Raw genomic sequence first — 57,473 nt, forward strand, 5'->3', positions numbered from 1 at the left:
AAACCTTGCGCGGTATCGTCGAGGGGGATAGTGTTCCGGATCAGTTTATTCCGGCGTTGGTCGACCAGTATCTAAAGGGAAATTTTCCGTTTGATAAGTTGATAAAATTTTACGATTTTGACCAGATCAATCAAGCCAAGCACGATAGTGAACAGGGGGTGACCATTAAGCCAATTGTTCGAATCGCTAAGGGTTAACATCCAACAGGAGATGAGCTACAGCGTAGCTTATCTCCTGTTGATGCGCGATTTAAAAATGGAATTGCAAGCCCAGTGACCAGTTAGACACATCATCTCCATCAATATCGAAGATTTTGTATTCTGCTTTTAATGTCATGGATGGGTTGGGTGTTATCGCGATTCCTGCACCGAAAAAAAGGTCGTTGCCGTCTTCTGAGGCGAGTTCACTGCCATTATCTTCTGAAAAGCTCATGTCCCAGGCAAACATTCCTGCTTTAGCGTAAAGGTCAACAGAGTCTGAGATAGGTAAGTAGCCAATTCCAGCGAAAGTGACGCCATCAACTTCTATTTCAAAATCGTAACTATAGAAGTTCGCTTCAAAGTCGCCTAGCTTTTGATAACCAATTTCTGCACCGAAGTATTCGCTAAAATTGTATCCAGCAAAAAAGACGTGGCCGTGTCAAACGGGTCTTGGTCGATGTCTGACTGACCGATACTGCCGCCAATGTAGGGGCCAGCTGCGTGCGCTGTTACGGTCACTGCTGAAAGTCCCAGTGCGATAAATATTTGTTTGATCACCTTAAAGTGCTCCTTAATAACTATAGACGCGAGTGGCTAGAGGCTTCGCGGTGATAGTAGGAAGCTGCTGATTGATGACTTGCGTTGCTATCATCTGGTGTTATCAGTGGCTCCCTAATTCAAACTCCCGTCCCTGGGGCGGCGAAGTCCAATATTGAGAAAAAGAGGCTTATATTGCTCTGTTTCGCAGGGGCGTATCCTAGAAAAAAAGCACAGTTGAAGATGTGATTTTGTACTCGTTTTTGGCGTCTTAAGCATCTTTAAAAAAATGGGGAGATTTGCCTGCAATCTGGAGTTTTACGGTGTCAGTCAATCTTGGGAACAAACCCGAAGCCCACGGAAAGCCGGTTCCAAGCGTTAATTTCAAGAATAACGCAAGTGAGTGCCAGCATTTCCTCTGAGTTAAAGGTGTCGGCAGCGTATTGATAGATCGATGTATCGACAGGAGCATCGGAGATCCGTGTTAAGGCTTCTGCCCACGCCAGTGCTGCTTTTTCCTGATCGCTAAAGCAACCGGCTTCACGCCAAGCGGGAAGGACATCGAGCCGCGCCTGTTGTTCGCCGTCTCCACGAGCTTCCGCGGCGTGCATATGCTGACAGAAAGCGCAGTGGTTTATTTGCGAAACTCTCAGTTTTACAAGGTGTATGAGGTTGGGAGTTAGTGTTTCGGAATATTGGATCTTTCCGAGAGCAAGAAGGTGCTTCGGGATTTGTGGACAAAGCTGATAGACATCGTCCTGTTGTATTCTGGAAGACATTGATGTGACCTCATAAAGGATGAGGTATCAGCTTAAACTGGTAAATTGGCTAACGATTGTAGATTTGCGCCAGCTTGCGCTCGCGATAGGCCGCCGGGGTCTCCTGTGCAAATTCTTTGAAGGCGTGGGAAAAGTGCGGTTGGTCACAATAGCCACAGTCCAGAGCAATTTCGGCGATGCTGAGAGAGGCATCCATCAATTGGCGGCGCGCCCATTGTAGACGCTGATATTTAAGGAGATCTCCCGGTGACACACCAACTTGCTGCCGAATCTGTCTTTCCAGGCTCCGGCGGCTTTTGGCGACGAGTTCTGCCAGTGTTGCTGAGCTGTTTGGTCGTTGAATCAATGCTGGTGCGAGTTTTGACAGCAATTCACCGGGCTGTTGAGCGCAGACTGCCGAGGAAATCGCTGAATCTAGAGTTGTGAGGCTGAAAGCGGCTGAGCTTTCGATGATCTTAGCGACAGCGTCAACGAGTTCTGTAGGAAGTTGTGTTAGCAGGTCGATAGAGGGGCGACCGGAGTCTTCCGGGCGAAGCTTCAGAAGGTCGAAGGCGGCGCCAGGGCGAAATCGAAATCCAAACGCATTATGAAAGTTGGGGGCATCGGCTGAAAAGGTTTCCGTTTCCAGCGAGTAGCGTACGGTGAGTCCTGAGTGGGTGGGTATGAAAATCAAACTGCTGCCGCCATCTGGGTAGAGTTTTGGCTGCCGTGAGGCGAGCAGGCCATTGCTAATCTCTACCTGCCACAAGCATTGTATCCAGGGCCGCAACGCTGCAGACGGCCTCTCAAACCTGACGTTAAGTTTTGGATGTGCCGGCTGCTCAGCCCTTGTCGATACGTGCGCCACGGCAAGCGGGGCCAAAGGTTCGGGCATATCAGGACGAGTCAGGTGAATCATGATCTTCGACCTCCAATCGGGGAGCGCTTAAACATGGCGTGACAAGACGCTATAGATACTTGGCGACGATAGCACGAATGCGGCCGAGCGGACTATTGCCGATCAGTTTTTGGTTGGTTAAATTTTGCACCCAAGGGCGATTTGATCAATGCTGAAGAAACGGATGCCTTCTTGAGGAACCTTCTGTGTGGGGGTATGGCGAAAACTCCAAATATACACTCAGCGTGCTCGCGTCCTGGTGTGCGCTTTGGTGGTGTGGTCTGTGGCTGTCTGTGTACGCTGTTGGTGGCGAGCAGGTGGAAAATGTGACCCTTTATGTCGATGTTGATCTGGAGAATCCTACGTGGGCTCAAGTCCATGTCGATACACGTTTTTTGGGAAGCTTTACACTCGTCGCACCGCGGGCTCGAGAGGTGGCAACCCGTGGATCTCCAGTGCTCGAGATTTCCTGCGATCGCGGTACGGATAGCGTCATCGTCGCCTATGGTGAGCCAATCCAATGTGAGACATTGCGTTGGACGGTATCGTTTTTGTCGTTGGAATCTACTCAGGCTCAGGTTTTTCGTCAGCAAAATATCTATTCGTCAGAGGGGTGGTGGGCGCTGTTTGAATGGGATTCGATCCCACAGTTCGAGCCGGATACCCGCATTTCAGTCTGTGGTCGAGTTCAGGCACAACAACAGGACTCCGTTTGTCAGCCATTGCTAAAGGAAACCGATGCCCCTTTATTACTCATTTGGGGGCAGCCAGGTATCCGTATACTGAGTGGTGGGATGGAGTTGCGCATCTATACCGATGAGCCTGGCCGCCAGCTTTTGGGCGAGCGCCAACAGAGCCGCTTGTTGCGGCAATTCCAATATTTGGCGGCACTTATGCCACACAATGATGCGCCTACTGATGTTATAGACGTAGCATGGGTTGGGCTTGATACGCGCAGCTATCCAGCCAGTGGCGCTGCTGGGACTCAGGCTATGCTGTCAAATTATGGGTTGCGGCGAGGGCAGGTCGATCCGTCCCAGGAAGAACGCCTCTTTTGGGTCTCTGGCCATGAACTCTTTCATATTCTTTGTGGTGACCGTTTTCCTCTATGGGTCTCCGAGAGTTTGGCTCATTACTATGGCTACAAATCCCTGGCAAAGTTTGAGCCGCTGACGTCTACGCCAATTCATGAATGGCAGGGGCAGCTGCCGTTTCTCCGCCACAGCGGAATCGGTCTCTACGATATCCACCTAGAGATAACAAGAGATAAGAACTTTGAACACTTTAGCGTGATATACAGTAAAGGGGCGGCGTTTTGGCAGCAGTTAGACTTGATATTAGGGCGCCAGGGGGGAGACGTTAGATCACTATTTTCCATTGCTGGCTGACTCGGGTTCGCAAAGCGGTCTATTGAGTTATGCATTTCGTGCGGCGGTATCTCAGGTTGTTGGCGACACCCTTTATCAGCAGTTGGTGGATGACTTCCTGCTGTGACCCTCATTCCTTGCTTGGCCATATGGACTAAAATGACCCTAGTGTGAGATCAATTGGCTATTTCAAGGTCAAATCGGGTCTCAATATCTTTCGATGTCACTTTAAACCATGATGAAAAAATCCACGAAAGCCATTCTGCTCTCAGGCCTTATATTTCCGGGCGTCGGTCATCTTTACCTTAGACGCTTTATGATGGCTGCCCTATTGATCCTTGTCGCAGGCAGTTGTCTCTACCTGATGGTAATGGACGCGGTCGCCATCGCGACAGACATTCTCAACGAAGTGGGGGCGCAGGGAGTCGTACCCGATTCCGAGTCGCTCCGACAGATGATAGCCGATCGTCGCGCTGCAGAGGGCCGCGGAGCGGGGATTCCCGGGCTCATTTTAATTCTCTGTTGGCTGGTGGGGATTTTTGATTGTCTTCGAATTGGTCGTCAAAAGCCGCAGCCGGAGGAAAAGCCTCGGGATATTGTGGAATTCTGACTGTGGTTTGTCTTGGTGGATCGGCAGGTCAATCTATCCGGCTGCAAGATGTTACTCGCCGTGTAGATTGACCTGTTTCAGTCGATCGTTACGGCGACTGGTCTTTCCCAAGTTCATAAAGGTTCACAACATCGGTCATGGTAAGTTGACCAATGACGTGTTTTTCCTCGTTCAAAAGCTCGTAGAGTGGGCCCGCTTTTTCGGTGTTGTAAATACTGAAAAGAACCAGAGCGTCTTCCTCGGCACCACCGCTTTCCCGGTGAGGGCACTCATCGGGCTGGATGACGGTATGTCGGCCCGTAGGACGCACTTCTCTGATGCTGCCATCCATTTCATAGATTATGTGCTCGCCTTGTATGACCAGGGTTTTATTGAGTGAACAATGGCGGTGCAAGATGATGGGTTGTCCTGCAGCAAAGCGAAAAAGCACATCCGCTCGTTGCTGATCATCATCGACATGTAAAACCTTAAATTCAAAATTCTCCAAGCCTTCTAAACGTTGCCAGCTAATCGCGTCGGTCAGTTGTGTCATTGTTATCGTCCTTATTGAATGAGCAGTTCAAGTCTACTCAATGGCATCATCGTTGTTGAGCCTATTTTTCTCGAATTAGAAGGGATATTTTCCCGGCTTGTGGGTGCATCCCTGCTTTTTTTAATGTGGATTGATTGCTGAGCTTGATGCGTTACAGCTTTGCTTTGCGGCCAAAACGCTTTAAAAGCCGAGTAAATTTTGGGCAGTCGAAATGTCTTTCATGGGGGCAGTCACTGGCATGCTGGAGTCCGTCTCGAATGGCTGACAGTCGTTTTATTTGGCTATCCAATTCAAGGGCCTTCTGACGTAACAGCTCTCTGTTGAGCGGGCGGTTGCCCTTTGGTAATAGATCTTTAATTTCGTTAAGGGAAAAGCCGGATAAACTTCCGAGATTGATCAACGCCAGTTGTTCCAGTACTGAAGAATGATATTGACGCCGGATACCCTGTCGGCCACTTGTCGCAATCAGCCCCAGTGATTCGTAGTAGCGTAAGGTTGCCGGCGTTAAGCCGGATGCCCGACTGACCTCTGATATATCCATGAAATCTCCATTGCGCGAATCAACGTCTTTCGCTCTTGACTTGAAGTGGGCTTTAAGTAGTAGCCTATGTTGCTGAAAGGTTACGCACATGTCGAGTGCGGAAGCCAAAAAGTCTCTGATGCCTTACCTGCCTTCAGAGACACATTAATGTTTTCATTGTTTCAATTGGTCTGACCAGGGAGAAAATACAATGCACACTGATTTTTGGCACGAAAAATGGTCACGTATGGAAATCGGTTTTCATGAAGGGGAAGTAAACGAACATTTGCACAGTCATCTTGATCGGCTACGTTTGCCTGCAGGCAAGCATATTCTTGTGCCACTGTGTGGAAAGTCTCGAGATATTGCCTGGTTGATGGAAAAACAATTTCAGGTGACAGGAATTGAATTAAGTCGAGTGGCAGTAGAGCAATTATTCGATGAGCTCAACGTTAAACCAGACGTAAAAACCGAAGGGGAATTGACACGGTTTTGTGCGCCAGGGATCACGGTTTTTAATGGTGACATATTCTCAGTCGAGCAGTCTATGTTGGGTAATGTGGACGCCATTTATGATCGCGCCGCGCTGGTGGCTTTACCCGATGATATGCGTCTCAAGTACGCAAATAAGTTGATGGAGCTGACACTCACCGCGCCGCAGTTGTTGATCACATTTGAATATGATCAAAGTGTGCAAGCCGGACCGCCATTTGCGGTGACAGAGTCTATGTTGGCCCAGTACTATGCATCTTTCTATCAGCTAAGCCTGCTTGAGCGCGTCGAATTGCCAGGGGGGTTAAAAGGAACCTGTCCCGCAACCAGTGTAGTATGGCTGCTGGAGAAAAATAGAGGCTAACCCCCCCCCTCGGCTCTGTCACTTTTATTTCGGTGTGGCGTTTACATTGATCTGCCGACACTGTTATTTGTTGCGGATCAATAGTGGCTTGGTCAACAGTACGGCGGTTTGGCGCAAGTTAACTATACTTTGGGTGAATTTGCGCCGATTGGCGTTTTAGTAAAAAGCTCAGAGAGCCAAAAATGGATAAGAAGATCCCGGCTTTCCGAAACAATCGTCTCGGAGCCAAGCTTCTCTGTTGTACCTTGGTTATTATCAGTCTGTCTGTCCTTATTATCGTTACTGTCGGTGTCTACCGCCAATATCTCGAGGACAGTTCACGTGTTTATCTGGCGTTTGATGATATTAAAACGGGATTTCTCGACTCTCTGGCCGTTGCCATTTGGCAATACGATTTGCCCTTGATCGATGCTTTGTTACAAGGCATCGATCAACGCCCGAGCATTACTCATATCAAATTGCAGGGCGACGGTATTGCCGACCGTGTGCTGGGTGTTCATCCCGCTGCAGACACGGCGATTTTCCGCGACTATCCAATAGTTTATCGACAAGTGGATGGTGAACTCTTACAGCTCGGTCATCTTCAAGTCGCGGGCAATAGAATCACCCTGTTAACCAGTCTGCAGGAGCACGTCCTGGTTGTGGCGGCTGTCGCGATCATTCAGGTCTTGTTGATTTCTCTCCCGCTTTTGATGGTTTTTTACTTAATTGTTACCAAGCGGGTACAGCGTTTGTCGGCAGAGGCGGCGCAGATGAGTCTTTCGAATTTACAAGATCCTATTTCTGTTTCGGCCGATTCGTTAACCGGTCGGTTCGATGAGTTAACCCAATTAAGTGGAATTTTGGAGAACCTGAGGCGAACACTAAGAGCCGAGATCGACGAGCGGCAGGTCGCATCTTTGGCATTGGAAGAGAGTGAAAAGCGTTACAAACTTGCCTTGGCCGCTTCAAACGACGGCTTGTGGGATTGGGATGTCGACAGTCAAACGCTGCATTTATCTGACCGTTGGTACGCTATTCTCGGGCTGGAAAAAGACGCGATTGATGATATTTGGGAGGCATCCTTAGCACGCGTGCACCCGGATGATATTGACCGGGTAACCCATGTGATCAACGACTTCCTGGCGGCTGAAAGCAAGCAATTTTCGGTAAAATTCCGTGTCAAGCATACGTCGGGAGACTATCTCCATATTTTGGGGCGAGGGCAGAAACTTGTCGACAGCGCGGGTGAGGTCAAACGGTGTCTCGGCACGCTGATGGATATGTCACCGCTGATTGCTGCGGAAAATATGGTCAGTAAACTCTCTTTGGCAATGGATGTCTGTCCCATTCAAGTCGCCATACTGGACAACAGCGCCTATCTGGAATATTGCAATCGTAATTTCCGGCGTCGCGGTGCGATTGCTGACGTTTTATTTTCTTCGGGTATAAAGCAGCAGTCCAGCATTGTGCAGGGGGACATCAAGCCGCTCGTTAGGCTCAGAGACGCCATCCGTGACAGCCATCGTTGGCAGGGTGAAATTCCGGAAGTTGGATTGCACGATAAAAAGCAATGGTCCTTCGTGACGGTAACGCCAATTCCCAGCAATACCCAGTGGGGTGGGGGATGTCTGATTTTGGTCGAAGACATCACTGCCCGTAAAGCTCTGGAAACCTCATTGCTTAAGCAGGCATATCATGATGCGCTTACCGGGCTCGCCAATCGAGCGATGGCGAAAGAGCAATTGGAGTTTGCGATCGACCATGCCCGGCGCAATCGGTTGGAAGTTGGGATACTGTTTGTCGATTTAGACGACTTCAAAATTGTGAATGATTCAATGGGCCATGAAGTCGGAGACCAATTTCTTATCGAGGTGGCCAAGCGGTTGAAATCTTCAACCCGTGCCAGTGAACTGGTTGCGAGATTGGGGGGGGATGAATTTATTATATTGGTGCCGGTTCTACGCCGCAGGGAAGAGTTGGATGTCCTGGCCAATCGGATTCTGTCTAATTTGGCAGAACCCGCCAAGATTGCCGATTGCGAGCTCTACCTGTCGGCGTCAATTGGTATCAGTGTCTTCCCCGACGATGGGCGCAGCTCTGATGAATTGATCCAGCATGCGGATACGGCCATGTATCGATCCAAGGGCGCTGGAAAGTCGCAATTTCATTTTTTCTCTCCGGAAATGAAAGCCAATTTACAACAGCGCTTGGCCTTGGAAACCGGACTACGTAAGGCCCTGGAATTTGAAGAGTTTGAGGTGTTTCTACAGCCCATTGTCGATCTGTCTACCGGTGGGGTGCAAGGCGCTGAATGCCTGATTCGCTGGAACAGTGAAACCCTCGGGTTGGTAATGCCGGATTGCTTTATTCCTATCGCAGAAAAGGGACGCCTGATTAATGAGATTGATCATTGGGTTATGGAGCGATCTACCGAAATGTTGTCGGATCTTCGAGGTCGCTTTGGTTATGATGGCTATCTCACCATCAATATTGCGTCGACGGAGCTGTACCAGGAAACCTTTGTTGAGGATGTGAAGCAGTTGTTGCAGCGATCAGACATTCCCGCCGAACGTTTACAGCTGGAAATTACTGAGCGGACAATACTGGATTCTGGCACTGACGTGCTCGAGAGTATCTCGCAGCTGGATAAGCAGGGCGTTAGACTGTGCATTGATGATTTCGGCACTGGCTATTCTGCGTTAAATTATCTGGTAATCTATCCCTTTTTAACGGTTAAAATTGATCGATCGTTAATTTGCAATCTCGAAAACGATGATAAGAACCACCGTATTATCGGCAGTATTATCTCAATGGTACACAAACTAGGTATGAAGGTTGTTGCTGAGGGGATTGAAAACGAAGCACAAAAAGAACTGCTAGAAGAAATGGGGTGTGATTTGGGGCAAGGATATTTTTTGGGGCGCCCAATGAATTATGATGGCTTTACCAGTTTCCTGTCGCAACGGCATTGATGATGGCGCCTACGCTCCGTAGCGGTCGACAATTACCCCTTGCGGTATTCGCTGTAGCGACTCTGCAACTTATCCTTGGGCTGTTGTTTTCCGAGCAGGCATCTGCTGCTGACAAAGGTGAAAGTTCTCCGGTTACAATCATTCGTCATATTCCCAGCCAGATCGAAGATGATCCACGTATGGATTATCTTCTCGGCTTGCTCAAGCTCATTTTAAGTAAGGTTGAGGGGAATTATCAGTTGCAACCCGGCCCGGCTATGAATCAACCTCGGGCTCTCAAAATGCTGGGGCGCAAGATCGATGTCACCTGGGGTGTCTCCAATCCCGATATGGAAGAAGATTTTCGCGCCGTCTATCTGCCTATTGATAAAGGGTTGATCGGTTATCGGCTGCCTATGGTAAAGGCTGAAAACATCAACTTATTTCGCAATGTGAAAACGTTACCGCAGTTGCGTCGACATGTGGCGGGACAGGGGCGTGGCTGGACGGATGTTCGTGTGTTGCGGTACAACGGTTTGCCAGTCCGTGTCGCCAACCACTATTCCGGATTGTTTATTATGCTCGACAATAAGCGATTCGACTATTTCCCCCGCGGAGCCGGTGAAATTCTGCTTGAACTCAGCCAGCCTTCGGCGGCTAATTTAGCGATAGAGAACAATCTGATTATTCATTACCCTGCCTGTTATTTTTTCTTTGTGGCAAAAGACAACGCATCCCTCGCGGAAACTCTGACGCTGGGTTTTGAGCGGGCAATCAGCGACGGTAGCTTTGAGGCGCTTTTTCAACAGCACTTTAAGTCTGCAGTACAAATTCTGAAAAGTGGCCGTCATATTATTGAGTTGGAGAACCCAATGATCAGTGACCGTGCACCCATTGATCGAAAAGAGCTATGGTTGGATTTAGGCAACGATTAGGTCTTAGGCCGGTAGTGTTCCCTGAAATTTTAGCTCAATCCCACCTTGTCGTTTGTTGAGCAACCATCGACCGTTTTCTTTGACGATTTCATCAGAAAAGCTGCCAACCAGCAGTGTACTGTCCGCAATGACGGGTAATCTGTCTGCTGCTGGACCAGTAACCAGCCAGACGCGGCTTTGTGCCTCTACAGTTTCTGGATCTAGGACGTTAAAAGTACAGTTGCTGATGATGTGGCAGGTTGTGCGGGGTGGTCGCGCCAAAAATGACGCTAGAATCGCCTCTCGGCCCTCTACGCCATTGTGGGGATCACTAGGACGAAACAGAATACCGTCTTGAGTGTAACAGTTGGCGAGGGCTTCCCAATCGTTATTATCCATCAGCATGGTCACTTTATTGAGAAGTTGCTGACATTCCCATTGAATCTGATTGATCGCGTCTAGTTTCATGTGTGTCTCTGTTTATTCTCTTGGGTTGTCGGTTAACCACGTTATTAGTGCATTGGCGATTTTCTGAGGGGCCTCTACGGTTGACATATGCCCAACGCCCTTCAGTGCAACCAAGTTAGCCGAAGGTAGAATACGTCGCATGTCTGCGTGTTGAGCAACGGGGCTCCAATTGTCCTGATCGCCACTGAGTAATAATGTCGGGACGTTAACGGTTGCCAGTACAGATTCGGCGTCGGGTCTTTCCAGTAAAGCCTGGATTTCACCGTGAAAATCCTCCGTTGTATGGCGCAAAATCATGTCGCGTAATTCTGCCATCAGGACTGGATCATCGCGTCCTGAGACGCTCATCATCGGCGGCAGCCAGCTGTCGGCGACGGCGGTCATTCCCTGTTCGTCAGCGAGGTCGAGCAGTTTTTTACGACCGGGGATTTCACTGTCGCGTTTGGCATGTACTCCAGTATTCAATAGTGCCAAGCGAGCAATCCTGTCAGGTGCCTGTCGGTAAACCTCCAATGCAACACGCCCCCCCATGGAATGGCCAACCAGGGCAAATTGATCGGGCATGGCATCGAGTACTTTGGCGGCCATTTGAGCGATACTTGTGCAGCCAGCAAAACTGAACGGCGTAGGGCTGCACACCGCGTTTAGGGAAGGAATGACGTCTCGCCACATACGGGCATCGCAGAGGAGGCCGGAAAGTAGCGCAACTGCTGGCTTGTTTTCCACCGGTTGACTCATCGAACAGAAATCCCCTTAGCGATTGTCGTAGACAATATGGCCCAGTGCGGTATTTGAAATGGGCACGTGATAGTGCCGGTGCAGTTCGGTGATTTGAGCGTTGAGAGCCCCGCGCATAATCAACCACATGACCATTTCACAGCCTTCCGTTCCCGATTCGCGAATGTACTCGGTCTGAGAAATTTTCGCCAAATCTTCGTATTCGTTGAGCAGTTTATCGAGAAACAGATTATCCCAGTCACGGTTAATCAGGCCGGCGCGTGGGCCAAGCAATTGGTGACTCATGCCGCCAGTACCCCAGATCTGAACATTCAGATCGTCGTCGAAATTGGCGACCGCTTTGCCAATGGCGCGACCAAGATCCAAACAGCGCTGGCCGGAAGGCGCTGGGTAGATGACCGTGTTCACCGCCAACGGAATCACCCGGCAGGGCCAGGCGTCCGGTTGATCGAAGACCATCGATAAGGGCACGGTCAAACCGTGATCTACTTTCATTTCGTTGATGATCGTCAGATCAAAATTTTGTTGGATGACCGACTGGGCGATATGCCAGGCGAGGTCCGGCGCGCCTTTCATCACCGGTACTGGTCGAGCGCCGTAGCCTTCGTCGGCAGGTTCGTATTCTTCACCGCAGCCAATGGCAAAGGTTGGAATTATTTTCATATCAAAGGCGGTGGCATGGTCGTTATAAACCAAAATAACCACGTCAGGCTTTTCTTCCTGTATCCATTTACGGGTAAATTCATAGCCGCCGAAAATGGCTTTGTGTTCGTCTTTTTTGGAATCTCCGACATCAATCAGGCGACCCAAGAGTGGTACGTGTGACGTGCCGAGACCGGCAGTGATCCGAGCCATTAGTCTTGCTCTCCTATATAGCGATTGCCTTTGGGGGAGCGACCACCGTTTTTCATCATGTTCATATATTCTTCGGTGGTCATGTCCGTCATCGTCGAGACCGCGGCAGCGACGCTGAGGCCATCGGTCGAGCTGACTTTTACCAGGTAATAGATATTGCCGCCGAGGCTGATGAGTCGGTTAAAATCGCGGTCCAGAACTCCCTGTTTTTGTTCTTCTGTCATGGGCCACTCGTCCAGGTAAGCCCGTTCATCAGCTTTAAAGCGCTGGCGGTTTTCCTCTTGCATGAGTGACATGCAGAACTGGTTTAGGTGGTAGCCTTTTCGCGCCATATCCGCGTCGAAAACAGTCGTGCCGGGAATATCGAGATAGGGTTTGTCGAGAGCCATAGAGTCTCCTGATAGAAGGTTTCCAGCCCGACTCAATCGTGCATCGGGCTGGCGGAGCAAGCGTACTATTCTTCGCGCCAGCCCTTCAATCCAGAGTAGGATTTGCGGGCAACTTCAGAGTAGGGTACAGCAGCCACAACGGCTTTGATTTCCATCTGCTTATGGGGTTCAACGGTTGGCTTGCTGGTCCCGCCATTTTCTTCACCCCATACGAAAACGACCTCCGTGCCGGGTTCCGCAAAGGCTTCATCAATCATCGCCAGGGTCAGCATGACGCGTTCGTTGGAGGTGTAGGCGCACCAGGTGGACATTCCAATCACTTCACCGTTGACCATGACTTTATCAAACGGATGCATACAGTAAACGGCTGATGGGAAGTCCATAAACTTGCCGCGTTCGTTCTCCTTACCAAATTGAGACATGATGACACGAGCGACGTCGTCGTCATCCAGGACAAGCGTGACTTTTTTGCGCTGTTTTTCTTTTGCCATTTTTTCCAGTGCTTCACGACCGATAAAATCATGGTCGAATTTGACGAAGAAACCATAGCCGAGATCCCAGGGTGTCAGATAATAGTCTTCAATGTTGTCTGATTTGAAGCTACCACCCAGTGAGCAGGTGCCTTCATAACCGTCAGCGGGCAGCCATTCACGATAGCCTTTCATACTGTCGCCCGTATAAATGGCCGGCAGCGGAGAGGGGATCCAGCCGGATTCAATGGTGTTGGACGCATAGGTTCGTCCACCCACTTGCTTCAGGCCGAATTCTTCTCCCGCTTCAACAATAGCGGCCTTTATGGCAGCGCCATCTTCCCAGGGACCGAACAGCTCGAATCCGGGTTGACCGGCCATGCCGTGCCGTAGCGCGGTAACCGTTTTGCCGCCGATGGTTATTTCGCACATGTTAAAGAATTTTAAGTCGGGTGGTGTTTCTCCCAGGACCTTTTCCATGGTCTTCATGGCATTCGGGCCTTGGATTTGATAGCGGTAAGACTTGCGAGAAGATTTGTCTTTGCGCATCGCCGTGCGCTGATCGAGGGTGCAGGTGACGTCATAGCCGCCCGTTTCGGCATGATATTGCACCCAGTTCAGGCTGGGTGCCCGTCCCACCAAGTTGAACGTATTTTCTGCAAGATAGAAAAGAATGACATCGCCAATCACGTAGCCTTCTGGTGTGCAAGGGACAAACTGTTTGGCTTTGCCCGGCTTGAAGCCTGCGAAACTGTTAATGGCTAGCTTTTCTAATAATTTGAAAGCGTCTGGGCCTTCCACCAACAGGTCTGCCATGTGGTAAGACTGGTCAAACAGGCAGCAGGTCTTCGCCCAGCCGCTTTGCTCGTCACGCCAGTTGGTAAATTCTGGTGGTACGCCTGGATAGACGTTGGGCCCAACCTGGGCATTGCGCAGCATGTTGGCAATGCTGTCCGTGGACTGGAGTTTTTCTTCGAGGTTTTTATGCGCCATGATCTTATCCGTTATTGACTGTGTTGTGTGGAGAGGCAATGGGAAGTTGCCGTCTTTTTCTGGTAGATCGTTATTGTGTCGTCCCCGCTTTTAGCGGTTATGTCTTATTCCCTAATTTGTTATTCCCTAACCGCAACGGAATCCGGGACAATAGTCTCCGTGACGTTGAGGTTACTCTTCGGATGTATACAAAGAGTTTGGGTCATAAGTCGAAAATATTTCGCCCTGGTTATTCTGTTTATGGTTGTAAGGCTATCCGAGGTGACGACTATAAATCAACAATCTGGACACAAAAAAGTTGTTTTTGGTTGATATTCAGCGATTAATTTAACGGTTTTTCCCAAGGTTGTATCCCATGTTGGCGCTATTGATTGTCGGTAGAGCCCCCGGAATTCACGTGGAACCCCGGGTTTCAGGATTTTCTTGCGGAAGGATTGACAAAGTCTTACGTCGCCTTAGAATGGATACAAAACTAAATAATGTATACAAAAAGGGTGATTCTCGGGTTTCTTCAGAGTTTGTGCAGCCTTGTCGAAGTCCAGCTTCATAATGACGGGCTTAAGGGTTACCGTGCGTATTTCGAATTGCCATCTAAGAGATTTTCTATCTAATAAAGAGTGAAGTAAAACAATGGATAATACCTTCATACTGACCATTTCATGCGAAGACAGTCCTGGCATTGTTGCCTCAGTGACGACCACCCTCTATGAGGCGGGCGCTAATATTGTGGACGCTCAGCAGTTTAATGACCCTAACACGGGACACTTCTTTCAGCGTATCGCATTCACCGTAAAGCCGGGCATTGTGGTGGCCGAAACCGTGGAGCCAGCGTTGAAAGATACGATTGGTCGCTTCAACGGTAAATGGCAGTTGAAGGGGGCTTCAGAGCACAAAAAAGTCGTCATTATGGTGTCTAAGCTCGATCACTGTCTGGGGGATTTGCTCTATCGAGTGAGAATCGGTGAGTTGCCCATGGACGTCGTGGCGATTATTTCCAATCATCCAAAGTCTGCGTTAAAAGTGTCGATGATTGGTGATATCCCTTATCACCACTTGCCGATTACGCCAGAGACCAAGCCGCAGCAAGAGGCCCAGATTAAGGCAATCGTGGAAGAGACGGGGGCTGAGTTGGTTATCTTGGCTCGCTATATGCAAATTCTCTCCGATGACATGTCCGCCTATCTGTCGGGGCGCTGCGTCAACATTCATCACAGCTTTCTGCCGGGCTTTAAGGGCGCTAAGCCATATCACCAAGCGTTCGAACGTGGTGTAAAACTGATTGGGGCGACCGCCCACTTGGTTACGGCCGATCTCGATGAGGGGCCAATTATTGAGCAGGATGTTGAGAATATTACTCACGCGGATACGCCCGATGACTTGGTTCGTAAGGGGCGCGATATTGAACGTAGAGTTCTGGCGAGAGCGGTAAGTTACCTGCTGGAAGGGCGGGTATTGCTGAACGGCTCGCGTACCATCGTTTTTAGAAACTGAGCGATATAGAAAGGTGTATACCAATCTTTCAAGCCCACTGTGAAAGCGAATACTGAGGGAGTTCAAAAAAGCCTCAGTATTGTTATGGGCATTAGCATTTGCTTCGCCCGCCAAAGCATAAGAAAATAGCGCCCCTTTGATTTCGCCGTAGCCTAGCGGTCAGGCCATGGGGCCTTCGTACTCACGATGTTGGGCGCTGGCATGTCGTCTGGCCTGCGGGGCAATTGACTCCTGCGGTGCAGATGCATGTCGGCCTGAGTTGTGAGTTGACATGATCTAGACAGCCGTCCGGTCGGGACGGTATGCGATATTATCTGATAAGGATGAGCCATGAGCGCCCTGATTCTGGATGGCAAAGCCGTTGCCAAGCGTACTGAAGCCGAGTTAACCGAACGTGTCGCCCGGTTGAAAGAAAAAAGCGGCGGCCAGACGCCAATACTGGCGACGATCTTGGTGGGTGGCGATCCAGCCTCAGCCACCTATGTCTCCATGAAGCAAAATGCCTGTCGTCGCATTGGGATGGACTCCATTGCCGTAAAGCTTCCGGAAGAAACCACCACTGAAGAGCTGTTGGCAAAAATCGAAGAGCTGAACAGTAATCCCAATTGTCACGGGATCCTACTTCAGCATCCGGTACCTGAGCAAATCGATGAGCGCGCCTGTTTTGATGCGATCGCACTTGCAAAAGACGTCGATGGCGTTACGTGTTTGGGATTTGGTCGCATGGCCATGGGCGAGGCGGCCTATGGTTCAGCGACGCCGCAGGGTATTATGCGGCTGTTGCAAGCTTACGACATAGAAATGAACGGCAAAAATGCCGTTGTGGTTGGCCGCAGTCCGATTTTGGGTAAGCCTATGGCAATGATGTTGCTCAATGCCAACGCAACGGTGACCATCTGCCATTCTCGAACACAAAACCTGGCTGACATTGTAAAGCAGGCAGATATTGTCGTTGGTGCCGTGGGTAAGCCCGAGTTTATCAAGGCTGACTGGATTAAGCCTGGCGCTGTGGTGCTGGATGCGGGTTATCATCCAGGCGGTGTGGGAGATATTGAGCTGGCGCCGCTTAAAGAGACGGCTGCGGCTATTACGCCAGTGCCCGGCGGTGTTGGCCCGATGACAATTAATACGTTAATTCTTCAGTCGGTTGATGCCGGTGAGAAGAAACTGGGCGTTTAAATTTTTAGTATCAGCGCGGAACTAGCAATGCAGCAGGTCTATCTTGGTCTCGGTAGCAACATTGATCCTGAGCGCAATATCGCGGCAGGTATTGATGCGTTAGGCGAGCAGGTTGGGCCGCTGTCTCTGTCCAGTTGCTATTTAAATCCTGCTGTCGGATTTCGTGGAGCCGCCTTTATTAATCTGGTCGTCGGATTGCGTACGTCCTTGCCATTGGCCGAGTTGGCCGTTGTGCTGCGGCAGTTAGAGGTTGAGTTCGGTCGCACCGCAGATTGTAAAAAAAATTCCTCCCGTCATCTCGATATCGATATTTTGACGTATGGGAATTCGCTGGGGCAGCACAGTGGTATTCAATTGCCTCGCAGCGAAACGACTTGCGCGGCTTATGTGTTGGCGCCATTTGCCGAGCTGGCTCCAGACTTGGTATTGCCGGGTCAGGAGCTGACGTTGCGGCAACTGTGGCTGCAATTTCCCAAGTCTGGTTTAAATCTGGAGCGAATTTCTCTGGATAATTACGCATTATCGGTGGGGTGATGGATCTTTTGATTCTCTGAGATTTGTCTTACTGTCTCTTGTCAAAACAGCTCTCTTGTCGCCCTCATCATTCATTAGTTTCTGCTTCTTTTTAACAAGGCTAGTTTATGGAGTCCTCTCCTTTACAGACGCTTCGCGAAATGATCCTCTCCGGAGAATTGGTTCCCGGAGAGCGCATTACAGAGGTGAGTTTGGCGGATCGTCTTGGCGTGTCGCGAACACCGATTCGTGGTGCGCTGCCGATTTTGGCCGCAGAGGGCTATATCGAGCCAGTTGGCAAGCGTGGATATTCCGTCAAGAAATTTGTTGCCGCCGAATCTCTTAAAGCGCTCGAATTGCGGGCGTTATTGGAAGGCGCTGCGGCGAAATATTTGGCGGAGCAGGGGGCGAGTGAGGAGGTATTGCTGGAGTTAGAGCTTTGTCTGGTGCAAGGGGATGAGCTTTTTAAAAAGCGGTATTTAACCCATGACGATGAAGAAAAGTATGGTGAAATGAACGCACGCTTTCACCGAATTATTGTCGATAATTGCGGCTCTCCACCCCTCATCACTTTCGTTGAGCGTCTGAACAAAATGCCGTTCATTAATCCATCGGTGTTGGTGTTCGATCAAGTGGGATTGGATAAAGCGTATGAGCTGCTGTTTCGCGCCCACGGTCAGCATCACGCCCTGACTGAGGCCATACGTAACGGCGATGGTGCCCGAGCGGAATCCTTGTTTCGAGAGCATGGAAATTCCCAGCGGCAAAGTCTGTTTTCCCGCGCGAAAAAGCGCAATATCGATATAGAGAAAGAGTTGGAGAAAATAACGCCAATCGTACCCGTCTGACGTTACCGACACTTATCGCAATAAATGTTGAAACCTGCCGCGCTTGTGTGCGGGTTAATTCTAAATGTTCTCCCGGTCATGGCCTGTGCTGGCAGTCCCGTCAGCAATAATCCGGACTTTCCTGGCAAATCCCTCGTATAGCTTTTCGGTATTTCCGTTTGCAGTATTCCGTTGAGAATGCTGTCTGAGTGGTTTTGGTTAACATCAGGAATTTTGTGAAAGCGTTATCTCTATCTCGTCGCACAGCCTTAAGCTGGCTTGGGGGTGCAACCTTATGGCACCTCACCTCATCGGCATTGGCAAAAGCCTCTGGCTCTCCCTATCCGAATACTCTGGATCATGAAACAGAATCTCGCATAGGCAGCTTGCTTACACAAATGACCTTGACGGAGAAGCTGGGGCAGCTGGTGCAATACAATGATGTCGGCGTGGCTGCGACCACGGCTGCCGATGGCGATGCGCTGCAGGCCTTTAATCCGGATGCTGAGACGACGGTAGACCCTTTGGCACTGGCAGCCAATGGTGGTATGGGGTCAATGTTGAACATTGTCGGTGCGGAAAAGACGCGACGATTTCAGCGGGCTGCGGTTGAGGACAGCCGCTTGGGAATACCGCTGTTGTTCGGCGCCGATATTCTTCATGGCTATCGTACGATTTATCCAATTCCACTTGGCCTTGCAGCAACCTGGGATGCGGATGTTGTGGAACAGGTTTCCGCTGTGGCCGCTGCTGAAGCCACGACAGCCGGCGTCCGTTGGTTTTATTCGCCGATGGTCGATGTATCCAGAGATGCTCGCTGGGGGCGTGTTGCTGAGGGCGCCGGTGAGGATCCCTACCTGGGGGCGGAGATGGCAGCCGCTTACGTACGCGGCTATCAAGGAAAAAACCTGGCAGACCCACAGCGCGTGGCCGCCACGCTGAAACACTTTGCGGCCTACGGCGCCGCTGAGGCGGGGCGGGAATATAACACCACCGACATGTCTGACCGCCAGCTACGCGAGGTCTACCTGCCACCATTTCGTCGAGGTATCGATGCCGGTGCCGCTACCGTTATGACGGCGTTTAACGCCTTAAATGGCGTTCCGGCAACGGCGGATCATTATCTGCTCAACGATATTCTGCGAGACGAATGGGGATTTGGTGGGGTGGTGGTCAGCGACTACACCGCCGTCAAGGAGCTGCTCAATCACGGTGTCGCCGTCGACCCGGCAGAGGCCGCCAAGAAGGCGTTTATGGCCGGGACGGATATCGACATGATGTCGAATTTTTTCGATCGAGAGTTACCCGAACTGATCGCCCGTGGTGAGGTGCCTATGGCGGCTATTGATGCGGCCGTCAGGCGGATATTGCGCGTGAAATTCGCCTTGGGTTTGTTCGACGACCCTTACGTTCAGGGTAGAGAAGTTACCGCAGCCGTTCCCGCACATCGGCCCGCGGTCAGAGAGGCGGCGGAGAAATCCTTCGTCTTGCTGCAAAACAAGCCGCTAGGCGGTCAACCTTTGCTGCCGCTATCTGCAAGATATAAGCGAGTCGCCTTGATCGGCCCATTGGCGGATAGCGCCGTTGATATGCTTGGCCCTTGGAGTGGCTCGCCGAAACGGGAAGATGTCGTGACCTTAAAATCGGCATTGGCGAAACGAATCTCAGCAGAAGGTGTGGAGCTACACGCAGTAAAGGGGCTTGCGGGTGTTGATGTGGCGTCGTCGGACTCAACAGAAACTGACATCGCCGCGGCAGTTGCTGCCGCTCGAGATGCTGATGTTGTCATTATGGCTCTCGGTGAGTCTGGTCAGATGAGTGGCGAGGCAACGTCTCGTACAGAGCTGGAGTTGCCTGGCCAGCAGCAGAGGCTGTTAGAAGCGGTTCACGCTGCAGGAACGCCAATCGTCTTGCTGGTCTTTTCTGGTCGACCGCTGGTGCTTGAATGGGCGGCAGATCATGTTCCGGCCATTATGGCGGTTTGGTTTCCTGGTACTGAGGCAGGCCATGCGCTGGTGCGCACCTTGTATGGTGATGTTTCTCCCTCCGGGAAATTACCCATGTGTTTTCCCCGCAATGTTGGTCAGCTGCCTCTCTATTACGGTCAATTGCCCACAGGCCGTCCGGCTAACAATTCTGACTATGGCCCTTCAACCGGGGGCGGCAAGTATGTGTCACGCTATATCGACTCCCCAAACAGCCCGCGATTCGTGTTTGGTCACGGCCTAAACTACACAGAATTCCATTATTCAAATCTACGTTTATCCCGGCAAGAGGTGGGGCGGTCAGGCTTGCAGGGGACTGGTAATGATGAAGTCGTGCGAGTGACAGTGACGCTGGCGAATCGTGGGAATTCCTCTGCCGATGAGGTTGCCCAGCTCTATGTTGGGATAACAGGGGTGAGCTTATCCCAGCCGGTGAAATCGCTGAAAGGTTATCAGAGAGTATTCCTGCGGCCTGGTGAGCAAACCCTTTTGAGCTTTTCTCTGAGCGTAATTGACTTGTCGACGATCGGTCAGGATGGCGCTGCATCCCTGGCTCCCGGGCGCTATCGAGTGTGGGTTGCAGGCAGTTCTCGCGTGGATGATGCCGTAATGGCGAGCTTTCAGATTCTGGACTAATCCGGTTCTGCAGTAGGAGGGGCTTAGGTGTAAAGCCGCGTAAAGATCTCTGCAGAAACAATATCTGCTTTGACAATGTCTGCCTTGGCAGATATTGTTTCGGCAGATTCAGCGGAGGCAGACTGTGAACGCGAAACCTTATTCAAAGGAATCTTTTCGAACGGCGGATTCCATTGGGTATTTATTAAAAATGGCCCACTCCCTCATGATTTCTTCGGCGGAAGAAATTTTTCAGGACAACGACATTTCATTTATGCAGTGGGTTGCGATGCAAAAGATTCGCGAGAATGCCGTTGTAACCTCCGGTGATCTCTGCCGTGCAACCCATTACGACAGCGGCGCCATGACCCGCATGATCGATCAACTGGTCGCCGCTGGCTATGTCGTGCGCGAGCGCAGTGAGCGAGATCGTCGGGTTGTGCAGCTAACCCTTACCTCGGCCGGTGTCGATAAACTCGACCAAATGCTTCCAATCGTCGTCGACAATCTAAATGCCTACTGCGATGAATTTGACGATGAAGAGTTCGCCATGCTGGTGTCTTTGCTCAAGCGTATGATAGGTCGCATCTGCAAAGTCAGCGGTCGTCCATTACCGGAAGCTCTGAGATGATGGTTCCTCCCATGCTGAAAAGTGGTATCGCTGCGACCACCTTGGTTGCATTACTCAGTGGCTGCGCCATAGCGCCAGATGTTGATCAGCAGGCGAGTCGGTTATCAGACAATCAGCTGGGACTGCACGGTATCTCAGTTGACCCTGCGACAGCACAGTGGTGGCAGGCTTATGCCGACCCCCAGTTGAATCGTTTGATTGAGTTGGCCCTACAAAACAACCCGGATCTCTCGCAAAGCCTTTCCCGTCTTCGTGCGGCCAGAGCACAAACGCTGGCTGCGGGCGCGCCTCTACAGCCTCAGGTTGATTTATCGGCTGACGCCACCCGCCAACGTCTTTCGGAGAATTATATTTATCCGTCGCCCTATGCAGGTTCGATGCGCTGGTTTGGTGACATGCGACTTGGGTTGAACTGGGCACTGGATTTCTGGGGGCGTCAAGACAGCCTGCTGTCTCAAGCGGAATCCCTACAAGCATCTGTGGCCCTCAATCATGAGGGGGCGAGACAAGCGTTGTCGGGCGCCGTGGTTGAAGCTTACCTGCAATATTATCGGGCAGAGCGTTTACTGGCGATTGCCGAAGCCAGTGAAGCCCAACGGCAGTCGCTGGTGAAATTGACCCGTGGCCGTGTCGATGCGGGGCTGGACACTGAGCTGGAACTCAAAAATGCCGAAACTTTGCTGCCGCAAGCAAGGCAGGCGAAGTTGCAGGCGCAGACGTTGCGAGATTTGGCGGTACATCAGTTGGTGGCGCTTTGCGGGGATGGCGCGGAAGCTTATGCGACGATCGAGCCCAGCCATTTGAGTATCGATGCTGGTTTACAGGTTCCTGATGAACTGCCGTTGAACCTGTTGGCAAGGCGCCCGGATCTGCTGGCTGCACGCGCCCAGGTCGATGCGGCCTCCGCCGGTAAGAAAGCAGCTCGCGCAGCCTATTATCCGCAGATTAACTTAACTGCATTTGCCGGGTTTCAAGCGATTGGGCTCGACGATTTAACATCCGGCAACAGTAAGGTTTACGGTGTCGGTCCAACCTTTTCGCTGCCCATTTTCGATGGTCAACGGCTCGATGCGAATTACCAGGGAGCCAGCGCTGATCTCGATCTCGCTATTGAGACTTATAACGCTGCTGTCGTGGATGCGATTCGCGATGTCGCGGATCAAATCACTAAGCATCAGTCGTTACAGCAACAAAAGTATGAAGCTGCGGCCGCGTTACAGTCCGCAGAGGGCGCCTGGACGCTGGCAAAAACACGGTATGAAGCGGGGCTGACAGGGCAGCTGGTGGTCCTTGATGCGGAATCCCGTATGTTAGACGCCCGTCGCAATATGCTGGCGGTAGATGTGGATCTGGCCAGTAGTGAAGTAGAACTGTTAATGGCGCTGGGGGGAAGTTTTCTCCCTCAGGCCACCGCCAATACTCCGGCATAACCGGAATGGAGCAACGGACAATGTCACAAGCAATACAAGAACAAAATGAGAGCGGCGTTGAGACGAATAACCGCAAAAGAAATCTGCTGGTGCTGGCACTGGTTGTGGTTATTTGCTTGGCTGCCTACGCAGCATACTGGTGGTCCCACGCCCGTTTTTTCGTGAGCACCGACAACGCTTATGTCACCGGGGATATCGTACAGATCACCAGTGAAGTGCCCGGCACGGTAACCACGCTAAGCGTTGATAACACAGAGAGTGTCACTCTGGATCAATCTCTGTTGTCTTTGGATCCGGCTGATGCCGACATCGCGGTTGCCGAAGCCAAGGCAGATTTGGCTCATACGGTGAGGGAAGTTCGTGGATTGTTTGCGAGTTCCGCCGGGCTTGAAGCTCGCATTGACAGTCAGCGGGTTGAGTTGGAAGGAGCCAAGGCTGATTTGCAGCGTCGAGAAAAAGTGGCGGCAGCGGGCGGAGTTTCCCACGAGGAGCTACAGCATTCGAAAGACGAAGTTGCGCGATTGCAGGCGTCGCTCCAATCGACTCGCGAAGATCTCGCTCAGGTCAATGCGCAGATTGATAATACCACCCTCGACGATCATCCGGATATTGACGCTGCAGCAGCACGGTTACGGAAAGCCGTACTCGATCGTCAGCGCACGGAAATTAACGCTCCGGTCGCCGGTGTTGTCGCTCAGCGACGTGTTGAAATTGGTCAACGCATTGAGCCAGGTGATCCCCTAATGACGGTGGTTCCTCTGTCGTCGGTCTGGGTCGACGCCAATTTTAAAGAAGTACAGTTACAACAGGTTCGCGTCGGCCAGCCGGTTACCCTAGAAGCCGATCTCTACGGCAGTCGCGTTGAATATCATGGTCATGTTGCGGGATTGAGCGCTGGGACAGGCAGTGCGTTTGCGTTGTTGCCCGCGCAGAATGCCTCGGGTAATTGGATCAAAATTGTCCAGCGTCTGCCGGTACGTATCGCGCTGGATCCGGCCGAACTGGAACAACACCCTCTGCGTGTAGGGCTGTCGATGAACGTGAAAATTGATGTCCATGACACATCTGGCAGTATGGTGGCAACCCAAGTGCGACCCGCGCGGCAAGTCGACCGCCACAGTGCTAAAGATGCCCGTGAGGCTGAGCAGATGATTTCCAACATCATTGATGCCAGCAACGGAGCCGCAGCGCTTGTTGATAATGTTGATCTCAGTGCATTGGTGCGTCCGTGAGCCAGTCGGCGACAGCGTCCGCAAGTGGCAGCCAAACCGGTGTTCCGGATGTCCCGGCTCGGGGGCTGGTGATCATTGCACTGGCGTTGGGAACCTTTATCCAGGTGCTGGATACCACCATCGCCAATGTTTCCATCCCTACTATCGCGGGCAATCTCGGTGTTTCTTCCAGTCAGGGTACCTGGGTTATTACATCATTTGCTGTGGCGAACGGGATTTCTCTACCCTTGACCGGTTGGTTGATGCAACGCTATGGCGTCGTTAAAACATTTGTCGCATCTGTAGCTCTATTTACTCTGGCGTCATTTTTGTGTGGGGTCGCCTGGAGTATTGAATCTCTGATCTTCTTTCGTATTTTGCAGGGCGCAGTATCTGGACCCATGATTCCGGGCTCGCAAGCACTGCTGATGTCTCTGTTTCCTCCGAATAAAAAGGGTTCGGCATTGGGCATCTGGTCGATGATGACCCTGGTAGCGCCGGTGTGTGGCCCAATTTTTGGTGGCTATATTTCCGATAATTTTGCCTGGCAGTGGATCTTTTTAATTAATGTTCCTGTCGGCATCGCCTGTAGTGTTATTTGCTGGCGAGGTCTGCGTCACCTTCCTACGAACACCCGTAAGCTGCCGATTGATGGCATTGGTTTGGGGTTGTTAGTGATTTGGGTTGGCGCCCTGCAAATTATGTTGGACTTGGGGAAAGATCGAGATTGGTTTGCATCACCATTGATTGTTACTTTAGCCATTGTAGCGCTGATTGGCGTTGTGACTTTTTATTTGTGGGAAAGAGATGAGAAGCATCCGATCGTCAATTTGAGTTTGTTCAAAGACCGCAATTTTCTCGTGGGCACCATCGCGCTTTGTCTCGGCTTTGCGGTACTTTTTGCATCCATTGTCGTGCAGCCACTTTGGATGCAAACCTGGCTCGGTTACAACGCAACCTGGGCGGGCTTGGCGACGGCACCGAGTGGTTTGGTGGCCATGTTTATTGCCCCGATTGTCGGTCGTAAGCTGGATTCTATGGATGCGCGTCTCCTGGCCAGTGTGTCGTTTATGGTGTTGACGTTTTCGTTTTATCTACGCACAGGTTATAACGCAGAAGCGTCCTTTTTCGCATATGTTGTTCCCATGTTATTTCAAGGGGTGGCAATTTCTGCTTTTCTGGTGGCGATCATGGCCATCGCGTTACAGAATATCAGTCCTCAACAAATGCCTGCAGCCAGCGGATTGATGAATTTTATGCGAATTACGACCGGCAGTTTTGCCACCTCTCTGGTCACAACGTTTTGGGAGCATGATGCGGTGCGGCATCAGACGCAGCTGGTTGAGGGGGTAGATCCAACAGTATTGCAACAGTCCATTGACTCATTGGCTAATCGAGGAATGACGGATATTCAAGCGATTGATCGAATTACGGAGCTGTTACTGAATCAGGCTTATTTAAAGTCGATTATAGATTTCTTTGCGATTGCTGGTTGGATCAGTCTTATCGCCGTTGTTTTGGTTTGGTTTTCAAAACGTGCATCGAATTAATAGCTGCTTGCAACTCTGGCACTTTCCGATTGATACATGCTTTAGTGTTTGAATTGTCCCACGGCGCTCAGCGTTCTTCGCTGAGCGTCGTTGAGCTGTCCCACCAAAGACTCCAGTTCCGTAAAGTTATTTTGTATTTGTGACGCTTGCTTTTGTATCGTGATGGCGTTTTGTGTCGCGTTGGAAACCAGTTTGAGCTGCTGGTCAGACGTTTCTCGAATTCGACGAGTCTGATCATTGACGGCACTGATATCCGCCGTGAGACTGGTGAAATTCTCCAAAGATTTTAGACTGTTGTCGCTCGCCGAGGCGGTGGCCGTTTCAGTATTTTGCATAAGTGTCCGCAATCGGCCGGCTTCCGAGCGAATGGCGTCAAGCACGCGACTTATTTCTCCTGTCGACTGTTTGCTGCGCATTGCTAACTGCCTTACTTCATCGGCGACAACTGCGAATCCTCGGCCTTGATCTCCAGCCCTGGCGGCTTCAATGGCCGCATTTAAGGCCAGCAAATTAGTTTGTTCTGCCAGTTCATTGACTTGGTCTAAAATGCTCTGAATATCGTTGCTCTTCGTGAATAGCGTCTCGCTGCCAGCAACCGCTTGTGCGTTGACGTCCGCCAGTTGATTGATGCTGGAGCAGTTGTCTTCGATTAAGGATTGGGTGGTATCGGTAATCTGCAAAATCGCCCGCACTGACTGGCTACCACTCTCGCAGAGGCCCATCATATCTTTTGACGCTGCGCCTACTTGTTCAAAACTCGCGCCGATTTCAGAATTGTGTGAACTCGCGCGATCAAATAACCTACGAGTATTTTCCGAGAAAGCAACCAGTTGGTTAACATTCATCTGAGTGCTGCCGGATGCTCTCTGTATTTCTTGAAACAGATCGTTCAGTGACTTGATCATGGTATCAAGGGCTTGCGCAATCTGGCTGCATTCGTCCTGGGCGCGAGTGTCAAGTCGTACCGCCAGGTCACGATGGTTAGCAATGTGCTGAACCTGGTGAATGAGCGTGTTGATACGTCGGCGTGTTCGTTTGAGTGACATAGCGCTGATACAGACAATTCCAATCACGAGAGTTGAAAGGCTAAACATCAAAAGGTGATTGAATTTCTGACTGCTTGTTGCCGTTGCCTTGGAGTGTTTTAGCAACAGAGACTTATTGGCTTCGAGCGTTGTTTGAAAGCCGTTGATCACGGTTGTTGCCAGACCGAACCAATTGTCAGGCGTCAGATTTAACGGCGCTACGCCAATCGGTGCATTGGCAAGTACTGCATCGATGATGTTGATGAATTGTCTGGCTTCGCCTGTTGATAGCGGATTCTTCAAACCATCGGATTGGGTAAACGTTGCCTCTTTTTCAAGTTCATCTAACAGAAACTGCAGTTGGCCATACCAGACAGATATGTCTCTTGCGGCTAACGTGGATAGATCTCCTGCTGCGAATACGCCATTCATTCTGCCTCTTAATTTACCCAGTTGCTCTTTTATCCTGGCAAGCAGTAGGGATGTCATCATGGTATGGCGTACATTGACTTGGCTGACATCGATCGCCATTTTAATTGATGTTTCTAGTAGCAAATGATTTAGGTCGGAATAGTCATAGAAGACATTCGATGCGTTGTTCGAATCTACCGCAGAACGAATACTCGACAAGGATTGCATTTTTTTAATACATGATCGAAGTTTCTGGAGTAGGGGACAATATCTGTGTTGAGCATGCTGAGCTGCTCACTTGCGATACGGACGGTGTCATCAACAGTTTTACGTTGCTGGACGATTTTATCCCACAGAGCGGGGCTCTTAGATTTCAGATAACCCGCAGTCATTCCGCGTTCGACGGCTACCTGATGGGCGATATCCTGAAACTCATTGCTTAGAATAACGAGATTATAATCTGAGTTGGCACCTCGTGTAATTTCACTGTTATTTTGCACGAGGTAGAAAGCACCTGCCGCGAGCAGAACGACACTTGTCGTTAAGATGAACACAAAGTTTCGGAAAATTGAGGCGCGCAAGAACATAAGCTGTCCAGTATAGAGGCGTCATAAGGGATGTAACTAATACTAGTTCAGACTTTTTCACCTGCTAGTTTGCTCAGCAATTCATGTCTTTATAGGCGAAATAGGTTTAAAAGAATTTCATTTATATTCCATAATTCTCCAACTTATTCATTTAGAATGAATTTCGCGCCTGTGCTTGCCCGGTAAATAATTTTATTTTTTACCGCTATCTCTGTAAGGATCGGATTCTCAGTCAGGTCTTCCTTGGTACTTTGACCAGCCAATGACAAGGACTTGATATATGTACTCGGGAATTTCCCTTAGCTCATCGTTGTTAAAATTTACCAAAGGTAGTATCGCTGCAGCTGTCATTTTGAGTGCGACCGGAGCAGCATCCCTCGTAAACGCTGCGCCCAACACCAATACAACTTATGATCGTGGTGGTGTTGTCTACATTATGAAAAATGGTGCCCAGGGAAATGTGATCTCCGTGTTCCAGCGCAAGCGTAATGGTGATCTGCAGGCTCTGCCGGCGGCCAGTGCGGCGACGGGTGGATTGGGCGGCGGAGACAATGCTGCGGTCGATCCTTTAGGATCGCAGAGCTCGCTCTATTTTGACGACGAATTGCACATGTTGTTTGCTGTAAACGCCGGTGACAATAGCATTTCCGTCTTACAGCCTTCGCCCAACGGGCGTCGCTTGACGTTGTTGTATAACATCGCGTCTGGAGGAAAGATTCCCGTCAGTTTGAAATCCAGTGGCGGCTATTTGTATGTCCTGAATGCTGGCGAAAGTGGCTCCGTAGCTACCTTTAAGTTGGGAAAAAAGAAGCCTCGACTGGTTAATCAGCGGTCTCTCGGATTGAGTAATGCGTCTTCAATACCTTTTGATCAGATCAATGCGCCTGGCCAGGTTGGATTGGATGAACTGAATCGACAACTGGTGATTACTCATGGTGGCGGGCAAGAGGTGCTAACGATAGCGTTGAATGACAAGGGCATTCCAAGTGGCGGTATCGTCCATTCGGCAACTCCCGGTGTTGTACCTTTCTCGTTTGCCGCAACGGACTTTGGAAACCTCTTGGTGACCGAAGCGGGCTCGGGCGCTGTAACATCATTTAATCCCCCTGCTGATGGCAGTGTACTGCAGCTTAATACAGCAAGCGTCGCCAATGGTCAGGCTGCAACCTGTTGGATTGTCGTTCACGATAAAGGCTTCGCCTATGTCAGCAATACCGCGTCAGACACCATCAGTTCCTATACCTATTCTCGTACAGGACAATTGACGTTGCTCAACGATATTGCGGGGGCGGCTATCGGCGCACCGACCGACATCACCTTGGCGGCAGGAGGGCGCTTTCTGTATTCTCTAAATCCTGGCAGCGGGACTATCTCTGGATTTGCGATTAATCCGTACAATGGTCGTCTTCGTGAGGTCGATTTGGAATCCGGTCTTCCAGCGGGGCAGGGCATTCAGGGAATTGCAGCATTTGATTTTTAAGCGCGTTCTGCTGGATGATCTGCGTCCTTGGTATCCGAGTTAATCACAAGAAATGTCGTAAGGAGGGCTGATTAAGACTTATCTTGGGGTGGTTCAGATTGCTCCAGATAATCGTTAAATGCGGCAGTAACCTCGTTTAATTCATTGATAATTTCCGGCAGTAGGGGTTCAACAATATCCCAGCGCTTTTCCCGAGCGGCATTCACTGCCGCTTTGGTCATGCTGTAAAGTACTTCACAACATAGATTGCCGGAGCTTCCTTTCAGCCGGTGCAACAGGTTGCTCAAATCATCGAGGTTTGACTGCCGGTTCACCTGCTGTAGCTGAGCTTGAACATCCGCACAATCTTGCAAAAACAGCGATAGCAGTCGAGGTAATCGTGAGGCTTTGCCACCGATCTTAGTCAGCAAGTCATCTCGATTCCAACTCATTTCTTGGGAGGTGTTACTGGGGGCCGTTGCCAAGGGTATAACCTTGTTATCCTTTGGCCAGTGCGCATGGATCGTATCGATCAATGTCTTCGGAGCGATTGGTTTGGACAGAAAATCATTCATGCCTGTGGCGAGGCATTTGGCTTTATCACTGGGCTGAGAGTTTGCCGTTAATGCAATGATGGGAATCTGTTTATAGTGCTTGCCTCCGTAGCCTTCCCGTATCGCATGAGTAGCCTCATAACCGTCCATTTCCGGCATTTGGCAATCCATCAATATAACGTTGATGTCGTCACGCTCTTGAAGTTTTTTTAACGCCACACGACCGTTCTCGGCGATATCCACCGGAAATTGAGCATTTTCAAGCATGGCTTTAACCACTTCTTGATTGACGAAATTGTCTTCCACCAACAGGATAATGCCTTCTTTTGATGTGGATTGGTTCGCTTGTGCGTCCGTCTTTTCAATTTGCTCCGCGGGGGGACTGTGCTGCTCATTGATGGCGCGGCGCAAGCCTGCGGGTGTTAGTGGGCTGGCGAGAAAAGCGTTGATTGCGCCAGTAGTGCACTGTGTCTGGTTTGACTGACTTGACAATGCAACGATGTGCTGGGGGGTATCTGTCTCCGTATTCCCTTCCGGATTAGCGTTACGTAGTTCACCGGCAAATTGGGGGTCGACAAACACAAGCGGGTATCGATTGATCTCTCCGGGCGTGAGCGATTGAAAATCTCGGCGTGCACTTACCCGATAATTCCAAGCCTCTAATTGGCGTTGCAAGCCTTCGCTGAGCTGATCCTGAACGCTGACGAGCAAGACGTCTGTGGGGGGACCCAATGTTTCGTTTTTTGATTCTGAGCGATCATGAGACTTTTGCAAATTGATATGAAATTGAAAACGACTGCCTGCGCCGGGTTGACTGATCGCGCTGATTTCGCCGCCCATGAGTTCGCACAGTTGCCGGGCGATGGTCAGTCCTAATCCGGTACCTCCGTATTTTCTGGTGGTGGATGAGTCCGCCTGGGTAAATGGCTCAAATAACTGGCGCAGGGCGTCGGCTTCGATGCCGATTCCAGAGTCTGTCACTGTGCAATGCAGTTGTAAGTTTTGTCCTGTACGACGTAGTTCAGCATCGACGCGTATGCTGCCCGTTGACGTAAATTTGATGGCATTGCTCAACAGATTGTCGAGAATTTGTCGAAGGCGTGTCGGATCACCATTGACGTTTTCCTGGCCGATTCCAGTTGCGTCGAGAATGATCTCAAGTTGTTTTCCGTGAGCAGCAAGGGCGTGGGTTTCAATGATTTCACTAAAAAGCAAAAGGAGATCAAAGTCAATTTCTTCAATACTGAGTTGACCCGCTTCAACTTTTGAAAAATCCAGTAAGTTGTTAACGATGTTGAGTAATGTGGTGCCACTTTTCTCAGCCAGCTCCAGTCGCCGACGCTGTTCCGGATCAAAGGACTGTTGTTTGGCTAGGCCAACCATGCCAAGCACACCGTTGATTGGCGTGCGAATTTCATGGCTCATTTTGGCTAGAAACTGACTTTTCGCTTTGGTTGCCAGCTCGGCTGTTTGTCGGGCGGCTCCCATTAAATCCTGAATTTTTTTCAGCTCGGTGATGTCAGTGGAAACACCGAGAATAAACGCCTGTTGTTCTGAGTTTTCAAAACGAATTTTTCGTGTTAGCAAAACATGTCTTTCACCGTTGGGGAAGCGGATAGATTCTTCCGTTTCAGCGCTGCCCTCACGAAAGGCTTTGCGATCTTCAATTAAAAACTCTTCCCGTTCTGGTGGGCTATAGCCTTCCAGTGTCGTGTAGCCGATTACTTTGTCTCGCATCTGCTCTGGGTAGAGATCGATAAAGCGGCGATTGGCCGAGATGATTCTGAAATCCTTGTCTTTTACAAAGATATAAGCCGGAATGTTTTCGAAAATGAGCTGCTGAAAATCGTGGAAGTCCTGCAGAGTTTTTGCCGAACGTTTTTTTTCGGAGATGTCTGCTTGAGTACCGGTCATGATGAGAGGTTTGCCATCAGCGGTCCAGCTGATGATTTTGCCACTGCTGTGAACCCAGACCCAGTGTCCTTGTTTGTGTTTAACTCTCAGATCACAGTCGTAATTGTCAAGTTCCCGTCGAAAGCACTTTTCCAATTGTTCAAGTGATATCGCCAAATCTTCTGGGTGGACGCGCTCGGTCCATGTGTCGACGGTAATAGGGTGCATTTCAGTCAATGAATACCCGATAATTTCTGCCCAACGATCACTGACCCGCACCGAGTTGGTTTGCAGGTTCCATTCCCATATGCCAACCCGTGTCGCGTAAATAACGTCTGCGAGTCTGGCTCTTTCCGACTGTAATGCTTGTTCGCTTTCTTTCTGGCTGGTCTGATCAAAGAGATAACATCGGAGTGTGTCAGGATCATTGGATTCGTTGCGAGTCAGGCGAGTGAGGCTGTAATACCAGCGGTATTTGCCGTCGCGCATACGCAGTCGATAGGACTGCTCATACTCATCGACGCCGTTGTTAAGATTGATTTCCGCCAAGCGCAAAAGCTTGATGCGATCGTCAGGATGAATCAGGTTGATATAGGGTAAATTAGCTGAGAGTAACTCGTCGGCGGGGTAACCCAATACCGCTTCACAGTTTTTGGACGCATAAATCAAAGGCCACTCAGCTGTCGATCGCCATATCAGAAAGGCAACCGGGCCGCTGACAAAAAGGTCATTCTCTTCAAGGATTCGCTGCTCTAATGTCAGTTCGATTTCGGTCACCGCACAGTCGGCGAGATCCTGCAGTGATTGACGCTCAGTTTCCGACAGACAACGGGGTGTAGTGTCCAGGATGCAGAGAGAACCCAACGCCATGCCATCCTTGGTACGCAGCAGCGCGCCTGCATAATAGCGAACGCCGGATTTCAATAGCGCTTGGTAATTCTGTTGGCTGGACAGTGCGCTGACATCGGGAATTTCCAGTAATTCGCCGTGTTCAATTGCCAGGCTGCAAAGTGATGTGTGACGCGGTGCTTCTTCCACCTGCCAGCCAAAGCGGGATTTAAACCAGACACGTTCGGCATCGACGAATGATATCAGTGCGTAAGGCACGGAAAACATACCGGCCGCGAGCCGGGTAATACGGTCAAAGCGTGCTTCAGGCTGGCTGCCGACGAGTCCCGTGCGCCACAACGCTGCCAGGCGCTGTCTTTCCAGGCTGATTTTAGCGTCTTCGAGATCTGAGTTCTGGCCACCTGAGGCTTCAGGTTTTATTGGGTTCATGATGTAAAGGCTGTCACTGAGTTGTTATAGTCTGCGTGCCATCAGCAGCTTCTGGCCGTGACTGGTGTGGAGAAATTGACTCTCTCTAATATCGAATAATTCATAAAACCATAGCAGGTCCGTTGTCATGTGGGAATTCGCCTTTTTAGATCGGTGTCGAGTAAGGCGACATCAGCTGCCAGCGATCGGTTCGCTGATTTTCGTGTTCAGTCTGCCGGCTCTTGCCAACGATCTCGCACAGCAACCGCTGGACCTAAGCGGTTTTGCCGATGGGATTGCCCATTGGCAAAAGAAAAATGATCTGTTTGATTACCCGCGCTGTGATATCCGTGACACCGACTGTATCGCCGACAACATACTGATGCGTCAACGGGACAATGGCGGTTGGCCTAAGAACTTCGATCCGCAACGTTTATTGCAGGCGTCTGAGAAAACTGAGATTTTGCGCCAAAAAGGCGCCCTTGATGCCACTTTTGATAACCGTAACGTGTTTACTGAAATTGACTATATGGCTGCGGCTTATGATCAAACAGGGGATGAGCGTTACAAAGCGTCAGTGGTTGCGGGGTTACAGTATATTCTGAAAACCCAGTACTCCAGTGGTGGTTGGCCGCACACGGCGGCACGTGCAGAGGCATACTACCCCCATGTCACCATCGCCGACGGTGTTATGCCCGGTGTATTGGGATTGCTTAGGCGTATTGTAATGGGAGATACCAAATACCGTTTTTTGACGTCAGATCTGCGTGAGCAGTTAACCGCAGCGCTGACAAAAGGCGACCAGTTACTGCTCGATCTGCAGATTAGGCGAGATGGAAAACGCTTGGGATGGGCAGGGCAGTATGACCGTAAAACGTTGCTGCCGGTGCAAGGCCGCTCTTTTGAATTACCGGCGTTAGTCAGCTGGGAAACCGTCGATGTCTTGATGTATCTGACATCAATTGACCAGCCCACTGCAGATCAGAAGGTGGCTATCGTTGCGGCAACTCGTTGGTTGCAAGCCGCTTCTCTGACAGGATTTCGCATTCAAGAGGTCGCTGCTGAGCGGGTTCGTTATGAGTATCACGCCAGCTCGCAGGACAGGGAAGTGGTCGATGATCCTAAGGCTCCGAGAATCTGGGCGAGATTTTATGACTTGGATTCGGGGGCGCCTTTTCTGGCCAATCGCACGGGTGAAAAGGTGATGTCTTTGTCTGAGGTCGAGCGAGAGCGACGTACCGGCTACGATTGGTATGGCTATTGGCCTGAGTCCTATCTGACTTACCGTTATCCTGAGTGGCAGTCGCGGATTCAAATGCAGTCCTCAAAGCGCCTATAGTGCGTGTTTCATAACCAATGGTGTTGATTTTTATGCCATAAGGGCACCAATTGGTCAGTTTTTACTGAAATATGCGCCTGTTCAGGTGGTTTTTTTCCAAATGGAGACAATACTTATAAAGAAATTGTCCGTTGTGGACGTGTATTGCGGTGGACGAGTCCTACGAAGACGCCGCCTACCGAGTCAGATCAGTGAAGGGGCAGTAGATGACGGCGTTCGACAGAATGTCTACGGGAGATTTGGGAATGACAGAAACCGAAAGATCGATCACCATCCATCGGGTCTTTAACGCTCCGATTGAAAGGGTCTATCGGGCATTCGTAGATCCCGCGGCTAAGGAGTATTGGGAGCCGCCCTATGGGTTTCTGGGACGCGTGCACGAATGGGATTTTCAAGAGGGCGGCATTTATCGCATGACCTATACCCATTTCGCTACCGGCAAGGTACATGTGTTTGGTGGTCGTTTTCTGGAAATTGTGGAAAACGAGCGTCTGAAAATGACCGACAATTTCGATGATGCTTCTCTCAGTGGAGAAATCGTCACGACGGTGAGTTTTAAGGTCGTCGGCGAGGGCACGGATGTTCACATTTCTCAAACGGGAATCCCAGCAGAAATTCCACAGGAGAATTGCTATGTCGGCTGGCAGCAGTCGATGATTCAGTTGGCGCAACTGGTCGAGACAGATCCCGCTGCCGCCACTGAGTCCTAATCCCAGCGTTTCTACCGCCTTCGCGATTACCAGCTACCGGTATTTTCCATCGATTGCCAGGGTTCCTGTGGCGGTAGTGATTCACCTTTCTGCAGCAGCTCCAGCGATATTCCGTCGGGTGATTTCACAAATGCCATATGTCCATCTCTCGGTGGACGATTGATGGTTACGCCGTTGTCCATCAGCTTCTGACAGGTGTCATAGAGGTTGTCGACTCTGAACGCCAGATGGCCAAAATTTCGACCGGAATCGTAGTCTTCCGTCTTGCCTTCATCGTCCGGCCAGTTGTAGGTCAGTTCGAGCAGCGGGCTTTTACGGGATTGCGCTTCGCCGGCATTTTCATCGGCGGCGAGAAACACCAGGGTAAAACGCCCCTGTTCGCTCTCTTTTCTGTCCACTTCGACCATGCCCAGCAATCCGCAGTAAAAATTGAGTGTCGCATCTAGGTCGCGAACTCTGACCATCGTGTGTAGATATTCCATGGGTGTCTCCTGTATTTCTAATCATCACATGCATGAGCGCACGCGGTAGGCTAATTGCGATTCTACGTCGATTTGGCAGGCTCAGTTTACCCGAGCAGAGTGTTTGGCGAGATGATATCGCGTTTTTGTATTGGAAAATCCAAGTCCCTGTGATTTAATTTTGAGCGACAAATCGACGTGTTACTCGTTTAGTTGGCTCATGGCTTAAGTTTTTCATGCCAGGGTGCTGCTGCCGAGATGTAATGCTTTCCTTTTGTTCAGTTCTCTCTAGAGCTGGCGCATGTTTGCGGTTGGTGCAACTTCGACATCAGACAGTAAGCATGTAGCGCACGGCCATCCTTTCCCCCCCGGGGATGTCGACAGGGATCAACCAGTATCCCGAACAGTCATTTATTCATTTTATTGAGCCTAAGGAGTTCACATGGCGAATTACCCCTATGAATATTACGTCGACATTGTTACCAAGCGTTATTTCGACGGTGTGGATAACAAAAATATGGAGCAGGTTCTCGACTGTTTTCATTCTGATGCGGTACTAACGGAGGTCACGACCAATACCGTCCATACCGGACGTGAAGAGGGCATCCGCACAATGTTTGAGGGGTTGTTCTCCTCGCAGACGCGAATTTGGCACGGTAACTTTGTGCATACCGTAGACGTGCCTGAGAGTGCTATCTGTTCGCAGTTCTCCGTTGAAGTCACCCCGGTGGGGGCTGATGAGGAGTTGCGTTACGAAAACTGTAATCGCTTCTATCTGAAAGACGGCAAATTTTCACGGGTGTTTGTGTATATGAGTGGCGACAACCTGCTCAAGTAATCTATTCACCACGCAATTTTATTCAGATAGAGGATTTCTCAATGCAATACCAATCGTCTCTTTCGAAAGCGCAGTTGATTGAGCTGGCGCTGGAAAAATATTTCGCCAACGTTGATGCAAAAAATATCGACAGTGTACTGGAATGTTTTCATGAAAATGCCATGTTTACCGTTCAGACATCGTTTACCACTCACGAGGGTAAAGCCGGTATCAAACGCATGTTTGAAGATTTTATGGCCAGCTACGAGACTATTGTTCATAAAGACTTTACCTGTACCGTCGACGAAAAGAATGGACGTATCGCGGCCAGTTTTACCGCCGAGTTAACCACCGCAAGTGGCGAAACAACGCTGCTTGAGAATACTAATTTCTGGCGTGTTCGCGATAACAAGTTTCAGGAAGTTTATGTCTATATGAACGGTGGGAATCCGTTAGTTTAAAGTACGCCCATCGCAAGTCCGGCGCCCATCAGAGCACCGAGTTCCCGGCAGGGAGCCAGTGCCTCTTGATCCAAATGTTTGGGCGCCAGAATCTGCTCGGTTGTCTGAGCGTGTGTGCAGACAATCAGAGCGGGTTGAACACACTTGAGTCGCCACCCGGTGGCGATTCGCTCCAGCTGGCGGGCAGCACCTGCGCCGTCGCTGCCCGCACATATCATTTGAGCGTAGGGCCTTCCTTCCAATTGACCCAAGGCTGGGTAATAACAGCGGTCGAAAAAATCTTTCATAAGTCCAGCCATGGAGGCAAGGGTTTCCGGGGTCACGAACAGATATCCATCTGCGTTTAGTAGATCCTCGGGCGAGGTGTTCGTCGCGCTCTGCAAATCAACCAGCAGCTCTCCTTCGCTCGACAGTGTTGCGCTTTCCTTGGCAGCCTCTGCCATTTGACGACTTCCCCCGGTATTGGTGTGGTAGACAATCAGCAGTTGGCGCGACATAAGTAACCTAATGGCGTGGATGGTTGTTGAGGCGAGAGTACCTGTACCGGCCGTTAGGCGCAAAACATCGACGCTAAAGGAGCGCTTTTATTCCTCTCGGCAACGTGTTTTGATGAGCCGCATAGGTAACATTGGGAAGCGGCTGATTTCCCACCCAAAATAAGAACACTCGATAACAAGGCAAGGAGTGATAATGAAAAGCTATCAACTTACAGGGCCGGATGGCCTGGACGCATTACAAATGGTAGACGCGAATGTGCCCGACATCGCGGCGGGCCAGGTCTTGGTCGCGATGAAGGCCTGGTCCCTTAACTTTCGTGACACCATGATGCCTCTGGGAGGATACCCTGGCAATGACAAGGTGGCCACCAATCCACCTCTGGTACCCCTCTCAGACGGTGTCGGCGAAGTCATTGCGATCGGCGACGAGGTTACCCGCTTCCAAGTTGGTGACCGAGTGGCGGGCATTTTCTTTGGTGAATGGCTTGATGGCGATCTGGAAGAGGTGCATATCGCTTCGGCGCTCGGTGGCGCTACCGACGGTGTACTGGCGGAGCAGTGTGTGTTTAATGAACGCTCTCTGGTAAAAATTCCCGATTCCTATTCCTATGCACAGGCGGCAACCTTGCCGTGTGCGGCGGTCACCGCTTGGCAGGCGCTCACCTTGGGGGATATCAATCCAGAGCAAACACTTTTGCTGATGGGAACTGGTGGGGTGTCGATTTTTGCATTGCAGATGGCCAAGGCCTATGGCGCAAAAGTCATTATTACCTCCAGCAGTGATGAAAAGCTGGCCCAGGCGAAGGCGCTGGGAGCGGATTTGACCATTAACTATGGTGAGTATCCCGAATGGCAGGAAGAAGTGTTGCGACTGACGGACGGCAAAGGCGTGGATCATGTGGTTGAGGTGGGTGGTGCAGGCACTCTGGAGAAATCAATGATGTCCGCGAAGACCAGCGGTCGGGTCAGCCTGATTGGCGTGTTAACCGGGATGCCTGAGCAAAACCCGTCACCGTACCTGATTCTCTTTAAGCGCCTGACCTTGCAGGGTATCTATGTGGGCAGTCGCAAAATGTTCGAAGACATGAATCGCTTCCTCGATGAACATCAAATTAAACCCGTGATTGATCGAGAGTTTGGTTTCGATCAGGCACGGGAAGCCTTTGAATATATGTCGTCTGCGCAACATCTGGGTAAGATCATCATCACTCGCTGACCGCAAAACCATCTTGCAGAAATTGTTATAAAGTATAACAATGGGTGCCTCAACGGTTTTCCGCACGAAAAACATAAACGCAGGTAAAACATAAAAGAGGCAAGCCACTGCTATGAATCAGGCGCGAGAGCGAATCGACGGATGTCTGGCCCAATTGTTGGGTGCCTATGGATTTTCAGAACTCAGTAACGATGAATCCCTGGCGGAACTGCTCGATCCAGAGCTGGCTGCAGCGTTATTGGACGCCGCAGCCAAAGTCACCGATGAGGTTCTGGAACCTTTTGACCGGGTTGCGGATGACGTTGGATGCCAACTGGTGGATGGCCGGGTACAGACAGCTCCAGGTCACAAAGAGGCGTGGCAGACCTACTGTGAGGGTGGCTGGCTGGGCATTGAAATTCCTGAGGAATTTGGTGGTCAGGGCTTGCCCGGCTGCCTCGCGGTCGTCAGCGAAGACATCGTTAATCAAGGGTCTGTCAGTTTTGGTATGCTGCCCGGGCCCACCCGTTCAGCGACACGCGTGCTGACGCGGTTTGCCAGTGAGGATATCAATAACGAGTGGATTCCTCACATGGTCACCGGGGAGTGGACCGCCAGCATCTGTATTTCTGAGCCGGGTGCAGGTTCTGATGTCGGCCGTATTCGCACCACCGCCTACCCCCAGGATGATGGTTCGTATCGTATTGTCGGTGATAAATGCTGGATCTCGTTTGGTGACCATGATCTGGCGGAACGTATCGGACATATGTTGTTAGCCCGCGTGAAAGGTGCGGAACCTGGCGTGCGGGGCTTGAGCCTATTTCTTGTGCCCAATCTCATCGCCAATGACGCCGGTGGTTGGAAAGAAAACGGTGTCGTGGTGCAGCGCATTGAGGAAAAAATGGGACTGCACGGTTCACCCACCTGTGTGCTGGCTTTTGAAGAGTCTCAGGGTTCTCTCATCGGTGAGCCGGGGCGGGGTTTGCAACAACTCTTTCATATGATCATCAATATGCGCCTGCAGACTGGCGCTCAAGGCTTAGGTCTGGCAACTCGGGCTTATCGTGCGGCCTTAAGCTATGCCCATGAGCGCCGCCAGGGTGGCCCGGCGGATCAACCGCCGGTCGCGATTGTCGAACACATGGATGTCCGTCGGCTGCTGGCGTCGATGGGCGCGCGGGTGGAGACGCTACGAGCGTTGATCTATACGGCAGCCGTTACGGCTGATCGAGCGGCGCTGCAACAGCATAAAGACGCCGCTGCACTCTTAGGGTGGCTACTGCCCATCGTTAAAAACAGCGGTGCGGAAAGCTCCTATCAAATCAGTTCGGATGCCGTGACCGTTTTCGGGGGCGCCGGTTTTACTCGTGAATGGCCGGTCGAGCAATATGTGCGTGATGCCCGTGTGCTGGCGATTTACGAAGGCACGACGGGCATGCAATCCCAGGATTTAGTGAAGCGTCAGTGGTTAAATCCAAAAGGTGGCTATGCCAGTTTTGTTGCCGCGCTGGAGGCGGAGCAGGCCTCGGCAGAGGGGATGGCCGCAGACGTGTTAACCGAAGCCTTGGCGTCACTCAGCAGAGTATCTGATGTGTTGGCATCGCTGGAGTCAGATACGAAACGTTTGAACGCGGTAACTCGCCCGGCATTCTATTTGGCCACAGAAGTCGCCCACGCCTGGATGGCCGCAAGGCTCAGTCGCTCTGACGATAAAGAGCTGGCGGCATGTGGGAGACTGGCGCTATCCCAGGCAGGACAAAAATTTGCTGCCTTGGAAGCAGAGATCTCTCTCGACAACGTGACAGAGATCGATGACGTTCTGAATTCATTCTAGGGACTCAGAGAAACTCCAAGCGTATCACTGTTGCAACAGGTTGTTTCCCGCTGGTTTGTGTCTTGGCGATTTTGCTAGAGTGGTGCGTCGGAACCCCGCCGATAAACAACATAAAATAACAGTAAAATAGATGTTAAGGAGCCGCGGCATGATAGATCCGGATAAAGTAATTGCCATTGATATACACACCCACGCTGAGGTGTCCTGCCACGACCCGGAAGACCCGGTAATGGGAAAGTTTTTTGACGCGGCGTCATCGTATTTTAAAGTTGATCGCAAGCGTCCCTCCATTCCTGAAACCATCGACTATTACCGCGGCCAGAATGTGGCATTGGTGATGTTCACCGTCGATATGGAAAGTGAAATCGGTGCGGTGCGGATTCGCAATGAGGAGATCGCTCAGTTTGCGAAAGATAACGACGATATCATGATGTGCTTTGCGTCTATTGATCCTCATAAAGGAAAATTAGGCGCGCGCGAAGCGCGCATGTTGATCGAAGAGTACGGCATAAAAGGATTTAAGTTTCACCCGCCAATGCAGGGGTTTCATCCGGCTGATCGAATGGCGTATCCGCTGTACGAAGTGATTGCGGAATACAAAATGCCTGCGATTTTCCATACCGGCCATTCGGGAATGGGAACCGGCATGCCGGGTGGTGGAGGCGTGCGACTGAAGTACGGCCAGCCCATGCTGGTGGATGATGTCGCGGCAGATTTCCCGGATATGCAAATTATTCTGGCGCACCCCAGTTGGCCATGGACCGATGAAAGCCTGTCGATGGCATTACACAAAGCGAATGTGTATATCGATTTATCTGGCTGGTCGCCCAAGTATTTTCCCAAGCAGGTGATTCAATACGCGAACACACAGCTCAAACATAAGATGCTGTTCGGCTCAGATTTTCCTCTGATTACGCCAGAGCGTTGGATTGCCGCCGCAGCAAAAGCCGGTTTTAAAGAGGAAGTCATGCCGCTTATTTTGAAAGAGAATGCTGCAAAGTTATTGGGATTGAGAAACTGATTTTTACAAGGAAGATGGCGTTAAGCTTCCATCTTCCTGTACGGCCTCCATCGCATCAGGTAGAGGCCGCATTCGCAATTTCTGTTAATTTTTTAATGTCGCGCAACGGTGGTGCCCCAAACATTCGGCTATATTCCCGGCTGAATTGCGACGGGCTTTCGTAACCCACTTGATACCCGGCTTCAGACGCATCCAGATGTTCGCTCAACATCAGTCGTCGAGCCTCATTCAAACGCACTTTTTTAATATACTGCAGGGGTGACATGGCCGTCATCGCGCGGAAGTGATGATGAAAGGCCGACACACTGAGTCCTGCTTCTTGAGCAAGCTCGTCAATTTTTACAGTTTTGGCGTAATGAACTTTTAGCCAATCAATCATCTGCGCAATTTGGTGACTGTGATTACCGCTGGTCACAATATTGCGCAAGTGGATGCCTTGCTCTGTCTTTAACAGTCGATAAAAAATTTCCTGCTGAATTAACGGTGCCAAAGCGCTAACGTCGTCTGGCTGCCTGAGTAATAACAACAGTCGACGAAACGCATCTGCTAACTCGTCGGGAAGATGGCTCACTGCGACGCCGCGTCGCTTGTCATAGGTGCGCTTATCTTTTCGAATGGGGTGATCCAGCATGAGCTGAGAGATCACCTTAAGATCCATTTCCATGGTTAGCCCTAGGTAAGGGCGCTCAGGTGTCGCCTCTAAAATCTGTGATACCACCGGCAATTCGATCGAGGTGATCAGAAAGGTGTTCGCGTCGAAAACAAATGTATCTTCGCCCAGAAAGACGCGTTTCTTCCCTTGACCAATCAGACAGATGCTCGGTGATAGCAGATAGCTCGTCGGGTCTGTAGGGGTTTGCCAATGGTGTAGGCTCAAACCTGAAATGAGTGGCGTGACACGGTTGCTCTGGCCGATGTTCTCGGCAATTAACGCGGCCAAGTTCGCATCTGTATTTGCTGGTGAGGATTGTTTCGCCATTGTCTTGCTAAGGTCGTCAAGTATTTTGAATGGCAATTATGTCTTGAGGGCGGTTGAAAAATCTACAGATAATTGTAGAAATAGACAATGGTAATAATGAGCCAGCTTGTAATCACTTATTAATATTTCTCATGACTGCTTTATGCAAGTAGGAATGGGCAATAATTCGAGATAATCATTCTACCGCCAGTCAGGCTGATAGCGTTTCAATATTGCACACAAAGAATGCAATTGAATTAACTCAGAGAGGTCAGCATGTCGAATGAATCACGATTAACTACGGCAACCTTACTTGCCATAGCTGGATTGTCCGTTGACGTCGCCGCGGCAAAAGATCAAGTCGTTTATGGCGCAGGCAGCCTACCAACCTTCTCTGGGCCTGAGGCAACCTTTACCGGCCAGGTGGATGTGGCCATGGCCTTTCCCGAGCGCGATGGTGTTCCTTATTCCGGGGCTTATGTGACTTTTCAACCCGGTGCTCGTACTGCCTGGCATGAGCACCCGGCAGGGCAGCACATGGTGGTCACCCGCGGTACTGCTATCACGGCGACTCGCGAAGGCCAGGTGGTTGAATTTCACGAGGGCGAATCTGTCTGGTGTCCCGAAGGGGTTGATCACTGGCATGGCGCTACACCCAATAGTGCGATGACCCACTTTGTTGTAACTGCGAGTAAAGATGGCGACGCCGTCATCTGGAAAGACAAGGTGACCGATGAGCAGTATCAAGCGGCACTTGATGCTGTTGGCAATGAAACTTTAGAACTCAGTCACTTGAGCCAGCGTCATCAACATTTGGCGACCGTCGTGGCCTTTGCTGCAGCAGATGATCTGGGCTCTCTCAAGATTGCTCTCAATCGTGCCTTGGATGCCAATGTTTCGATCAATGAATTGAAAGAGGCGCTGGTGCACCTTTATCCCTATGGCGGTTTTCCTAAATCGCTGAATGCGCTGGGCACACTTATGTCCGTTGTTGATCAACGCAAAGCGGATGGTAAAGAGGATGCTGCCGGTGAGATGGCTCAGGCGTTGCCGGAAGGCGCTGCTGCACAAGAGCTGGGAACCAAAGTGCAAACCCAGTTGGCGGGGCGTCCAGTTGCCGGTCCGTTGTTCGACTTTGTCCCTGTGGCAAACACCTTCTTGCAAAAACATTTATTTGGCGATGTTTTTGCCAGAGGCATTCTCGATTATCAAGACCGAGAAATTCTTACGGTTGCAATTCTAGCGGCACTCTCAGGAACTGATTCGCAGTTGTCATCCCACATAGGCATGGCACGAAATGCTGGTGTAAGTCAGCAGCAGTTGGACGATTTAAGTGAATTATTGGAAGCGCGTGTGACTCGCTCGACAGGTCTGCGAGTCGCTGCGGCTGTACTAGATGAAAAAGGGTAGACCAGTTTGTCGTCTCAGAAATGTTGAAATGAGACGGTATGACGTGAATAGATTTGGAAAATGATTTGATGAGTCGTGAAAAAGGAAGCATTCCTGAAAAGAAACATTCGCAGATCTATCGACGTGAATTTGTTAAGTACACGGTTGCTGCCGGAAGCGCTATGGCTTTCGCTGGGAGTGCGACGTCCGGGCTTGCATCCACAAGCGCCTCGTCAAGTGAAGAGACAAAAGAGGTAATGACAATGAATACGAAATCCAAAGGCTATGCCGCATTTGACACCAGTGGTGAATTGGGACCTTGGGAATTTGAACGCAGGGCTGTCGGTGAAAACGATATTCTCATCGATGTGAAATACGCCAGTATTTGCCATTCAGATATTCATCAAATGAAAGGTCATTGGGGCCCGCAGCAGTACCCGCAGGTGCCCGGTCACGAAATTGTGGGTGTTGTATCGGCCGTTGGCAGCAAGGTGTCGAAGTTCAAAATTGGCGATAGAGCCGGGGTTGGCTGTATGGTCGACGGATGTACCGACTGTGAACATGGCGAGCAATATGCGCCAGGCACGAAGTTTACCTACGGTTTTCCGGACGATTCTTCCCCCACGGGTATCACTCAGGGCGGCTACGCCAATAACATCGTGGTGAAAGATCACTACGCGGTTCATATTCCAGAAGCCATTCGCTTTCAAGATGCGGCACCACTGCTCTGTGCGGGTGTTACTACGTATTCGCCACTGTTGAAGTTTGGTTTAAAGCCCGGAGTGACTGTCGGTGTTGCCGGGATAGGTGGGCTTGGTCATCTGGCCGTTAAGTTGGCGGTTTCTAAAGGGGCTGACGTCATTGCCTTTACAACGAGTCGAGATAAAGTCGATGACATCCTCGGGTTTGGTGCCAAAGATGTTGTTGTCGTTGATGATGCTGAGGCATTTTTGAAGTACGCAGGTAAACTCGACTGTCTCATCAACACCTTGCCTGTCAGTTATGATGTTGCCGCTTATGCATCATTGGTGAAACCGTTTGGTTTCTACACCCAGGTTGGAATGCCGGAGAAGTCGGAAGTGACAGTCAATGCGCTAGGTTTGGCGTTTAGTCGTGTCAATTTTAACGCGTCTTTGATTGGTGATATGAAAGAGACTCAGGATGTTGTGAATTACTGTGCAGAACACGATATTCTGCCGGAAATTCAGGTGATCGACGCCGAAGAGATCAATCAAGCGTGGGCGGATGTCGTCTCCAAAAAAGCTCGCTATCGGTATGTGATTGACGCCTCAACGTTTTGAGAATCACAGATTCTATAGGTGAATAAAATGGATTGTTTAAGGTCTGTATCGCTACCCATGCCTTAATTAGATACGGGATAAATTGTTCTTTTATTGATCTTTTGCGCCAGGCTATGAGGGTTTACATCAGAGCTTGGCGTAGGTTGTGGGAAGCTGACTTCTGAGACAGTAGACTTCCTGCTTCCAGCAGCATATCTAGATTCTATACCTACTTATTTGTCAAATCTTACTAGGCTGGTGAGAGAGTGCAAATGGCCGCACAAGTTGTGTGACACAGATTTTTTCCCAGATAGACGTATTGGTAACAATGAAGCATTACGAGGCACAGAGCTTTAAATTGAGTTCGGCCTTTATCCTATCGAGGCCGTCTTTTAGCCGAGTTCTTTGAGTAGCAATATTAATTCGAATAAAGCCCTCACCTTCTTGGCCATAAATCGTCCCTTCGCTTAACCAGAGGTTTTGTCGCTTTCGCAACTGTTCGCAAAGCTGCCTGCTATGAATTCCCAATGCAGAGATATCCACCCAAACTAAGTAGGTGGCCTCTAACGGCAGGACGTGTAACATTGGTAAATGTTCTTTGAAATACGTTGTCAGATAGTCGTAATTTTCCAGCAGATAATCTCGCAACCCATCTAACCACTCTGAGCCGTTATTGTAAGCCGCTAGCAAGGCCGCAATGGCAAAGGGGCTGACCTCGCAGACTTCGTTAATATTCAACTGTTTATCTATACGACGGCGTATTCCATCGTCTGATGCGAGGATATTTGCCACTTGCAGCCCGGCCAGATTGAATCCTTTGCTTGGAGAAGTGCATGTAATAGAGTTCTTTAAATACCTATCTCCAAGAGATGCGAAGGGGCAATAGTTATAGCCCGGCATGACAAGGTCACAGTGAACTTCATCTGCAAGTACGGTGACGCCGTGGTCAATACAGATGTCGCCCATACGTCGCAATTCCTCTTCAGTCCAGCAGCGCCCTACGGGGTTGTGGGGATTGCACAGCAACAATACTGTATTGTTGGGATCAGCGGCTAGGCGTTCCAGATCGTAAAAATCGATATGATAGCAACCCTTGTCATATACCAATGGGCTGAATATTTGCTCACACTGACTGTTACGAATCGATGAAAAAAAGCAATTGTAAGCTGGCGTCTGTACAATTACTCCTCTTCCTGGTGGACATAGTGCCTGGATTATCGCTGACAGTGCCGGAACGACACCGGTTGTGTACAGCAAATGACTGCCATCGATAGTAAAATTATGTCGCGAACGGAACCAGTTCTGTACTGCTGAGTAATAATCTAAAGGAACTTTTGCGTAGCCGAATACGCCGTGGTTAACTCTTTGTTGCAATGACTCAATGATTGCTGGTGCGGTAGCGAAATCCATATCTGCAACCCACATGGGCAGCATATCTGGGTTTTCTGCAGAATCCCATTTATAGGAGCCACTACCTCTGCGCTCAATAGGTTTACTAAAAAACGACGTGTCAAAGTGAGAAGTCAAAATTAGTGAGCCTTTTCCGTACGGTATTGATCATGTTGTGACGTTTTGATATCGATCTGACAGTGCGTGGACGGCTGTCCGTGCTCATTGACAATAATGTCACCCACAGAGTTAGCGCGAATTCTACCGGCAGCAGGATTGCGTATACTGATCACATGGCTGTTAATGTCAGCGTCTACTGTGGAATGCTCAAAGGCGAAGTCGGCGCCTTCCATTAAACAATTTTCTATGACAAGATCCTTTGCGAAGCATAGGGGCTGGGTACCACTGATTGTACAATTCACCAGACGCAGATTTTTTGAATGCCAACCCAAAAATTCCCCGTCTAGTATTGAGTCGTAAACCGTGCAGTTTTCTGTGCCCCATAGGGCATCGCGAGAGTTCAGTACCGAATTACGAATGACGATATTTTTAGCGTCTTGAAAGCTGTAATTCCCCTCTAATACCATCCCATCAATTTCGATGTTTTCACTGTTCATCAGAAGATAGTCGCCCTTGTTGATATTAACTTTGTTGAAGTGAATATCTTTACAATTCCAGCAGCATTCTTCCGCGCTCGATAGGGTTACTTTATCTAACCACAGTCCATCCACTCGACGAAACATTTTAGGCGCGTCAACCAGAGATTCGCTCATATGCACATTGCGGCTATACCAGATGGCGGCTCGCGCATAGGTGGTAAACCAGCTTTTGTTTATGGTCACATAATCGTTGTGCCAAAAGGGATATTTGCCCATAAATTCACACTGCTCGGCAATGATATTTCTACTGTGCTTTATCGCGGATTCCCCGGGATAAATTCTTACGTTTTGTAATTGTGTATCTTGTAGAGAAAAACAAGGGCGTTCGCCCTCGAAAGTGGTGTTAGAAATCAGTTTCATAAGAAAAACCTATAAATAAAGCAGGCGTAAAAGCGATTGAATTCATAAGTTTGAAGTTTTTCAGAAAGGCTTAAAGAAAAATCTTCTGCAAATCAGCTTACTTTCGCTCTTCCAATGCAAGGGGGGGCAGAGGTGGGTAAACCTTGTCTCGGTTGGAAAGGGCTTTGACCAAAAAAAACAACAACAGAAAGCCAACCGTAGATAAGGTTGCATATCCAGAAGCTAGCTCCAATAAACTGAAATTGTCGGTTAGTCGCCCAACGATCAACGTCGGAATCGCAGCGCCAGTGTAGGCTGTGGCGTAGACTACAGAAAGCGAACTAGCCCGTTCGTCCTGTGTAGCATTGATCAATAGACTGCGAACACCACCACTCATCGCAGCGCCTTGTGCTGCGCCGCCAACGGTACTAAACACCAAAAATAGGGTGAAAGATCCCCACGAGAGCGAAAACACCAAGCCGATGATCGAGGCCACAAAGACCAACATACCCAATACCAACGCTTTCGCCGCTGACAATTGGCCGACGCAGGCAGAGCCCAACACGCTGGGCAACATAAATGAGGCGAAGACTATTGCAGCTGCAATCGGTGCATCGGAATGCAGGTATTCTGCAGCCAATGTGGGTCCAAACGCTTGATAGAATCCACCCATTGCCCAGGTGCATGTGAAGGCAATCGCGGCTGCGGGATACCAGCGTCGCCCAGCCGCCGGGAGGCCAAATGAAGGCTTTAGAGACCCCAGAGCGCCAGGTTTAGACGTGACGGATTCCTCGGCAAAAGACAAGCTCACGAGAGAAAGAATAATTAGTAGCAAGACTGCTAGGAAAACCAGTGAGTGCGGCCAAGGGCCGAAACTGATTAAACTGCCAGCTCCTAGGCTGCCTACAGATAAGCCCAACATAGGGCCTGTACTGATAATTAACGGAGGCAGCGCTTTGTGTTTTGGATTGACGGTATCGACAACCCAGGCTGTCATTGCTGTAGATGAGAGACCGCTCGCCAGTCCCTGTAATAAACGTCCTAGGATCAAAGGCAGCGAGCTGTTAACGTTTAAGAACAAAACGCTCGCTACTGCAGCAAATAACAAAGCCGTAATGGTAACTGTCTTGCGCCCCCAAAAATCTGATAGTCGCCCAAACAGCAATAACGCCGTAACGGCGCCGACGAAATAGGCGACAGAGCTGAGTGATAAATCGGAGTAATTCAGATTCCCTTCAATGCGCCATATTTCATACAGCGGAATAGGAGAGGCAGAAGACGCATAGATTAAAATTAGGGCGGAGGCAGCGCCCCAAAAAGCAAAGGTGCGCGAAGTTGTCATTTTGATGATTCCTGAAACTACCGATGTACAGAGCGTGCATCGACAATTCTTTTACAAAATAGGTTGAACGACCCGTGACTTTTTTTGGGGCATAAATCTTGATGTCTAAGTCGTTTTAGGGGCTGAAGATACAGCCCCTTAGTCGTAGAATGATCTCGATTAGATTAAGTTTCTTTCAAAGAATTCGTCAATGTGATCAAAGGGGATTTTATCTGCCTGGTCATACAGATCCACGTGCACCATACCGTCTAGAATTAGCATTTCTTTGGGCTCCGCAGCTGCTTTATAGGCGTCTTCTGTAAAGTAACGTGAGTGTGCGTTTGCGCCAGCAATTAGCAGAATTGGTCGTGGCGAAATTTCGTCGATGTAGGTTAATAGCGGCATATTCATCAATGGAAACCCATTGGTTGCGGTAAAGGAACCATTGGAATTGATGGAGCGGGGATGAAAACCGCGATCTGTTTTGTAATAGTCGAAATAATTGGCTACAAATTCAGGTTCTTCTCCGGTTAACTTTTCGGGCAGCCCCATACCAGACAAGGCAGCTTCACCGGCTTTGGCGTCGACCCAACGCTGTTCGCTCATTTTTTCTAGTGCCTGGGTACGTTGCTCCTTGGTCATGGAGTCAAAGTAGCCGTTTGCTGTCACGCGTGACATATTGTACATGCTGGTAGTGACAACAGCTTTAATCCGCTTGTCGACGGCGGCGGCATTGAGAACAAAGCCGCCAAAACCACAGATACCAACGGCTCCGATTTTTTCGCGTTCCACCTGGGACTGTAGACCTAAGAAGTCGACGGCTGCACTGAAATCTTCGGTGTTAATTTCAGGAGAGGCGATATTGCGAACTTCTTTATTGTCTCCGCTTTGTATGCCGCCACTTTCGCCCGTGAAAGATGGGTCGAAAGCGACGGTTACATAGCCGCGCTCGGCCAGAGTTTGTGCATATAACCCTGAAGATTGCTCTTTTACTGCACCATAAGGTCCGCTAATTGCCAGAGCTGGAAGTAATTTTTCTTTAATCTCTTTGGGGATATAGAGATCCGCAGCGAGAGTAATGCCATAACGATTGGTAAACGTTACCTTCTGATGATTAACTTTTTCGCTTTTGGGAAAGGTCTTATCCCATTCTTGAGTTAGTGGCATGTTGGCGCCTCCTCGTTTGAAATACGGTAGGGTTACTATGCCGTAGGTAGAAGAAGGTGCGTTATATGAAAGCTATTCGATTATTGCACATTTCTACTGGAGCTATTTCCTATTGACATTGTTTATAACCTCGGTAGCTGAATTAAAATATTTTTACAAAGATGAACAGTCGCTATACAACATCTATGGTAACGGACAAAGGAGCCTTTAACGTTTTGATAAGCGATATGTCATTGTCGAATTGTCCTAGTCGAATCAATCCACTGGCAAATCCAAAGTCACGATAAAAAATCGCCAGGTTTCCCCAAGGCGCATAGTAGGTGATATCACCTTTCGAGGGCTGATAACCTTTCGGTTCTCCTTTGGTCGATAAGCGCTTCGGTAAATTGCTTACTTTTTCAATATTATGATAGTCATCTAATTTCAAACTAAGCGGCAGCAATGTAACAAAATCCAGCGCTGCACTGTTGCTTCCTAAAGTTGCTGTTAACTGATCACCAGTATTAAAAATAAATCGAATTTTTGACACTTCATTATTCCTTTTTGTAATTTCAAGTCCGGAAGCCTCAGAGGCAAATAGGTGTACCGGCGTCTAGGGTCTCAAAGCTATACGTTTCAGGTTATACCAATTCGCCGAGATTAATGCCTAATTCTATTTTTTATCTGGGGGATTGATTAGCAGAGATGTGGTCTTATAAGTAAGCATGCTTCTTACTATTAAGACTCGGGGATGTTTTAATTGGAAACGTCATTTAAGGATTAATTTACAAGATTGAAAGACAATTAGGCAATCTGCTCCACAGATTTTCAAGGTAGTATATTCCAAATAGAGCAGCCTTGCCGATGTATCAAGCTGAACGATGTCCTTTCAGTTAACGTTGAAGAGATGAATTGCGCAATACCGAGGGAGTTTAATGTTCCTTCTGTGTGGCAGGGCGAAATACACATATAGACTCGTTGGAGCATATATCATGAAGTCTGATACGCGGATTAGAATAGGGTTCATTGGTCTAAATCCCGAGAGCCATTGGGCTGCGACGGCTCATATTCCTGCGCTTAACGTATTAGCCGATGATTTTGAAATCGTTGGTGTTGCCAACTCTACGCCAGAAAGTGCCCAGAAAACGGCGTCAGCAATGGGGTTAAGGCACGCATTTAATTCACCCTTGGAATTAGTGTGTAGCGACGCCGTCGATCTCGTTGTTGTAACCGTTAAAGTTCCTCATCACTACGAGTACATTACAGCTGCCCTCAACGCTGGTAAGCATGTCCACAGTGAGTGGCCGCTCGGTAACGGACTAAATGAAGCAAAGGCGTTAGCCAAACTTGCCGATGAAAAAGGCGTATCGGCGACGGTAGGTACACAGATGCGTACCGCCCCGGAAATTTTATATCTGAAGGCGCTGCTCGCAGATGGTTATGTGGGAGAGGTTTTGTCAACAACGTTGATTGGCTCTGGTGGTAATTGGGGGGCTGAAACTCTTGCAGAGCACGCTTACCTGTATGACAAAGACAACGGAGCCACCATGTTGGAAATTCCGTTTGCGCATACCTTAGCCGGAATGAAGGAAGTTCTAGGTGATGTTGAAGACATTTCTGGCCGGTTGTTGAGTCGTCGTCAAAAAGTTCGTGTTAGTGAAACCAATACAGAGATTGAGAGATCTGACTCGGACCAGATTTTGGTCAATGGTGTCTTTACTAGCGGTGTAGCTTTCAGCGCACACTATAGAGGTGGCATATGCCGGGGCACGAATCTACTTTGGGAGATCAACGGCACCTACGGCGATATCCAGATCACCGGAAATATCGGACATGGACAATTTGCGGAGCTGACTATCAAGGGCGCACAGGGTGCAGAGCAGCAATTAGTAAAACTCGTCACACCTGCGAAATATTATGAAGGCAGGCCAGAAGGTGTCATCGCCTGCAATGTCGCAGGTATTTATGCTTTGGTCGCCAACGATATTCGATCTGGTTCCCGTAGTGCTCCCAGCTTTGCAGATGCCTTACAGTTGCATGAATTGTTAGCCAAAATTGAAGGTTAAGGTGGTGCTAAAAGGATATCTCAATGTTGGATTTCTTCTATCAATCTAAGATCTTCACGAAATGTAAGATTTTATTGGATAGGCTTCATAATTGCTGTTAATGGTGGTTTATACGTCGGGCTTTTATCTTAAATACTAGCTCGAAACAGGTTACCCGCGGTATGAGGCCCTCCTAGCAGATATGAATTTATGCTGATCGGTGAGTGACTATAAACGTTTCTATGTCCTTATTATCCAATTGACGTCTAGCGGCGTATCTACCGATCAGTAGCTACTGAGGGTCAAAAGCCCTTGCACCTGGCCCAAATGCTTCCGCCTGATCATCTGGGTTGCGGAGTGGGCAGTCACTTACCGATAAGCAGCCACAGCCAATACACTCGGTAAGCTTTTCTTTCAGCGCCGACATTTTGGCGATTTTTTCTTCCAGCTCATCTTTCCATTCCGAAGACATTCGTTGCCAATCTTCAGCGGTTGGTGGTCCTTGCTTGGGTAGGGTCTCTAGGTGTTTTCGAATTTCTGTCAAAGACAGACCAAGACTTTGAGCCACTTTTATGATCGCTAGTTGCCTGAGGATATGGCGCGGGTACTGTCGCTGATTTGCGGCATTTCGTTCACTTTTCACCAGACCTTTGGTTTCATAAAAATGCAGTGTAGAAATAGGAATGCCGCTGCGTTTGGAAATCTGTCCGATACTCAGTCGCTGCATCCCAACGTTAAATTCTCTTTTTGCCATGGTGTCGTCCACTTATTTTTCAATTTAGCGCTTGACCTCAAGTTAGGTTGAGATCATAGCATGGAAGTTTTACATCATCAGGGTTGTGATATGGCAAATGCTTCTGTTGGTGACAAGGAGGGTGGTCTGGATACAGCCGTTGAATCCAACCCCGGGCGTCTCCGCGTCACTTTTATAACAGTCATGGGGATTCTATGTGCTATAGCCATTTTTGCCGGACTATACAGCTGGAAAGCATTGAGAGCATCTGGGCAGAGCGGTGGCGCCTGGCCTCCGGCGGCTGTTGCCGCCCTGAAGGTTGAAGCGAGTGATGTACCTATGTACATCGATGCGATTGGCTCACTGCGTGCCGTGCAAGAAGTGACAGTGACACCGGAGACTTCGGGACGTGTCGTCGCTATAGCGTTTGGTGCTGGTGAAATGGTGACAGCGGGTAGACCGTTGGTGCAGTTGTTTGATGCGCCAGAGCGAGCAGATCGACAGGCTGCAGAGGCGCGTGTTCAGCTTGCTAAAGCCCAGTTGACGCGATCAGAAAACTTGGTCAAAACCAATGCGACATCGCGTGAGGTTCTTGATCAGCGTACTGCCGAATATGATCAAGCTCTGGCGGAAGTAAAGCAATTGGATGCTCTTATTGAGCAAAAGCAGATTCGAGCACCCTTTGACGGGCAGATTGGCATTCGCAGAATTGATCTCGGAGAGTACCTTCAGCCTGGTGACTCTGTCGTTTCACTCACTGATACGCGAAGTCTCTATTTGGATTTCAGTGTGCCCCAGCAACAGTTGCGCTGGATAGACGAAGGACTTCCAGTTGACGTAACCGTGGATGCTTGGCCAGATCGTCAATTTACTGCGACAGTGACAACCATCGAGCCAAGAATTGATCCTGATACACGAAATATTGCTGTTCGTGCGACTCTGCCGAATCCCGATAAGATGTTGCGTCCTGGAATGTTCGTTGATGCGCGGCTGCATCTGCCCATACAAAAACGTCAATTGGTGTTACCAGCAACAGCGATCCAAACGACTGCCGCGGGTGATAGTGTGGTGGTGATCCGTGGTGACGATCCTTCGGCAGGTGGTCAGGTGGAATTTGTTCGGGTCACAATCTCTCGACGTCTGGGTGATTATGCTGTGGTTAGCGAGGGTTTGACGGCGGGTGATGTCGTTGTTGCAGAGGGGCAATTGAAAGTATCTCCTGGAGCTCGTGTACAAGTTTCTAAACTCCTGCCGGGTGGGGAGAGTAGGCAATGACTTTTACGGATCTGTTTATACGTCGTCCGATACTATCAATCGTCGTCAGTGTACTGTTACTGTTGGTCGGCGTTAGTTCTCTGTTATCTCTGCCTATACGTGAATACCCGGCTATGGAAAGCGCAACCATTGTCATCTCGACGGATTTTCCGGGGGCAACCCAGGACGTAATGCAGGGATTTGTTACAACGCCCATTGCACAATCTGTTTCTACTGCCAGTGGCATTGAATATCTAACTTCGACCTCAACTCAGGGGCGCAGCCAGATTAAGGCGAAACTTGTCCTTAATGCTGATGCCGACCGTTCGATGACAGAAATTTTGGCAAAAGTACAGCAGGTCAAATATCGTTTGCCGGAAGGGGTGAATGACCCCGTTATCAACAAAATTACTGATGGAGCGTCAGCGGTTCAGTATATTGCGTTTGTCGGTGAAGGCTTACCGATACCTGTTATTACTGATTTTGCCACTCGGGTTGCCGAGCCCTTACTAACGGCGGTACCTGGTGTTGCTTCGGTAGAGTTTGGAGGCGCGCAAACCCTCGCCATGCGCATCTGGATCGATCCAAAGAAGCTGGCGGCACGGGGATTGTCTGCTGGTGATGTTGCCGCAGCGTTAAGGGAGAATAACATTCAAGCCGCACCGGGACAGCTAAAAAGCAGCGATACGGTGATAAACGTTACGGCCGCAACAGACCTTCGTGACCTGGCGGACTTCCGAAAAATGGTTCTCAGAAACAGCGACACGGCGAACAGTCTAGTACGTTTGGAGGATGTCGCGACCATTGAGCTTGGTGGGCAAAATTACGATACCACGTTTAACAGCAACGGGGAGAGAGCTGTCAGTTTCTCCGTGTCGCCGACGCCGGACGGAAATCCGCTGGAAATCGTTCGAGAAATCAAGAAAATCTTGCCTGATATTCAGAGAGTGGCGCCACCCGGGTTGACGGTGCGGAGTCAATTTGATGTCGCACATTTCGTTAACGCGTCCATCGATGAAGTTTCTAAAACTCTCATTGAAGCAGTCGCGATTGTTATCATTGTGATTTTCCTGTTTCTGGGATCCCTACGGGCTGTCATTATTCCAGTGGTTACGATTCCGTTATCACTCATAGGAACCGCTATTTTGATGCTTGCCTTTGGGTTTTCCCTTAACATCCTGACTTTACTTGCCATGGTACTGGCGATTGGTCTTGTGGTCGATGATGCGATTGTCGTCGTCGAAAATATTCATCGGCACATCGAAGAAGGCTTGTCGCCGGTTCGCGCTGCGTTTATCGGTGCGCGCGAAATCGTGGCTCCCGTTATTGCAATGACGATAACTTTAGCTGCTGTCTACGCGCCGATTGGAATGACTGAGGGGCTGACCGGAGCATTATTTCGGGAGTTTGCATTTACACTGGCTGGGGCAGTGTTCGTTTCGGGTATTGTCGCTTTGACACTGTCGCCCATGATGAGCTCTTGGTTACTGAACGATAAAGTTCAAGATGGCAAGTTCGCCAAATTCGTTGAGCGCAATGTGGCAGGTTTGGAAAGACGGTATGAATCTTTTCTTGCCAGAACGCTGATATTTAAGCCTACTGTACTCGGTGTGGCGTTAGTTGTATTCGCGGGCATTGTACTTTTATTTTTAGGTGTGAAGCGTGAGTTGGCACCACCTGAAGACCACGGGTATATCTTCACGTCGGTTAAAGCCCCTCAGTATGCCAATATCGACTATACCTCCCGAAATACGGAGCAAGTGAGTCAGATTTTTGCTGAATTGCCAGAATATGACGGCAGTTTTATGGCAAATGGATTGGAGGCTCAAAGCAGTGCCTTCGGTGGTGTAATTTTGAAGGAATGGCAGGATCGTACTCGCAGCTCAGCGGAAATTCAGGGAGAGCTTAGTGGCCGAGTTGCGAGCTTGACGGGTGTATTTGCTGCAATTTTTCCGCCGCCACCTTTACCGGCTGGTAGTGGTGGCTTACCAGTACAAATGGTCATTCGTTCCTCCGACGACTTTTCTCTGCTTTACCAGACGATGGAAGGTTTAAAAGGGGCGGCTTGGGGCAGTGGCTTATTCAGTTTCGTTGACAGTGATCTGGCGTTTGATAGTGCCGAGGCAAGGGTTAGTATCAACCGAGCTAAAGCGGGTGAGCTGGGCATCACTATGCAGGCCATCGCTGATACGTTGGCGGTCTTGGTGGGTGAGAATTATATTAACCGCTTTAACTGGTATGATCGTTCCTATGATGTGATCACTCAGGTGCCGGAGACTGAGCGCTTATCGCCGGAAAACCTGGGAGGCTATTATGTCAAAGCAGACTCAGGTGATCTTATCCCCTTATCAACGGTTATTGATGTGGTGGTCAAGCCGCAAGCAAACAGTCTGCCGCAGTTCAATCAAATGAATTCAGCGACCTTGTCTGCAGTACTGGCACCAGGGGTTACAATGGGACAAGCGGTGGAATTTCTTCAGCGGCAATCATTACCTTCTGGAACAAGTGTCGATTGGCTTTCCGATAGTCGCCAATATGTGATGGAAGGCAATCGTCTTATGGTCGCCTTTGTGTTTGCGTTAATCGTCATATTTCTTGTGCTGGCTGCCCAGTACGAATCTTTTCGCGATCCTCTTGTTATTCTTGTTACTGTACCACTGGCGATTTGTGGAGCACTTGTTCCTTTGTACTTGGGATTTACGACGCTCAATATCTACACTCAGATAGGGTTGGTCACGCTGATAGGATTGATTTCCAAACACGGAATTTTGATGGTTGCTTTTGCGAATGATATTCAAGTTCGCGAGCAACTGGATCGAGGGGCCGCGATAGTCAAAGCGGCACGTGTAAGAATGCGTCCTATATTGATGACTACGGCGGCTATGGTTGCCGGGATGGTTCCATTACTGTTTGCCAGCGGGGCGGGTTCTAACAGTCGTTTTGCCATTGGTATCGTGGTGGTTATGGGGATGCTTGTGGGGACATTTTTTACGCTGTTTATCTTGCCGACCGTATACAGCTTGCTCGCTAAAGATCATCGAGCAGCCAGTAATTCCTCTCGATCTCTGGAACTTGCGGCTATGGACGGTGATACGATCTCACCCAAAATGTGAGACTGAGATGCAGGTAGTGCAACCGTATGGCGTCGAAGATTGAATGAGAAGTCAGACGCTGCGCAGTCGCAGGGAGATATCCTTGGCGATATCAGCTGAGGTTTTCTGAAGCGGGCATAGCAGTGTGCTGACTGCCTTTTCGATATTCATCACGTGGATTTTCCATGTGATGTTAACGATGCAAAGTACTTTTCCTTCAACAACGATAGGAACCGCGAGAGATTCCCGTCTATCGTCAAAGGTTTCTCTTGTCTCCGCATAGTGGCCGCCAAAATCTGGTGCGCGTAGGGCGTAACCCTGGGCTCGATATTTGTCGACAAAGCTTGCAATGGCTTTTTCATCGAAGGCGAGTTCATTACCGGCTAACGGATTGGTTTTTAAACGGTTAATGATTGCCCGCCGTTCGGCGCCAGAGCAAAAGCTCATGTACGCGCGACCCGACGCCGAGCGCAACAGGTTGGCGCGATAGCCAACTGGCCCGAGTTCTACGTCATCAAAATAGGATTTGGGGCTGTTGGTTTCGACCAATTCAAGATAGTCCAGCCGTGGAACCGATAAGGTAGACGGCCATTTGCAACGCTCACAAAGTGCGATGAGATGAGGCGAAGCAATCTCAGCGATCCAATTCGGATCAGAGCATTCCCGCAAATTAAAGCGAAAGCTGTAACTGGCAATAAATGCGCTATCGGCAATACGCTGCCACACATACCCTTGTTTGCTGAGGGTGTGAATAATGCGCGTGAGTGTGCTTTTGGGTATCCCCGTCGCGAGAAACAGGTCGTGCAGGCTGGCCGCCTGCATGGTTTGTAAGGTGCGCAGAACGTCCAGTCCTCTGACCAGAGAATGGATTTCCTTG

At 49.9% G+C, this 57,473-nt stretch carries 52 protein-coding genes (2 of these 52 only partly in view); 29 read left to right on the plus strand and 23 right to left on the minus strand.

Annotation, left to right across the window (positions count from 1 at the left end; genetic code table 11):
- Positions 1-197, plus strand: the final stretch of a protein-coding gene (locus ACXAFR_RS04455) for an NAD(P)-dependent alcohol dehydrogenase (protein ID WP_475172547.1). 937 nt of this gene lie to the left of the window's left edge; 197 of the gene's 1,134 nt are visible here — the last part of the coding sequence; its start codon lies off the left edge, out of view; the stop codon is at positions 195-197.
- 52 nt (positions 198-249) lie between these two features.
- On the opposite strand, the gene ACXAFR_RS04460 is transcribed toward ACXAFR_RS04455, so the two are convergent.
- The 4 genes from ACXAFR_RS04460 to ACXAFR_RS04475 form a co-directional block, all read right to left on the minus strand.
- Complete coding sequence (locus tag ACXAFR_RS04460) at positions 250-585, minus strand: outer membrane beta-barrel protein (RefSeq protein ID WP_475173915.1); 336 nt, start codon at positions 583-585, stop codon at positions 250-252.
- On the minus strand, positions 567-758 hold the full coding sequence (locus ACXAFR_RS04465; protein WP_475172552.1) for a hypothetical protein: 192 nt from the start codon (positions 756-758) through the stop codon (positions 567-569). Before ACXAFR_RS04465 ends, ACXAFR_RS04460 begins: the two co-directional genes overlap by 19 nt.
- A gap of 305 nt (positions 759-1,063) precedes the next feature.
- Positions 1,064-1,516 carry a carboxymuconolactone decarboxylase family protein gene (locus ACXAFR_RS04470; protein WP_475172557.1) on the minus strand — a complete coding sequence of 151 codons (453 nt, stop codon included), beginning with the start codon at positions 1,514-1,516 and terminating at the stop codon, positions 1,064-1,066.
- A gap of 49 nt (positions 1,517-1,565) precedes the next feature.
- Positions 1,566-2,414 carry a helix-turn-helix domain-containing protein gene (locus ACXAFR_RS04475; protein WP_475172563.1) on the minus strand — a complete coding sequence of 283 codons (849 nt, stop codon included), beginning with the start codon at positions 2,412-2,414 and terminating at the stop codon, positions 1,566-1,568.
- 185 nt (positions 2,415-2,599) lie between these two features.
- Between ACXAFR_RS04475 and ACXAFR_RS04480 the strand changes: the two genes are divergently transcribed.
- Both ACXAFR_RS04480 and ACXAFR_RS04485 read left to right on the plus strand, forming a co-directional pair.
- Positions 2,600-3,781 (plus strand): hypothetical protein, encoded by a 1,182-nt coding sequence (locus ACXAFR_RS04480; protein ID WP_475172566.1) that lies wholly within the window; start codon positions 2,600-2,602, stop codon positions 3,779-3,781.
- Positions 3,782-3,995: 214 nt separating this feature from the next.
- Positions 3,996-4,370, plus strand: coding sequence for a hypothetical protein (locus ACXAFR_RS04485; RefSeq protein ID WP_475172568.1), 375 nt, complete (start codon positions 3,996-3,998; stop codon positions 4,368-4,370).
- Between the two features lie 88 nt (positions 4,371-4,458).
- On the opposite strand, the gene ACXAFR_RS04490 is transcribed toward ACXAFR_RS04485, so the two are convergent.
- Positions 4,459-4,902: a cupin domain-containing protein gene (locus ACXAFR_RS04490; RefSeq protein WP_475172571.1), complete on the minus strand. Its 444-nt coding sequence runs from the start codon at positions 4,900-4,902 to the stop codon at positions 4,459-4,461.
- Positions 4,903-5,053: 151 nt separating this feature from the next.
- Entirely contained in the window at positions 5,054-5,443 is a 390-nt protein-coding gene (locus tag ACXAFR_RS04495) for a helix-turn-helix domain-containing protein (RefSeq protein WP_475172574.1), read from the minus strand.
- A 190-nt stretch (positions 5,444-5,633) separates the two neighbouring features.
- On the opposite strand from ACXAFR_RS04495, the gene tmpT reads away from it, so the two are divergent.
- From tmpT to ACXAFR_RS04510, 3 genes are all read left to right on the plus strand, one after another.
- Positions 5,634-6,278 (plus strand): thiopurine S-methyltransferase, encoded by a 645-nt coding sequence (gene tmpT, locus ACXAFR_RS04500; RefSeq protein ID WP_475172577.1) that lies wholly within the window; start codon positions 5,634-5,636, stop codon positions 6,276-6,278.
- Between the two features lie 182 nt (positions 6,279-6,460).
- Positions 6,461-9,232 carry a bifunctional diguanylate cyclase/phosphodiesterase gene (locus ACXAFR_RS04505; RefSeq protein ID WP_475172580.1) on the plus strand — a complete coding sequence of 924 codons (2,772 nt, stop codon included), beginning with the start codon at positions 6,461-6,463 and terminating at the stop codon, positions 9,230-9,232.
- A 2-nt stretch (positions 9,233-9,234) separates the two neighbouring features.
- Complete coding sequence (locus ACXAFR_RS04510) at positions 9,235-10,146, plus strand: hypothetical protein (RefSeq protein ID WP_475172584.1); 912 nt, start codon at positions 9,235-9,237, stop codon at positions 10,144-10,146.
- Positions 10,147-10,149: 3 nt separating this feature from the next.
- On the opposite strand, the gene ACXAFR_RS04515 is transcribed toward ACXAFR_RS04510, so the two are convergent.
- From ACXAFR_RS04515 to desA, 5 genes are all read right to left on the minus strand, one after another.
- Positions 10,150-10,593, minus strand: coding sequence for a nuclear transport factor 2 family protein (locus tag ACXAFR_RS04515; RefSeq protein ID WP_475172587.1), 444 nt, complete (start codon positions 10,591-10,593; stop codon positions 10,150-10,152).
- A 12-nt stretch (positions 10,594-10,605) separates the two neighbouring features.
- Complete coding sequence (locus ACXAFR_RS04520) at positions 10,606-11,331, minus strand: alpha/beta fold hydrolase (RefSeq protein WP_475172593.1); 726 nt, start codon at positions 11,329-11,331, stop codon at positions 10,606-10,608.
- Positions 11,332-11,346: 15 nt separating this feature from the next.
- Entirely contained in the window at positions 11,347-12,186 is an 840-nt protein-coding gene (locus tag ACXAFR_RS04525) for a class III extradiol dioxygenase subunit beta (protein WP_475172596.1), read from the minus strand.
- The gene (gene ligA / locus ACXAFR_RS04530) at positions 12,186-12,575 is read right to left on the minus strand and encodes a protocatechuate 4,5-dioxygenase subunit alpha (protein ID WP_475172599.1); all 390 of its coding nucleotides are present in this window, start codon (positions 12,573-12,575) and stop codon (positions 12,186-12,188) included. The genes ACXAFR_RS04525 and ligA overlap by 1 nt, the downstream gene beginning before the upstream one ends.
- Before the next feature lie 65 nt (positions 12,576-12,640).
- Complete coding sequence (desA, locus tag ACXAFR_RS04535; RefSeq protein ID WP_475172602.1) at positions 12,641-14,038, minus strand: syringate O-demethylase; 1,398 nt, start codon at positions 14,036-14,038, stop codon at positions 12,641-12,643.
- Between the two features lie 630 nt (positions 14,039-14,668).
- Between desA and purU the strand changes: the two genes are divergently transcribed.
- From purU to ACXAFR_RS04580, 9 genes are all read left to right on the plus strand, one after another.
- The gene (gene purU, locus ACXAFR_RS04540; RefSeq protein ID WP_475172605.1) at positions 14,669-15,529 is read left to right on the plus strand and encodes a formyltetrahydrofolate deformylase; all 861 of its coding nucleotides are present in this window, start codon (positions 14,669-14,671) and stop codon (positions 15,527-15,529) included.
- Between the two features lie 330 nt (positions 15,530-15,859).
- Positions 15,860-16,708, plus strand: coding sequence for a bifunctional methylenetetrahydrofolate dehydrogenase/methenyltetrahydrofolate cyclohydrolase FolD (folD, locus tag ACXAFR_RS04545; protein WP_475172611.1), 849 nt, complete (start codon positions 15,860-15,862; stop codon positions 16,706-16,708).
- 27 nt (positions 16,709-16,735) lie between these two features.
- Positions 16,736-17,242 (plus strand): 2-amino-4-hydroxy-6-hydroxymethyldihydropteridine diphosphokinase, encoded by a 507-nt coding sequence (folK, locus tag ACXAFR_RS04550; RefSeq protein WP_475172614.1) that lies wholly within the window; start codon positions 16,736-16,738, stop codon positions 17,240-17,242.
- A 107-nt stretch (positions 17,243-17,349) separates the two neighbouring features.
- Complete coding sequence (locus ACXAFR_RS04555) at positions 17,350-18,069, plus strand: GntR family transcriptional regulator (RefSeq protein WP_475172616.1); 720 nt, start codon at positions 17,350-17,352, stop codon at positions 18,067-18,069.
- Between the two features lie 215 nt (positions 18,070-18,284).
- Positions 18,285-20,669 carry a beta-glucosidase BglX gene (gene bglX / locus ACXAFR_RS04560; protein ID WP_475172619.1) on the plus strand — a complete coding sequence of 795 codons (2,385 nt, stop codon included), beginning with the start codon at positions 18,285-18,287 and terminating at the stop codon, positions 20,667-20,669.
- A gap of 124 nt (positions 20,670-20,793) precedes the next feature.
- Complete coding sequence (locus ACXAFR_RS04565; protein WP_475172622.1) at positions 20,794-21,279, plus strand: MarR family winged helix-turn-helix transcriptional regulator; 486 nt, start codon at positions 20,794-20,796, stop codon at positions 21,277-21,279.
- Positions 21,276-22,709: an efflux transporter outer membrane subunit gene (locus tag ACXAFR_RS04570; RefSeq protein ID WP_475172624.1), complete on the plus strand. Its 1,434-nt coding sequence runs from the start codon at positions 21,276-21,278 to the stop codon at positions 22,707-22,709. The genes ACXAFR_RS04565 and ACXAFR_RS04570 overlap by 4 nt, the downstream gene beginning before the upstream one ends.
- 20 nt (positions 22,710-22,729) lie before the next feature.
- Positions 22,730-23,941 (plus strand): hypothetical protein, encoded by a 1,212-nt coding sequence (locus ACXAFR_RS04575; RefSeq protein ID WP_475172626.1) that lies wholly within the window; start codon positions 22,730-22,732, stop codon positions 23,939-23,941.
- Positions 23,938-25,470, plus strand: coding sequence for a DHA2 family efflux MFS transporter permease subunit (locus ACXAFR_RS04580; protein WP_475172629.1), 1,533 nt, complete (start codon positions 23,938-23,940; stop codon positions 25,468-25,470). Before ACXAFR_RS04575 ends, ACXAFR_RS04580 begins: the two co-directional genes overlap by 4 nt.
- Positions 25,471-25,511: 41 nt before the next feature.
- On the opposite strand, the gene ACXAFR_RS04585 is transcribed toward ACXAFR_RS04580, so the two are convergent.
- Positions 25,512-27,134 carry a methyl-accepting chemotaxis protein gene (locus ACXAFR_RS04585; RefSeq protein ID WP_475172632.1) on the minus strand — a complete coding sequence of 541 codons (1,623 nt, stop codon included), beginning with the start codon at positions 27,132-27,134 and terminating at the stop codon, positions 25,512-25,514.
- An 11-nt stretch (positions 27,135-27,145) separates the two neighbouring features.
- Between ACXAFR_RS04585 and ACXAFR_RS04590 the strand changes: the two genes are divergently transcribed.
- Complete coding sequence (locus ACXAFR_RS04590) at positions 27,146-27,349, plus strand: hypothetical protein (protein WP_475172635.1); 204 nt, start codon at positions 27,146-27,148, stop codon at positions 27,347-27,349.
- Between the two features lie 424 nt (positions 27,350-27,773).
- Positions 27,774-28,973 (plus strand): lactonase family protein, encoded by a 1,200-nt coding sequence (locus tag ACXAFR_RS04595; protein ID WP_475172639.1) that lies wholly within the window; start codon positions 27,774-27,776, stop codon positions 28,971-28,973.
- Positions 28,974-29,044: 71 nt separating this feature from the next.
- Here ACXAFR_RS04595 and ACXAFR_RS04600 read toward each other — a convergent pair whose 3' ends face one another.
- Complete coding sequence (locus tag ACXAFR_RS04600) at positions 29,045-32,677, minus strand: PAS domain-containing protein (RefSeq protein ID WP_475172645.1); 3,633 nt, start codon at positions 32,675-32,677, stop codon at positions 29,045-29,047.
- A gap of 127 nt (positions 32,678-32,804) precedes the next feature.
- Between ACXAFR_RS04600 and pelA the strand changes: the two genes are divergently transcribed.
- Together pelA and ACXAFR_RS04610 are read left to right on the plus strand one after the other, a co-directional pair.
- Entirely contained in the window at positions 32,805-33,995 is a 1,191-nt protein-coding gene (gene pelA, locus ACXAFR_RS04605; RefSeq protein ID WP_475172650.1) for a pectate lyase, read from the plus strand.
- A 245-nt stretch (positions 33,996-34,240) separates the two neighbouring features.
- Positions 34,241-34,705 carry an SRPBCC family protein gene (locus tag ACXAFR_RS04610; RefSeq protein ID WP_475172654.1) on the plus strand — a complete coding sequence of 155 codons (465 nt, stop codon included), beginning with the start codon at positions 34,241-34,243 and terminating at the stop codon, positions 34,703-34,705.
- A gap of 26 nt (positions 34,706-34,731) precedes the next feature.
- Here ACXAFR_RS04610 and gloA read toward each other — a convergent pair whose 3' ends face one another.
- Entirely contained in the window at positions 34,732-35,187 is a 456-nt protein-coding gene (gloA, locus tag ACXAFR_RS04615) for a lactoylglutathione lyase (RefSeq protein WP_475172658.1), read from the minus strand.
- A gap of 421 nt (positions 35,188-35,608) precedes the next feature.
- Between gloA and ACXAFR_RS04620 the strand changes: the two genes are divergently transcribed.
- Together ACXAFR_RS04620 and ACXAFR_RS04625 are read left to right on the plus strand one after the other, a co-directional pair.
- The gene (locus ACXAFR_RS04620; protein ID WP_475172662.1) at positions 35,609-36,004 is read left to right on the plus strand and encodes a nuclear transport factor 2 family protein; all 396 of its coding nucleotides are present in this window, start codon (positions 35,609-35,611) and stop codon (positions 36,002-36,004) included.
- 41 nt (positions 36,005-36,045) lie between these two features.
- Positions 36,046-36,444 (plus strand): nuclear transport factor 2 family protein, encoded by a 399-nt coding sequence (locus ACXAFR_RS04625; protein ID WP_475172667.1) that lies wholly within the window; start codon positions 36,046-36,048, stop codon positions 36,442-36,444.
- On the opposite strand, the gene ACXAFR_RS04630 is transcribed toward ACXAFR_RS04625, so the two are convergent.
- On the minus strand, positions 36,441-36,941 hold the full coding sequence (locus tag ACXAFR_RS04630) for a flavodoxin family protein (protein WP_475172673.1): 501 nt from the start codon (positions 36,939-36,941) through the stop codon (positions 36,441-36,443). The two genes, ACXAFR_RS04625 and ACXAFR_RS04630, sit on opposite strands and share 4 nt — an antisense overlap.
- Before the next feature lie 193 nt (positions 36,942-37,134).
- Between ACXAFR_RS04630 and ACXAFR_RS04635 the strand changes: the two genes are divergently transcribed.
- The 3 genes from ACXAFR_RS04635 to ACXAFR_RS04645 all read left to right on the plus strand — a co-directional run bounded on the left by ACXAFR_RS04635 (position 37,135) and on the right by ACXAFR_RS04645 (position 40,991).
- Entirely contained in the window at positions 37,135-38,157 is a 1,023-nt protein-coding gene (locus ACXAFR_RS04635; protein ID WP_475172678.1) for a zinc-dependent alcohol dehydrogenase family protein, read from the plus strand.
- A gap of 112 nt (positions 38,158-38,269) precedes the next feature.
- On the plus strand, positions 38,270-39,970 hold the full coding sequence (locus ACXAFR_RS04640) for an acyl-CoA dehydrogenase family protein (RefSeq protein ID WP_475172684.1): 1,701 nt from the start codon (positions 38,270-38,272) through the stop codon (positions 39,968-39,970).
- A gap of 148 nt (positions 39,971-40,118) precedes the next feature.
- Positions 40,119-40,991: an amidohydrolase family protein gene (locus ACXAFR_RS04645; protein WP_475172690.1), complete on the plus strand. Its 873-nt coding sequence runs from the start codon at positions 40,119-40,121 to the stop codon at positions 40,989-40,991.
- 55 nt (positions 40,992-41,046) lie between these two features.
- Here the strand turns inward: ACXAFR_RS04645 and ACXAFR_RS04650 are convergent, their stop codons facing one another.
- Entirely contained in the window at positions 41,047-41,970 is a 924-nt protein-coding gene (locus tag ACXAFR_RS04650; RefSeq protein WP_475172695.1) for an AraC family transcriptional regulator, read from the minus strand.
- Positions 41,971-42,225: 255 nt separating this feature from the next.
- Between ACXAFR_RS04650 and ACXAFR_RS04655 the strand changes: the two genes are divergently transcribed.
- Complete coding sequence (locus tag ACXAFR_RS04655; protein WP_475172700.1) at positions 42,226-43,359, plus strand: cupin domain-containing carboxymuconolactone decarboxylase family protein; 1,134 nt, start codon at positions 42,226-42,228, stop codon at positions 43,357-43,359.
- A gap of 68 nt (positions 43,360-43,427) precedes the next feature.
- Positions 43,428-44,639 (plus strand): NAD(P)-dependent alcohol dehydrogenase, encoded by a 1,212-nt coding sequence (locus ACXAFR_RS04660; protein WP_475172704.1) that lies wholly within the window; start codon positions 43,428-43,430, stop codon positions 44,637-44,639.
- A 315-nt stretch (positions 44,640-44,954) separates the two neighbouring features.
- On the opposite strand, the gene ACXAFR_RS04665 is transcribed toward ACXAFR_RS04660, so the two are convergent.
- The 5 genes from ACXAFR_RS04665 to ACXAFR_RS04685 form a co-directional block, all read right to left on the minus strand.
- Positions 44,955-46,145, minus strand: a complete 1,191-nt coding sequence (locus tag ACXAFR_RS04665; protein WP_475172710.1) for a MalY/PatB family protein — start codon at positions 46,143-46,145, stop codon at positions 44,955-44,957.
- Between the two features lie 2 nt (positions 46,146-46,147).
- Positions 46,148-47,026: a DUF3737 family protein gene (locus ACXAFR_RS04670; RefSeq protein WP_475172716.1), complete on the minus strand. Its 879-nt coding sequence runs from the start codon at positions 47,024-47,026 to the stop codon at positions 46,148-46,150.
- Positions 47,027-47,123: 97 nt separating this feature from the next.
- Positions 47,124-48,347 carry an MFS transporter gene (locus ACXAFR_RS04675; protein ID WP_475172721.1) on the minus strand — a complete coding sequence of 408 codons (1,224 nt, stop codon included), beginning with the start codon at positions 48,345-48,347 and terminating at the stop codon, positions 47,124-47,126.
- A gap of 159 nt (positions 48,348-48,506) precedes the next feature.
- Entirely contained in the window at positions 48,507-49,493 is a 987-nt protein-coding gene (locus tag ACXAFR_RS04680) for an alpha/beta hydrolase (RefSeq protein ID WP_475172723.1), read from the minus strand.
- 172 nt (positions 49,494-49,665) lie between these two features.
- Positions 49,666-50,022 (minus strand): cyclophilin-like fold protein, encoded by a 357-nt coding sequence (locus ACXAFR_RS04685; RefSeq protein WP_475172725.1) that lies wholly within the window; start codon positions 50,020-50,022, stop codon positions 49,666-49,668.
- 442 nt (positions 50,023-50,464) lie between these two features.
- On the opposite strand from ACXAFR_RS04685, the gene ACXAFR_RS04690 reads away from it, so the two are divergent.
- The gene (locus tag ACXAFR_RS04690; RefSeq protein WP_475172730.1) at positions 50,465-51,538 is read left to right on the plus strand and encodes a Gfo/Idh/MocA family protein; all 1,074 of its coding nucleotides are present in this window, start codon (positions 50,465-50,467) and stop codon (positions 51,536-51,538) included.
- A 271-nt stretch (positions 51,539-51,809) separates the two neighbouring features.
- On the opposite strand, the gene soxR is transcribed toward ACXAFR_RS04690, so the two are convergent.
- Positions 51,810-52,271: a redox-sensitive transcriptional activator SoxR gene (gene soxR / locus ACXAFR_RS04695; protein ID WP_475172733.1), complete on the minus strand. Its 462-nt coding sequence runs from the start codon at positions 52,269-52,271 to the stop codon at positions 51,810-51,812.
- A 90-nt stretch (positions 52,272-52,361) separates the two neighbouring features.
- Here soxR and ACXAFR_RS04700 point away from each other — a divergent pair, with 90 nt between their 5' ends.
- Entirely contained in the window at positions 52,362-53,525 is a 1,164-nt protein-coding gene (locus tag ACXAFR_RS04700) for an efflux RND transporter periplasmic adaptor subunit (protein ID WP_475172737.1), read from the plus strand.
- Positions 53,522-56,617, plus strand: coding sequence for an efflux RND transporter permease subunit (locus ACXAFR_RS04705; RefSeq protein WP_475172742.1), 3,096 nt, complete (start codon positions 53,522-53,524; stop codon positions 56,615-56,617). Before ACXAFR_RS04700 ends, ACXAFR_RS04705 begins: the two co-directional genes overlap by 4 nt.
- A gap of 51 nt (positions 56,618-56,668) precedes the next feature.
- Here the strand turns inward: ACXAFR_RS04705 and ACXAFR_RS04710 are convergent, their stop codons facing one another.
- Positions 56,669-57,473: the 3' portion of a helix-turn-helix domain-containing protein gene (locus ACXAFR_RS04710; protein WP_475172747.1), read on the minus strand. Its footprint extends 17 nt past the window's final position; 805 of the gene's 822 nt are visible here — the last part of the coding sequence; its start codon lies beyond the right edge, outside the window; its stop codon occupies positions 56,669-56,671.

This window comes from Pseudomaricurvus sp. ABR4_320 (assembly GCF_056159445.1).

What these genes read in the sequence shown, in the direction of transcription:
- ACXAFR_RS04655 (WP_475172700.1), top strand. Translation starts at nt 42,226, where the DNA reads ATGTCGAATGAATCACGATTAACTACGGCAACCTTACTTGCCATAGCT.
- ACXAFR_RS04700 (WP_475172737.1), top strand. Translation starts at nt 52,362, where the DNA reads ATGGCAAATGCTTCTGTTGGTGACAAGGAGGGTGGTCTGGATACAGCC.
- ACXAFR_RS04510 (WP_475172584.1), top strand. Translation starts at nt 9,235, where the DNA reads ATGGCGCCTACGCTCCGTAGCGGTCGACAATTACCCCTTGCGGTATTC.
- gloA (WP_475172658.1), bottom strand. Translation starts at nt 35,187, where the DNA reads ATGGAATATCTACACACGATGGTCAGAGTTCGCGACCTAGATGCGACA.
- ACXAFR_RS04610 (WP_475172654.1), top strand. Translation starts at nt 34,241, where the DNA reads ATGACAGAAACCGAAAGATCGATCACCATCCATCGGGTCTTTAACGCT.
- ACXAFR_RS04490 (WP_475172571.1), bottom strand. Translation starts at nt 4,902, where the DNA reads ATGACACAACTGACCGACGCGATTAGCTGGCAACGTTTAGAAGGCTTG.
- ACXAFR_RS04705 (WP_475172742.1), top strand. Translation starts at nt 53,522, where the DNA reads ATGACTTTTACGGATCTGTTTATACGTCGTCCGATACTATCAATCGTC.
- ACXAFR_RS04495 (WP_475172574.1), bottom strand. Translation starts at nt 5,443, where the DNA reads ATGGATATATCAGAGGTCAGTCGGGCATCCGGCTTAACGCCGGCAACC.
- ACXAFR_RS04595 (WP_475172639.1), top strand. Translation starts at nt 27,774, where the DNA reads ATGTACTCGGGAATTTCCCTTAGCTCATCGTTGTTAAAATTTACCAAA.
- ACXAFR_RS04505 (WP_475172580.1), top strand. Translation starts at nt 6,461, where the DNA reads ATGGATAAGAAGATCCCGGCTTTCCGAAACAATCGTCTCGGAGCCAAG.
- ACXAFR_RS04585 (WP_475172632.1), bottom strand. Translation starts at nt 27,134, where the DNA reads ATGCAATCCTTGTCGAGTATTCGTTCTGCGGTAGATTCGAACAACGCA.
- ACXAFR_RS04660 (WP_475172704.1), top strand. Translation starts at nt 43,428, where the DNA reads ATGAGTCGTGAAAAAGGAAGCATTCCTGAAAAGAAACATTCGCAGATC.
- ACXAFR_RS04600 (WP_475172645.1), bottom strand. Translation starts at nt 32,677, where the DNA reads ATGAACCCAATAAAACCTGAAGCCTCAGGTGGCCAGAACTCAGATCTC.
- ACXAFR_RS04555 (WP_475172616.1), top strand. Translation starts at nt 17,350, where the DNA reads ATGGAGTCCTCTCCTTTACAGACGCTTCGCGAAATGATCCTCTCCGGA.
- ACXAFR_RS04640 (WP_475172684.1), top strand. Translation starts at nt 38,270, where the DNA reads ATGAATCAGGCGCGAGAGCGAATCGACGGATGTCTGGCCCAATTGTTG.
- folK (WP_475172614.1), top strand. Translation starts at nt 16,736, where the DNA reads ATGCAGCAGGTCTATCTTGGTCTCGGTAGCAACATTGATCCTGAGCGC.
- ACXAFR_RS04630 (WP_475172673.1), bottom strand. Translation starts at nt 36,941, where the DNA reads ATGTCGCGCCAACTGCTGATTGTCTACCACACCAATACCGGGGGAAGT.
- ACXAFR_RS04620 (WP_475172662.1), top strand. Translation starts at nt 35,609, where the DNA reads ATGGCGAATTACCCCTATGAATATTACGTCGACATTGTTACCAAGCGT.
- purU (WP_475172605.1), top strand. Translation starts at nt 14,669, where the DNA reads ATGGATAATACCTTCATACTGACCATTTCATGCGAAGACAGTCCTGGC.
- ACXAFR_RS04645 (WP_475172690.1), top strand. Translation starts at nt 40,119, where the DNA reads ATGATAGATCCGGATAAAGTAATTGCCATTGATATACACACCCACGCT.
- ACXAFR_RS04635 (WP_475172678.1), top strand. Translation starts at nt 37,135, where the DNA reads ATGAAAAGCTATCAACTTACAGGGCCGGATGGCCTGGACGCATTACAA.
- ACXAFR_RS04670 (WP_475172716.1), bottom strand. Translation starts at nt 47,026, where the DNA reads ATGAAACTGATTTCTAACACCACTTTCGAGGGCGAACGCCCTTGTTTT.
- pelA (WP_475172650.1), top strand. Translation starts at nt 32,805, where the DNA reads ATGTGGGAATTCGCCTTTTTAGATCGGTGTCGAGTAAGGCGACATCAG.
- folD (WP_475172611.1), top strand. Translation starts at nt 15,860, where the DNA reads ATGAGCGCCCTGATTCTGGATGGCAAAGCCGTTGCCAAGCGTACTGAA.
- ACXAFR_RS04515 (WP_475172587.1), bottom strand. Translation starts at nt 10,593, where the DNA reads ATGAAACTAGACGCGATCAATCAGATTCAATGGGAATGTCAGCAACTT.
- tmpT (WP_475172577.1), top strand. Translation starts at nt 5,634, where the DNA reads ATGCACACTGATTTTTGGCACGAAAAATGGTCACGTATGGAAATCGGT.
- ACXAFR_RS04470 (WP_475172557.1), bottom strand. Translation starts at nt 1,516, where the DNA reads ATGTCTTCCAGAATACAACAGGACGATGTCTATCAGCTTTGTCCACAA.
- ACXAFR_RS04520 (WP_475172593.1), bottom strand. Translation starts at nt 11,331, where the DNA reads ATGAGTCAACCGGTGGAAAACAAGCCAGCAGTTGCGCTACTTTCCGGC.
- ACXAFR_RS04575 (WP_475172626.1), top strand. Translation starts at nt 22,730, where the DNA reads ATGTCACAAGCAATACAAGAACAAAATGAGAGCGGCGTTGAGACGAAT.
- ACXAFR_RS04675 (WP_475172721.1), bottom strand. Translation starts at nt 48,347, where the DNA reads ATGACAACTTCGCGCACCTTTGCTTTTTGGGGCGCTGCCTCCGCCCTA.
- ligA (WP_475172599.1), bottom strand. Translation starts at nt 12,575, where the DNA reads ATGGCTCTCGACAAACCCTATCTCGATATTCCCGGCACGACTGTTTTC.
- ACXAFR_RS04680 (WP_475172723.1), bottom strand. Translation starts at nt 49,493, where the DNA reads ATGCCACTAACTCAAGAATGGGATAAGACCTTTCCCAAAAGCGAAAAA.
- desA (WP_475172602.1), bottom strand. Translation starts at nt 14,038, where the DNA reads ATGGCGCATAAAAACCTCGAAGAAAAACTCCAGTCCACGGACAGCATT.
- ACXAFR_RS04625 (WP_475172667.1), top strand. Translation starts at nt 36,046, where the DNA reads ATGCAATACCAATCGTCTCTTTCGAAAGCGCAGTTGATTGAGCTGGCG.
- ACXAFR_RS04690 (WP_475172730.1), top strand. Translation starts at nt 50,465, where the DNA reads ATGAAGTCTGATACGCGGATTAGAATAGGGTTCATTGGTCTAAATCCC.
- ACXAFR_RS04485 (WP_475172568.1), top strand. Translation starts at nt 3,996, where the DNA reads ATGATGAAAAAATCCACGAAAGCCATTCTGCTCTCAGGCCTTATATTT.
- ACXAFR_RS04650 (WP_475172695.1), bottom strand. Translation starts at nt 41,970, where the DNA reads ATGGCGAAACAATCCTCACCAGCAAATACAGATGCGAACTTGGCCGCG.
- ACXAFR_RS04525 (WP_475172596.1), bottom strand. Translation starts at nt 12,186, where the DNA reads ATGGCTCGGATCACTGCCGGTCTCGGCACGTCACACGTACCACTCTTG.
- soxR (WP_475172733.1), bottom strand. Translation starts at nt 52,271, where the DNA reads ATGGCAAAAAGAGAATTTAACGTTGGGATGCAGCGACTGAGTATCGGA.
- ACXAFR_RS04590 (WP_475172635.1), top strand. Translation starts at nt 27,146, where the DNA reads ATGATCGAAGTTTCTGGAGTAGGGGACAATATCTGTGTTGAGCATGCT.
- ACXAFR_RS04475 (WP_475172563.1), bottom strand. Translation starts at nt 2,414, where the DNA reads ATGATTCACCTGACTCGTCCTGATATGCCCGAACCTTTGGCCCCGCTT.
- ACXAFR_RS04570 (WP_475172624.1), top strand. Translation starts at nt 21,276, where the DNA reads ATGATGGTTCCTCCCATGCTGAAAAGTGGTATCGCTGCGACCACCTTG.